The following is a 56,658-nucleotide window of genomic DNA, read 5'->3' as shown; positions in this document are numbered from 1 at the left end:
GCTCGGCCTGAAGTAGCACTTCCGCCGGACAAGACACGTTCCAGCCCGGTTTTCAGACCGGAAAGCCCGCCATTCCCCCAAATGGCGGGCTTTCCCCGTTGAAAAACGGGCTGCCTTGGCAGCGAGCGGCGAAGCCTACGGCCGGCCGGTCTCCAGCACCGATGACAGGTCGAAGCTGACCGGTTCCTCCAGCTGCGCGTATGTGCACGATTCCGGGTCCCGGTCCGGCCGCCAGCGGTTGAACTGGGCCGTGTGCCGGAACCGTTCCCCCTCCATATGGTCGTACCGCACTTCCACCACCAGCTCGGGGCGGAGCGGCACGAAGGACAGGTCCTTGCCGGCGCTCCAGCGGCTGCCCTCGGCGTTGCGCGGCGTCCGTTCCCCCTCCTCCTGCTTAGCCCACGCCCACGGGTGGTCATCGAAGGTGGTCACCAGCGGCTGGAGCTGCTCGTACAGTTCCTTGCGCCGCTTCATGGGGAAGGCGCCGATCACGCCCACGCTGGCCAGGCTGCCGTCGTCCTTGTACAAACCCAGCAGCAGCGAGCCGATCACATCCGGCCCGCTCTTGTGCAGGCGGTATCCGGCCACCACGCAGTCGGCGGTGCGCTCGTGCTTGGTCTTGAACATCACCCGCTTGTCCGGCTCGTACGTACCGTCCAGGCGCTTGGCCACGATCCCGTCCAGGCCTGCGCCCTCGAACTGCTCAAACCACTGCTCCGCCGTGTCCCTGTCCGTGGTGGCGGCGGTGAGGTGGACCGGGGTTTTGCTACCCGCGAGCGCTTTTTCCAGCGCCGCCCGCCGCTCGGTGAAGGGCCGGCCGGTGTAGTCGTCGTCGCCCAGGGCCAGAAGGTCGAACGCTACGAAGGAGGCCGGCGTCTGGGAAGCGAGCAGCTTGACCCGGCTGGCCGCGGGGTGGATCCGCTGCTGCAGCGCGTCGAAATCGAGGCGGTCACCGGCGGAGCCCACCAGGATAATTTCGCCGTCCACCACGCAGCGCGGGGGCAGGTTTTCCTTCAGCGCCTCAACCAGTTCGGGGAAGTACCTTGTCATGGGCTTTTCGTTCCGGCTGCCGATCTCCAGCTCGTCGCCGTCGCGGAAGATGATGGACCGGAAGCCGTCCCACTTGGGTTCATAGCTGAGCTCTCCGCCTCCTGCAACACCAGGAATGCCGCTGACGGCCTTGGCGAGCATGGGCGGGACAGGCGGCATCACGGGAAGTTCCATGCTGCCCATTCTTGCCCGGGAAGGTGCTCCGGCGTAAGACCACAGTCAGCAGGTGGCAGGCTCAGCCCGCGAGCAGCCACACGATGAGGATCAGCAACGGCGCCACTGCCGCCGTGGACAGCGGTTTCCCGGCCACGGCAACCCCGCGCCCGTACTTGCCTTCCAGCTCCGCCTGCGCGGGAGCTCCGGGAAGCGCAGTATTACAAGCCTAAGACTTATCGGACAAGTGGTGCCGGGCAGGCCAGCCCTCGACACGGCACCCCTCCGGACGGTAGAGGTTAACGATGGTTACCGTCGGCTTCCACGCCTCACACGAACAGATCAGTCCCGCCCAACTGCTCAAAGACGTCCAGCACGCGGAACGGGCAGGATTCGATGCCGCCATGTGCTCCGACCATATTGAGCCCTGGTCCGCCCGGCAGGGACACTCCGGCTTCGCCTGGTCCTGGCTCGGCGCGGCGCTGGCCACCACCAGCCTCCGCTTCGGCGTGGTGACCGCGCCGGGCCAGCGCTACCACCCCGCCATCATCGCCCACGCTTCCGCCACCCTGGCAAGCATGTTTCCGGACCGCTTCTGGATGGCACCCGGCAGCGGCGAGAACATGAACGAACACGTCACCGGCGACGCCTGGCCGCCCAAAGAGGTGCGGCAGCGCCGGCTTGAAGAGTGTGTGGAAGTGATCCGCCGGCTGCACCGGGGCGAAGAGGTGACCCACCACGGCCTTGTCACCGTGGAACAGGCCCGGATCTGGGATGTTCCGGACTCCCCGCCGCCGCTGATCGCCCCGGCCATCAGTGTGGAGACCGCCCGCCGCTCGGCCGCCTGGGCGGACGGCCTGGTCACCATCAACCAGCCCGCTGACAAGCTCAAGGACATGCTGGCGGCATACCGGGACAACGGCGGCCGCGGCAAGGCCGTGCTGCAGGTGCACCTGTCCTGGGCCCCCCGTGAACAGGACGCGGCAGCCATTGCCCTGGACCAGTGGCGGACCAACACCTTCGCCCCGCCGGTCCCGTGGGACCTCCCCACCGCCGGGCATTTCGACGGCGTCAGCGGGCAGATCGGCGAGGCCCAGGTCAGGAAGGCGGTCAACGTCTCGGCAAGCCTGGAGCAGCACGCCGAGTGGCTGGCCGGTTACGCGGACCTTGGCTTTGATGAAATCTACCTGCACTTCGTCGGGCAGGAGCAGGCCCCGTTCATCGATGCGTTTGCCGCGGACGTCCTTCCGCAGCTGCGCGGCTCGCGGGCCCAGGCACGGGCGCAGGCACCGGCATGAGGCTCGCGGAAACCTCGGACCTCTGGTGGAAGAACGCGGTCATCTACTGCCTGGACGTTGAGACTTTCTTTGACGACGACGGCGACGGCACCGGTGACTTCGCGGGCCTCACCCAGCGTGTGGACTACCTGGCCGCGCTGGGCGTGACGTGCATCTGGCTCATGCCGTTCTACCCCTCCCCGGACCGGGACGACGGCTACGACGTGACGGATTTCTTCACCGTGGACCCCCGGCTCGGAACCATGGGGGACCTGGTGGAGTTCATGCGGGCGGCCAGGGACCGGGGCATGCGGGTCATCGCCGACTTCGTGGTGAACCACACCTCGGACCAGCACCCGTGGTTCGTTGAGGCCCGGAAATCAACGGACAACAAGTACCGGGACTACTACGTGTGGCGGAGCGACACTCCCCCGGACACGTCCTCCGAGGTGGTGTTCCCGGGCGAAGAGGACTCGCTGTGGGAAAAGGATGACGCCACCGGCGAGTGGTACCTGCACATGTTCGCCAAGCACCAGCCGGACCTGAACGTCACCAATCCCGACGTGCGCAACGAGATTGCCAAGGCCATGGGCCTGTGGCTGGAATTGGGGCTGGACGGGTTCCGGCTGGACGCTGTGCCCTTCTTCCTGGAAACCCGGGGGCAGCCCAGGGACGAGGCCGCCAACCTGGATCCGCACGGCTTCCTCGCCGCCCTGCGCAGTTTCGTGAGCCGCCGCAACGGCAGCGCCGTTCTGCTGGGCGAGGTCAACCTGCCCTATAAGGAACAGGTGGAGTTCTTCGGCGGACCGGACGGCAACGAACTGAACATGCAGTTCGATTTCATGTCCATGCAGTACATCTACCTGTCCCTGGCCCGCGGGGATGCCCGGCCCCTGGCTGAGACCCTGAAGAGCCGGCCGCCGCTGCACCCGGACAACCAGTGGGCCATGTTCGTGCGCAACCATGACGAGCTGACCTTGGACAAGCTCAGCGACGGCGAGCGTGAAGAGGTGTTCGCAGCTTTCGGGCCCCAAAAGAACATGCAGATCTACGGACGGGGGCTGCGCAGGAGGCTTCCGCCGATGCTTGGCGGCGACCCTGAGCGCCTCCGCATGGTCTATTCGCTGATGTTCGCCCTGCCCGGCACACCGGTGCTGTTCTACGGTGAGGAGATCGGCATGGGCGAGGACCTCCGGCAAAAGAGCCGCGCGGCGGTGCGCACTCCCATGCAGTGGACCGACGACAAGAACGGCGGCTTTTCCACCGCCAAGGTTGCGGACCTGGTGGCACCACTGGCCCGGGGAGAGTACGGCCCGGAGCACGTCAACGCCGCTGCCGCCAAACGCGATCCGGACTCGCTGTTCAACTTCATGGTGACCCTGATCCGCCGCTACCGGGAGTCCGCAGAGCTTGGCTGGGGAGAATTCTCCATCATTGACCAGCCCGAGCCGGCCGTCTTCGCGCACACTTGCAGCACGGACACCGGCGCACTGGTGCTCCTGCACAACTTCGGGGAGGAGCCCGTGAAGGTCAGTGGCACCCTGGGCACCGAGGACGGGCCGCGGAACGCCTTCAAGGACGCCATCCTGCTGGACCTGTTCGACGGCGACAACGTACCACTGGATCCCGACGGCGGCTTCAAGGTTGAGCTGGGACGTTACGGCTACCGCTGGTACCGCCTGCACCGCAAAGGCGACAGGCTGGCACCATAGCCGGCGCGCCGTCGTCGTCCGGTCCGGGTCACGCCACGCTCTCCAGGGTGCCCGGCAGGGAGCCGAGGCCTACGTAGGCCCCCTTGAAAAAGACAAGGGGCTCTGCTCCGGCCCGGGCACCCAGGGCACGGACTGCGCCCACAACGATGGTGTGGTCGCCGCCGTCGTACTCCTGCTCAAGCTCGCAATCCACCCACGCCAGGGCCTGGTCAAGAATCGGGCTTCCAAGCGGCGACGGTGAGTGGCTGACTCCAGCGAACTTGTCCGTGGCGGAGCGCGCAAACTGGGCCGCCAGATGCTGGTGTTCAGCAGGGAGGATGTTGACGGCGAACCGGCCCGCTGCCCGCAGCAGCGGCCAGGTGGTGGAGGTGCGCGCCGGGCTGAAGGACACCAGCGCCGGTTCCAGCGAAAGGGACGAAAACGACTGGCAGGTCATGCCGGCCGGCCCGGCCTCAGTCGAGGCGGTGATCACCGTCAGGCCCGTGGCGAAGTGCCCCATAATATGGCGCAGGCGCCGTGGACTGAGGTCATGTTGGTCCGTCATGGGTGTCCTTTCAAAGGGAGGGTGACCTCAATCAACCACCCCGGCATCCAGACCTCAACTTCGACTGAAACCTGCCGACCCCTTGCGCAACGCGGGGCCGCCGGGCTTCATCCGGCGACCAGGAATGCCCCATGTCGGGACCAAGTGTTACCCCTGGTTTCGTGCCGTGACGCAGGAGGACGGAAATCCCCCGTGCCATGCCCGGGCTGGCCTAGATTGCTAAAAAGCCCAGCACATTACAGGAGGTGTACCACGTGTCGTTGACCACGCGGCGGACTACTCACCGGCTTACCATCAAGGCCCCGGCGGACCTGGTCTTCACCATACTGCGGGATTCCTCCCACTGGCCGTTCCTGGACGGGCTGACCGTCTACTCCGAACGGGTCAGCGGCGATGACGCCGACCATGAACTCCGCACGTCCATCGTGGCCAACGGCGCCCTGAACTCCAGCCGCTGCCACCGCCTCTTCGATGCTGCCGGACACCGCGCCGAATTCCGGCAGGTCGGCTTGGAGCACCCCCTGCTGAGACTCGGCGGCAGCTGGGCGATCCTCCACGCGGACGGCAACTCCGAGGTGACCCTCACCCACGAGTTCGAGGTGGATGGGGCAGCAGCCGGGGACCTCCCGGAGCTGATGCACCGCACGATTGATGAATACAGCCGTCGCGAGCTGGAAGCCCTGCGCCTGAGTTCGGAGCGCCTGAGCCTTCTGGTGCAGCAGCACTCGGCAGGTGCCCACGCCAGCGAGGCCTAGGACGCGGCAGGCGGCGGCCGCGCACTGCAGGCGTCCGCCCGCTTCAGGGGCCCTCAGCGCCATGCTGTGCACAAAGGAAAGTGCCCCGCCATTGCTGGATCAGCATGGCGGGGCACCTTGTGGCCACGATTAGGCAGGCTGCAGCACCCGGTTGTGCGAGTTGGCCGGTATGGCCAGCCCGTAGTGGTCGCGCAGTGTGCGTCCCGTATATTCGCTCCGGAACAGGCCACGGTCCCTCAGGATCGGGACCACCTGGTCCACGAAAATCTCCAACCCGGAGGGCAACACCGGCGGCATGATGTTGAATCCGTCGGCCGCGCCCGACTGGAACCAGTCCTGGATGGCGTCAGCCACCTGCTCCGGGGTGCCGGCGAATGTCCGGTGCCCACGGCCGCCGCCCAGCCGGCCGATGAGCTGGCGCACCGTGAGGTGTTCACGGCGCGCGAGGTTCACGATCAGCGTGTACCGGCTTTTGGCGCCCTCGATCTCGTCCTCCGAGGGGAGGTCCGCCGGAAGCGGGGCGTCCAGCTTCAGGGATTCGGGTGCCACCCGCAGCACGTTGGCGAGCTGCCGGCGGGCGTGTTCGGGCAGGATCAGTTCGTCCAGCTCCCGCTCCAGCTTCAGGGCATCGGCCTCGGACGCGGCGATGACGGGAACTATGCCCGGCAGGATCTTCAGGGATCCCGGGTCCCGGCCAGCCGCCGTCGTCCGTCCCTTCAGGTCAGCGTAAAAGTCCTGCGCATCGGAGAGGGTCTGGTGGGCAGTGAAGACCGCCTCCGCGTACCGGGATGCGAACTCCTTGCCGTCCTCGGAGGAGCCGGCCTGGACAATGACCGGGCGGCCCTGGACGGACCTGGGGACATCCAGGGCACCTTCCACCCGGAAATGCTTCCCCTCGTGGTTGGCCGCATGCACCCGGGAACTGTCTGCCCACACTCCGGCGTCCTTGTCCGCCACCACGGCGCCGTCTTCCCAGCTGTCCCAGAGTTTTTGCGCCACGTCCAGGAATTCCGCGGCCCGCTCATACCGCTGCGAGTGGACCGGCTGGCCGGCCAGTGAGAAGTTCCGGGCTGCAGCGTCGCCAGCTGTGGTCACGACGTTCCACCCGGCCCTGCCCCCGCTGATGTGGTCCACCGAGGCGAAGCGCCGCGCCAGGTTGTACGGCTCGTTGTACGTGGTGGAGGCGGTGGCAATCAGCCCGATCCGCTCGGTGACGGCCGCTATGGCCGCAAGCAGGACGGTCGGTTCCAGGCTGGTGTAAGGCCGCTGGGCCACGTTCCCGTGCAGCACCGGTGAATCGGCGAAGAAGATCGAATCCAGCTTTCCGCGCTCCGCAATCTGGGCCAGCCGTTGGAAATGCTTCACGTCCGTGCTGGCGAAACTGTTGCTCTCCGGCAGCCGCCACGATGCCTCGTGGTGGCCGGTGCTCATCAGGAAAGCGTTCAGGTGCAGCTGCCGGGGTCCGCTTTCCGGTGCGCTCACTGGTTTGCCCCGGCTGCTGCGAAGGCCGGGGCCTGGGAGGTTCCGGGCACGACGACGGTCTCGGAGTAGGCGGACGAGTCGCCCTTGATGGAGGTGCTGCTGCGGCCGTCCACTCCGCGGGGGACGTCGCCGGCGATGGTGACGCGGTTCAGCTGGCGGGGCTGGCCGTCGTAGTTGTCCGGTGCGTAGTGCTGGGTGATGCGGTTGTCGAACAGGACCAGCTGGTCCGGTTCCCAGTTCACCCGGACCACGTTCTCCGGCCTGGTCACGTACGCCTGCAGGAGGCGCAGGATGTCCTTGGATTCGGTGTTGGACAGGCCAACGATCCGGAGCCGCTGGGCGAACCCGCCAATAAAGAGCCCGCGCTCACCGGTCAGCGGATGGATACGGACAACGGGATGGGCCGACTCGAAGTGGATGCGCGTGAATTCCCTCCGCCGCTCGTCGGCGTTGGCATGCTCCAGGTTCTTCGGGACGGAGTAGTCGTAGTCGTTGGTGTGGATTGCCCAGAGGGTGTCGGCGAAATTCCGCAGTTCCTCGGGCAGATCCCGGTAGGCGCCGGCTGAGGATGCGATCAGGGTTTCGCCGCCGTAAGCCGGCAGGGTGATGCTGCGCAAGGTGGAGGCCTGGGGCGGGTTGACGACGAACGTGACATCCGTGTGCCAGTTGTTGGCACTCCCGTTTTCGCTGTCCACCGGCAGGACGGCCGGTTTGCCGTCCACCGAGGCCACCGTGGGGTGGGCCCTGGTGAGCGGGCCGAAGTGGCTGGCGAATCGCACCTGGTCCTCGTCGGTGCCGATGTTGGCTTCCCGGAAGACGAGGGCTTTGTGGGTATTCAGGGCGGCACGGATCTGCGCCACCGTGTCCGGCGACAGGTCCTTGCTGAGGTCCAGGCCCCGAATTTCCGCGCCGATGCGGGCGCTCAGCTTGGTGAACTGGAGTTTGGTTTCGGTGATGACAGTCATTGGATCTTCCTTTGCAGTTCAGTCGGACAGTTCAGTTGAGCAGTTCAGGATGTGGAGCCGACGGCGGTGCGCCAGCGGGAGAAGTGCCGTTCCAGGGCCACGAGCAGAGCGTTGACGGCGAGGCCCAGCACGGAGACGGTCAGGATGCCGGCGTACATGTCCGGGATCAGGAAGCTCATTTGCGAATTGACGATCAGGTAGCCGAGCCCGGCCTTGGCGCCCACCATTTCGGCGGCGATCAGGACCAGGATGGACGATGTCCCGGCCATCCTGATCCCTGTGAAGATCGTGGGGACCGCAGACGGCAGGATCACCTTCTGGAAAAGCCGGAAACTGTTCATCCCCAAGGATTTGGCGGCACGAATGAGCAGCGGGTCCACGGTCCGGACGCCGGCGATGGTGTTCAGCAGGACCGGGAAGAAGGCGGCGTAGGCCACGATGGTGATCTTGGATTCCTCGCCGATGCCCAGCAGCAGGGTGAACACCGGCAGCAGTGCCAGGGTGGCCGTGTTCCGGAAAAGCTCCAGGAGCGGGTTCAGGAACGAATTCAGCCAGCCGTACCAGGCGATCAGGAGCCCCAGCGCCACGGCCGTGACCACTGCAATCCCGAATCCGGACACCGAGCGGGTGAGGCTCGCCTGCAGATGGCTCTGCAGCTGCCCGGCTTCCACGAGCCTGGCACCGGCGGCGAGGACTTCGTGCAGCGGCGGCAGGAACACGCGGGTGGAGGGGCTGGCCAGGTAGAGCGGCCCCACTTCCCAGAGTGCCAGGAAGAGCACCACGGCAAGGGATTTCCAGCCGGCGCGGGCCGCCTGGCGTGCCACGTAGGAGAACCTGCCCGCCTTCTTGCGCTCCGCCGCAGGCAGGGCTGGAGAGGGTTCGACGGCGTCAGGCGCCTCCGGGGGGCGGGTCAACACTGTACTCATCAGGCTGCGCTCCTTTCGAGCGGCTGTTCATCGGGGGCGGTGCCGTCCGGCAGGATCTTCCGGTGGCCGGAGTCCCGGGCGAGGCGGACTTCGTCGTGCAGCAGCGACCACACCTGGTGGCGGTGTTCCACAAAGGCGGGGTGCGAGCGGATGTCCGCGTCGCCGTCGCGGTCGGGGATGTCGACGGCCACGATTTCCTTGAGTTTTCCCGGCCGGGCGCTCAGCACCGCCACCCGCTGGCCGAGATATACCGCTTCGTCGATCCCGTGGGTGATAAAGACGATGGTCTTCCCGGTCGCCTTCCAGATCCGCAGGAGCTCGTCCTGGAGCTGTTCACGGGTCTGGGCGTCAAGGGCGGCGAAGGGCTCGTCCATCAGCAGAACGTCCGGCTCATAGGCGAGGCTCCTTGCGATGGCCACGCGCTGCTTCATACCGCCGGACAGTTCGTGGGGATAGCGGTCCCCGAACCCGGCAAGGCCCACCAGGTCCAGGAAGTCGCTGGCCTTCGCCGCCCTTTCCTTCTTGGACAGGCCAGAGTTCTCGAGGCCTATTGAGACGTTGGCCGACGCCGTCCGCCAGGGAAACAGCGCGTATTGCTGGAAGACGACTGCCCGGTCCTGGCCCGGTCCGGTCACTTCCTTGCCGTCCACCAGGACCTCTCCCGCTGTGGGACGGGAGAGCCCGGCCAGCAGGTCCAGGAGCGTGGTCTTGCCTGAGCCGCTGGGGCCCACGAGGGTGAGGAACTCACCGGCGGCGACGTCCAGGCTGAGGCTTTCAATGGCGGTGAGGACTGAGGGCTCCCCCTGGCGGCGGCTGCCGGTGCCCTTGCCTGCCCGGACACTGAATTCCTTGGTGACGTTTCGGAGGCTGATTTTGGGGGTCATGGTCTAGCCTTTCGGGGTTGCGGCCGGCGCCGGGGTTTCCAGCAGGTTGAACTCGTTGGTGTAGAGCGTGGAGGTATCAAGGTCGCCGGTGATGATCCCGGCCGATTTCAGGTAGTCGGCCCAGCGGGTGAAATCGGTGTCCTGGATCCGGCCGCCCGGCGAGGCAACGCCCACGCTCTTCCAGTACTTCAGCGCCTCGGTGCTCTCATTGCGGCCCCGTTTGGCGATGATTTCCTCGAATTTGGCGATCACCTGCTCCCGTGGGGTGCTCCGCTGCCACTCGATGGCCTTGGCCACCCCGGTGACCAGCGTCCGGCTGGTCTCCGGGTTCTTCGCCAGGAAGTCATTGCGAAGGACGTACTGCCCGGCGTCGAACGGTCCTCCGATGACGCCGACGTCGGTGAAGAGGGCACGGACGCCTCCCTCCGCGAGCGCACGGTCCTGCAGCACTCCGCCCAGTGTTCCGGCGTCGACCTGCTTCTTGCGCAGGGCAACTTCGGTTTCGTTCGGCGGAACCACCACCAGCTGCACCTGCTTGATCTCCTCGGGAGTCAGGCCGCTGTTCTTGAGGTGCGTGGTGATCACGGCCTCGTGGTGGGCGCCAAGGGTATTCACGGCGATCTTCTTGCCGATCAGGTCCCTGGCAGTGCGGATGGGACTGCCTTCCTCCACGTAGTACCCCGTGAAGGTCTCGTTGTCCTCCCCGTAGTAGTTGATGACGGCTTTGACGGGCGCACCGGCCTCGATCAGCTTGATCACGGCGCCGGTGAACGCTCCCCCGATGTCCGTCTGGTCGGTGGCCACCGATTGGATGCTCTGCGGCCCGCTGGTGGTGTTACTGACCCATTCGAGCTTGACATCGCCCAAATAGCCAAGGTCTTCCGCCACTTCCACCAGCGCTACTGTGTTGGGCGAACCCTGGTACCGCACGGTTTTCACCTCAGCGCCGCCGCCGCTCCCGGCCTGTTGTGCCGTAGCGGGACCGCCGCAACCGGACAGCGCCAGTGTGACTGCCGCGACTGCAGCCATGGCGAATGCCGTGCCTGTGGTGCGGATAGTTCGGGCGGGCAGGAGTCGGTTTTTCATGGTGGTGGGTCTTTCTGCAGTTCGGGTGTCGATCCGGACCAACTGGCTCGTGGCAACCACTAGAACAGAGAAGAATCACCGGCAGAAGCGGCTGCTTAATAGCGCGAAACGGCAGGCAACTGCGGGAAAACGGGAGTAACAGAGGTCCTCGCGGCGTAGTGTGCGGACACTCCGCTGCACGTTGTGCCGCCGGGCGACACATGGCGCATCGGGACGTAAGGCAATCAGGTACCGAAGGTTCACGGCGGTTCATACGGCGACGCGCAGGTCCACGGCGGCGCAGCGTGCGCCGTACTTTGAACGGTGGATGCCGGCACCCTGCCCGCATGGGCATCACGTCAGAGGGCGCACCGTCCAAAAAATGCCTGGTGGGTGTCGCCAATATTTCTGCGGGGGAGCTTCGTTTGTTACCCGGGCCCCCATCGCCTGCGGCGGAACTGCAACCGGCGCGCCGTCGTCGTCCGGGTGTGAAAAAATCAACCATGCGCCCCATGCAGCACTCCAGCAAGCTCCAGAACGTCCGGTACGAACTCCGCGGACCCATCCTCCAGGCCGCCAAGGCCATGGAGGCGGAAGGGCACCGGATCCTCAAGATGAATCTCGGGGACACTGCCCCGTTCGGCCTGGAAACGCCGGAGTCCGTGGTGGTGGACATGATCCACCACCTGCGGGGCGCCCAGGGGTACAGCGATTCGAAAGGGATCTTCTCCGCGCGTACCGCCATCTCGCAGTACTACCAGACGCGCGGCCTGATGCAGATCGGGGTGGAGGACATCTTCATCGGCAACGGCGTCAGCGAGCTCATCTCGATGTGCCTGCAGGCGTTCATGGAAAACGGCGACGAGATCCTGGTGCCCGCTCCGGATTACCCGCTGTGGACTGCCGCGGTCACGCTGACAGGGGGCAAGCCTGTGCACTACCTCTGCGACGAGGGGGAGAACTGGTGGCCGGACATGGCCGACGTCGAGGCAAAGATCACCAGCCGCACCAAGGGGATTGTGATCATCAACCCCAACAACCCCACGGGCGCCGTCTATCCGCGGCACATCCTCGAGCAGTTCGCGGCTTTGGCCCGGAAACACCACCTGGTCCTGTTCTCCGACGAGATCTACGAAAAGGTGCTTTACGAGGAGGCCCAGCATATCCACACTGCGGCCGTAGCCGAGGACGTCTGCTGCCTGACCTTCAGCGGACTGTCCAAGGCGTACCGCATGCCCGGCTACCGGGCCGGCTGGGTTGCCGTCACCGGACCACTTGCCGCCACCGCCGCCTACCGGGAAGGACTGGAGCTGCTGGCCTCCCTGCGGCTATGCCCCAACGTTCCGGCCCAGCACGCCATCCAGACCTGCCTTGGCGGCTACCAGAGCATCGACGCCCTGGTGCGGCCAGGGGGCAGGCTCCGTGAACAGCGCGATCTTGCTTACCAGCTCCTAACCGAGATACCCGGCGTGACGTGTGTTCCCGCAGCGGGGGCCATGTACCTGTTCCCCCGCCTCGATCCGGAGCTCTACCCCATCAGCAGTGACGAGCAGTTCGTTCTGGACCTGCTGAAGGACCAAAAGATCCTCGTCTCGCACGGTTCCGCGTTCAACTGGCCCACGCCGGACCACTTCCGGTTTGTGATCCTTCCGTCCGTCCTGGACATCCGGGAGGCTGTGCACCGCATTTCCACCTTCCTGGCGGCATACCGCGCCAGCGTGGAACTGCCGTAGCCCCTCAAGGCCGCGGCCGCCGTCGGGCCTAGTCCCGCCTGTTCTGCTGCGGTGGACGAAAAACAGTGCCCGGGAAACAGCTCCGGCGCGAAGAACTAACCCGCGCCTAACCGCGGGGAAACGCGGGCGCAACATTGCCTCGGCACACTGGATTATGCAGGCAAGAGCCGGCACCAGCCCCAGCCAGGAGGCCCCGCCATGAAGCAGAAAGCGACACCACATGTGACCCGAGTCCGTGCCCTGGACCAGCTCCACCGCGGCGACGAGATTGAAGCCCGCCTCTCCGTGGGCCCTTCCTACGACGACGTTGTGATCCGCCGCGGAAGTGTTCAGGAAACCGCGCCAGGCATCGGCGTGGTCTGGATCCTGGACCGGCTCACCGGCCTGCGCAAAGCCATCAATACGGACGAATGCAGCGTCTGGCGGCTCGCCTGAAATTGTCGGGATCCGCGGCCCGGGTGTAGCCAGCAAGGGCTGCCCGCCGCACCGGAATCTTCGACACCAAGGCCTTTCAGCCTCCGGCCACCGACTGGATGACCAGCACCTCCTGGCCTGGGGCCACCTCGGTTTCCAGGCCCTGCAACCGCCGCACCTCGTCCCCGCCGACGTACACATTCACGAAGCGCCGCAGCGCACCGGTCTCGTCACGGAGGCGCCGGGCCAGCACTGCGAAGTCCGAGGTCACCGCATCGAGGAGTTTTCCCACCGTAACCGGCCCGTCGGCGGGCGCAGTCAGGACGGACTGCCCGCCGGCCAGTGGCTGCAGGACGCTGGGAAGCACCACCCTGATTTCCCGCATGCTGCTCTCAGGCACCGGCTATCACGGCTGCCCGGACACAGAGCACATCCGGAAGATGGGACACGACCTCCTGGAACGTCCCGCCTTCGTCCGCACTCGCGTAGACCGAGCCGCCGCGCGTCCCGAAATAGACCCCGGCCGGTTCCGCTGTGTCCACGCAGGCAGCATCGCGCAGGACGCTGTTGTACTCCCCGGTGGGCAGGCCGTTGCTGAGCCGTTGCCAGGTGGACCCGGCGTCGTCCGTGCGGTGGACGGCCAGTTCGCCGTCCGGCGGAATGCGTTCGCCGTCCGCTTTCAGGGGGATGACCCACGCCGTTCCCTCCCGGCGGGGATGGGTGAGCATCACAAAGCCGAAATCCGCCGGCAGTCCCTCCGCGATGGAGTCCCAGCTGTCCGCGTTGTCATCCGTGCGGTAGACGCCGTGGTGGTTCTGGGCGTAGAGGCGGCCGTCGACGGCGGCATCCGCTGCGATCTTGTGCACGCACTGACCGAACTCCGGGTTGGGATCGGGCATGAAGTAGGCCGAAATGCCGCGGTTGCGCGGCTCCCACGACGTGCCGCCGTCGAGTGACCGGTAGACGCCTCCCGTGCTCATGGCCACGTGGACCGTGTCCCCGGCCGGATGGACCACGATGGAGTGCGCGGCGGCACCGCCGTAGCCTGCGCCCCACTCGCTGCGGTGGGGGTGGTCCCACAGCCCGCGGTTCAGTTCAAAGTGTTCACCGCCGTCGGTGGATTTCCAGACGGAGATGGGCTCCGCTCCTGCCCAGACGACGCCCGGCCGCGCCTCCGCATCCGGATAGATCTGCCAGATGCGTTCCAGCGCGGCACCCGTGTCCTCCGGAAATCTCACGGCGCCCTGCTCGGGCTCGGACCAGGTGGCGCCCAGGTCATCGGAGTGCGCAACGGTGGGACCCCAATGCTCGCTGCGGACGCCCACCATGATCCTGGTCCGGCCTTCCCGGGTGTCTATGCCAATGCTGGGGATCTCGCTCATCAGGAAATGGGGGCCGGTGAAAGACCACTGTTGCCTGTCCTTGCTGGTGGCCAGCCAGAGGCCTTTTTTGGTCCCGATCGCTAAGACAAAACTCTCTGCGGTTGCCATGCCCACCATGCAACCACCGCGCACAGCAGCCCGCAATGGTTATTTTGTCTCCATGCCGGGCGTGCGGAGGGCTAGTCCACGAACTCTGACTGGGTTTCGATAAAGTCCCAGTCCGCCGGGGTCAGGACGGCCGCCGGATTGTCCGGATGCGGGCCGCCCGCTTCCGCAATCCCCTGGAGTACCGGAAGGGGCAGCTCATCGGCCCGGAGGTTTTCCCGCAGCCATTCCTTGCTTGCCAGGTCCAGGTCCAGCCACCACATGTAGATTTCCATGACTTCATGCACCTTTCGTATGTTCCAACGTTAGGCCCGGGCGGATGCGCGGACAAGACGCACCTGTGGCAGGCAGGTACCCGGTGCGGGGAGTCCGCTGATGATGCGGGTACCCGCAAGTAACCGCATGGACGGGCCGCCGGAAAAGACGAGTACCCCCTACTCAGGACTGCCTCCGGCTGCCACCCCTAGCCTGAAAACTCAAGCAAGCTGACCGTGTTGCTGGGGCATTCGGCGCAAGTGCTGGCCTCCTCATCATGGTCCGTTCATCAGAGTCTGGGGAGAAAACAATGAAACGTACCTTTGTGACTGTGGGGGTTGTCGGGCTGGGGCTGCTCAGCGTGACGGCACCGGCCATGGCAGCGCCTGAAAGAGTCATCGTCTGCCACAACGACGGAGGCAGTTGGGCGCCTCTGGAATTCAACATCAACGGCCTGAACGGCCACGACCAGCATCCGTTGGACATCATTCCGCCCACCTCCGAGTCGCCCGGAAAGAACTGGACCGACGCCGGAAAGCTTCTCTACGTCGAGAAATGCGCTGCGTTGCCGCCGGGCGAAACACTGCCGGAGGTGCCGGACGAGGAGCCGGCTGAGGAGGAACCGGTGGTGGAGACGCCGGTTGTGGAAACGCCTGTCGTGGAAACGCCTGTCGTGGAAACGCCGGTTGTGGAAACGCCTGTCGTTCAGGCGCCCGCCGGGGAGACACCCGCGCTGACACCTCCTGCCGAACAGTCCGCGGTGGTTCCTCCGGCAGCAGCGCCCGGTGTGGCCCCGCAGGCAGCCGCGCCGGCTGCCCCTGCTCAGAGGGCAGCCGTTCAGCAGCCAACCGCTGTTACGGGGGCCACCAGCCTCGGTACCAACCAGGGGTACAACGCCCAGACCGCCGTCGGTGGTTCTGCCAGCACCCCGTCATGGCTGGCCGGGCTGGGAGCGTTGGCGGCAGCAGGAGCGGCAGTGGCTCTCCGCCGCCGGTCCCGCCCGTTCACCCCGGCCGGCTGATACAGCAGCGGGCAGCATCACCGCAGGCCCTGGCTCGTGGCTTGGTGAGCACGGACTGGGCTGCGGCCCTTGACAGGGAAGGCGTCCCGCCAGTGCCCGGCGGGGCGCCTTCCCCCCTTTCGTCTAATCCCTTCGTCAAATATCGAGGAGCACCATGGCCAAGGTCCACAGCCGGCACGCAGCGGGCGCGAAGCGCGCACCGCGGCGCTGGAACCGTGGGGACCTGGCCATTCTCATGTGCGGCGTCCTGGCGTTCCTGTCCATCACCTTCGGCGCACCGCTCCTGACGCACACGGCCCCCAATGTCAGCGCGCAGGGTTCGCTGGTGGTTGTCCAGCCAACCGCCGCTGGCATCCCGACCATAGACCCGGCGCCTATCGCGGTAACGGGTACAACGGAAGGAACCGCCGCGCCTTTCGACTCCTCCGCCAGTCCCGCCCCGGCCCCCCTGCTGCCCGACGCCGCAGAGCCCCGCCGCATCCGCTACCCAGCCGCCGGCTTCGACGTCCCCGTCCACCGCCTGGACCTGGACAGCGACGCCCAGGCAAACCAGACCGTTGTGCCGCCCGAAACCAAGGACGGCTACTGGCTGGCGCCCTTCGGCACCCCCGGCCACGGCTCAGCCAACACCACCTACGTCATCGGCCACAGCTGGGACGGCGCGGAGGCACCTTTTAACCACCTGAGTTCAGCGGCAACGGTGGGTGACCGGTTCGAGGTGGACACCGCAACCGGCACTATCCCCTACCAGGTGGACACCGTCACCACGTACCTCAAGGCCACCCTTAAGGACAGCCCCATTTGGGAGATCGTGCCCAACCGCCTGGTCCTGATCAGCTGCTACACGGAGGACCCATGGGGGAAAAACGTGGTTGTCACGGCCTCGCCCGCCGTTCCCTGACGGCCCGAAAGGCACACGCTCTCCACCCGCCCTATCCAAGAGCATTCAAGGAGGCTGAAAATAAGCTATGAGCCCGGAACAGATGAGCAGTAACCCTCCCCTGGTGGTGGGCATCGCACCCGGACAGCACGCGGAAGTCCTGCAGACCGCCGTCTCACTCGCCGCGCGCCTGGGGACGCGGTTGCTCTGCGCCTATGTGGATGAGGCCAGCTTCCTGGTGGACTGGGACCCTGCGCGGCCCGCCCACCGGCTTTCCCTGCACCCCGACACGGACGACGCCAACATCGGAGCCGTGGCACTGGAGCTTAAGTCGGCCATAGAAGAGGCAGTGGCCGGCGTCCCGCCCGGTACCGCAGCGGCGGAATGGACCCTGCAGACCCTCGCCGGGGATCCTGCCCGCGCACTCGCCCGGCTCGCAGCCGAAAACGACGCGCCGATGATCATCGTGGGAACCTCTGAGCGCGGCTTCTCCCATCGCCTGGCGGAAGCCCTCAGCGGGTCCGTGGGTGCCTGGCTCACGCACCATCAGAGCAGGCCTGTCCTCATAGTTCCCTACCGGATGCCTGCCCATGACGACCGGCCGTGAAACTAAAGCGAAAGTAGTTATTCGGGGTGCTGGCGGACCGGACTACCAGCCAGTATGCTGAATCAAGCAAGACGGGTTCCAGCATGATGGAAGAAGGTTGGAATCCGGATATTGCCCAAAAGCTGCTCCGGAGTGCGTATCCCCCAATAACGCACTCCGGAGCTTTTTTGTGCCCCGGCTTCGGAGCCGCCCAGGGCAGCGCATACCCCCTGGGGGTACTTGTAGATATACCCCAAGGGGGTATATGGTGTGATCATGAGCGGAATTGAAGAAGCAGTCAGCGGGCACGCTACGGACCTGCAGCCGCCGCACGGCTATACGGGCAACAAAGAGGCTTACCTCCGCCGGCTGAAGCGCATCGAGGGCCAGGTCCGCGGGATCGCGCGCATGGTGGATGAGGACAAGTACTGCATCGACATCCTCACGCAGGTCGCGGCCGTCACCAAGGCCCTTCACGCCGTCAGCCTTGGCCTGGTGGAAGAGCACATCGGCCACTGCGTGGTGGGGGCCGCCTCCGAACCGGACCCGGCAGCCCGTGCCGACGCTATCGACGCCAAGGTCAAGGAAGCCGCCGACGCCATCGGCCGGCTGCTCCGCTGACGAAAAACCTACCCAACCAGCGCCGGTTACCGCCGGCAAACCTGAAGGAGCAGCCATGAGCACCACCTCCCCCACCACCACACGGGTCAGCGTCTCGGGAATGACCTGCGGCCACTGCGTTTCGGCGGTCAGCGAAGAACTCGAAGCGCTGGCCGGCGTCGAAGAGGTAACTGTGGAACTGAACGCCGGAGGCATCTCCACAGTGACCATCACCTCCAGCTCGGAGCTGGCCCCTTCAGAGATCGGGGAAGCGGTCGCCGAGGCCGGCTACCTCGTCGTCGCCAACGAAGCCTAAGAACGCCACTGAAGCAGGGAACCCCATGAGCAACCAGGAACTCCTCCACCAGCCCGCCACCCGGGTGGTGGAACTCGACATCGAGGGCATGACCTGCGCCTCCTGCGTCAACCGGGTGGAAAAGAAACTTGGCAAGCTCGACGGCGTGCAGGCCTCGGTCAACCTGCCCCTGGAATCAGCCCACGTCACGGTGCCGGCAGGCATCACTGACGAGCAGATCACGGCAACAGTGGAGGCCGCGGGGTACAAGGCAACCATCCGCCAGCCACTCAAACAGGGCCAAAGCCCGGCCAGCGAAACCGGGGACCTCCCCGCAGCGAAGCTCCGCCCCCGCCTGATCCTTGCAGCGGTTCTGACCGTCCCTGTCTTCGTCATCTCGATGGTGCCGGGAGCCCAGTTCCCCCACTGGGGCTGGGTGGCAGCCCTCCTGGCCCTGCCGGTGGTGACCTGGGCAGCCTGGCCATTCCACCGGGCCGCGGCCATTAACGCCCGCCACCTTGCATCCACCATGGACACGTTGGTGTCCATCGGCGTGACGGCGGCGTACCTGTTCTCCGCCTGGCAGCTGCTCGCAGATCCCCGCATGACTGAACACCCGGGAATGGAAGGCATGGAGACCGGCGGCCTCTACTTTGAGGTGGCAGCCGTCGTCACCACGTTCCTGCTCCTGGGGCGTTTCCTCGAGGCCAATGCCAAGCAAAAGGCCGGCGACGCGCTCCAGGCACTCCTGAACCTGGGGGCCAAGGATGCCACCGTCCTCCGTGACGGCAAGGAACAGCGCATCAGGGCCGACCTCCTGCAGGTGGACGACGTCCTGGTGGTCCGCCCCGGTGAAAAAATTGCCACCGACGGCCTGGTGACGGACGGAGACTCGGCCGTGGACGCCTCACTGGTGACCGGCGAATCGGTGCCCGTGGAGGTAGGCCCGGGAAGCCGGGTCACGGGCGCCACCATCAACACCTCGGGCCGCCTGCTGGTGCGTGCAACCCGCGTTGGCTCCGAGACAACCCTTGCCCAAATGGCACGGCTCGTTTCGCAGGCGCAGACCGGCAAGGCACCCATTGCCCGCCTCGCAGACCGCATCAGCTCCGTCTTCGTCCCCGTGGTGCTGGCCATTGCCACGCTCACGTTCGTCCTGTGGCTTCTCTTTACGGGACCGGATGTGACCAGCGACGACCTGCGCTCGGCGTTCACCGCCGCCGTCGCCGTCCTGGTAATTGCCTGCCCGTGCGCTCTGGGCCTCGCCACCCCGGTTGGCCTGCTGACGGGAACGGGGCGCGGCGCCCAACTGGGCATCCTCATCAAAGGGCCGCAGGTTCTGGAGGACACCCGCACCGTAGACACTATTTTGCTGGACAAGACCGGGACCGTGACCACCGGCGTCCTTGCCGTGGATGCGACGCTTGCCTTTGAGGGCTTCAGCGAGGCGGAGGTGCTGCGCCTGGCGGGCGCCGTGGAGGCAGCGTCGGAGCACCCGGTGGCCAGGGCCATCGCTGCCGCGGCCCGTGCGGATACCGGGGGGCTGCGCCCAGCGGACGACGACGGCGCCCTCCCTGCCGTGGAAGGCTTCCGTTCCGCGCCCGGCGGCGGCGTTACCGGAACCGTCGAGGGCAGGGTGGTCCTGGCAGGCCGGACAGGCTGGCTGGAGCAGAACAACATCACCATCCCGCAGGAGCAGCAGGTTTCACTGGCAGCTGCGGAAGCCTCCGGCGCCACCGCCATCTGGGTTGCCGTGGATGGTCTTGTTGCCGGCATCATCAGCCTTCGGGACACCCTCAAGGAAGGCTCCCCCGCCGCCATCGCACACCTGAAGCGGCTGGGCCTGCGCCCCATCCTGCTCACCGGCGACAACGCGGCCGTTGCCGCCCAGGTGGCGGCCGCCGTCGGCATAGACAAGGAAGACGTCTACGCTGGGGTCCTGCCCGAAGGGAAAGTGGAGGCGGTGCGCAGGCTCCAGGCCGGCGGCGCCACCGTGGCCATGGCCGGAGACGGCGTGAATGACGCTGCCGCACTGGCCCAGGCTGACCTGGGTATTGCGATGGGTTCCGGCACGGACGTGGCCATCGAAGCCGCGGACCTGACGGTGATGGGCAACAACCTTGCCCAGGTGGCGCAGGCCATCGAACTCTCCCGCAGGACCCTGGCCACCATCAAAACCAACCTCTTCTGGGCATTCTTCTACAACGCCGTGGGCATCCCGGTGGCTGCCCTGGGCCTGCTCAACCCGATGATCGCCGGGGCCGCCATGGCCGCCAGCTCCGTCCTGGTGGTGGCCAACTCCCTGCGCCTGCGGAGCTTCGGCAAGCAGCCGCCGGCCAGCTAGGGCACGCCACGTAGCTTCTGGGCTCAGGCGGCGCCGTACCGTACGGCTGCCCGCGCCCTGGCCTTGGCTGCCTCGGCCTCCCGGTCCTTTGGCGGCGCTTGCGAGACCAGGGCGTCCAGGAGGTGCTGGGTGATGTGGGCGATCTCGTGGACGGCCGCATCAAAGGCTTCCTGGTTGGCCTTGGACGGCTTGGTGCTGCCGCTGATCTTGCGCACGTACTGCAGTGCGGCGGCGTGCACTTCCTCCGACGTGGCGTGCGGTTCGAAGTTGTGGAGGGTTCGGATATTCCGGCACATACAGCCATGCTAGGCTCTGGAACGCCTGGGATCGACCCCCCTCGGAACGGTTTGCGCAAGCACCGGCCATGGGGAGCCCGGCATGGGCAGGGCTGCCCATCGACGCTGCCTCAGGGGGCGGGGTAGGTTTTAGGCAATGGATCTTCCGGATGAGCCGGGGGGCCGAGGGGGATGCCGACCTGGTTCGGATCCACGATTCTATGAGGAGAAACTGATGGCTATTTGGGGTGCAGACGTTCAGCAGCTTCGTCAGCTGGGCAGCAAGCTTCAGGCAGGTGCAACCGAGATCGACAACCAGAAGTCCAATCTCAACAGCCTTCTGCAGAGCACCAACTGGAAGGGACCGGACGCGGACAAGTTCCGCGACGAATGGTCCGGTACCCACACCACCATGCTGACCAAGGTGGCCGACGCGCTCCGGGAAGCCGGCACCAAGGCCAAGCGCAACGCCGAACAGCAGGAGCAGGCCTCCAACTAGTCCCTGCGCACTGCGCAAGGCCCGTCAAGCGGGCCCGGACACCCCACGGGTGTCCGGGCCCCGCTGCGCTTAAGAGCCGGTCCGCCCTGGTGCCGCACAGGCTAAGGGACGGGTTCGACGTCGTTCGCGTGTTCCAGCGGCGACGCCGCCCTGGGCGGTTCCTGGCCGCGCGGCTCCTCCCCGCCCGCTGTGCGGCCGGCGGCCGGCCGCCGCAGCTCATCGAGCCGGACCAATACCACGCCGCCCACGATCAGGACGCCGCCGAGGAGCTGGATGGCCCCCGGCAGTTCACCGAGCAGCAGCCAAGCCCACACGACGGCGAAGAGGACCTCGGTCAGCGACACGAAGGACGCCACCTTGGAGCCCAGCGCCCGTGCGGCCATGATGCCGGAGACGTAGGCCAGCACGGTTGCCAGGACCACCAGCCCCGCCAGCGGCACCCACCAGGGTGTGATCCAGGGTCCCAGCCTGGTGTCGGCCGTGCTGAATGCCATGGGCAGCAGGCCGGTGGCAGCCGCAAGCCACATCACGGCGGCACCGACAAACAGCCCGCCCGAGGCCAGCACGATGGGCGGCAGTGTGTCATTCTCCTTCGCGGTGATGAAGAAGTAGATGGCAAGGCATACTGCGGCGGCCATTCCCCAGAGGACGCCAACAACATCGATCCTGACGGCGCCGGTCAGGTCAAGGACCAGGACCAGGCCGGCGAAGGACAGCAGCGTCCCGCCGAAGGTCAGCAGGCGCGGCCGCTTCCGGCTGGCGGCCCACAGCCAGAGCACAATGATCACCGGGGCGAGGTATTCGAGCAGAAGAGCCACGCCTACCGACAGCCTTGCGACTGCGTTGAAGTAGAAGAGCTGGCAGGCTGCGACGCCGATCAGCCCGAACAGCCCAATGGTCACCCAGTTGTCCCGCAGTTGATGCCAGCGGCCCCGGAGCGCAGGGATGGCGGGCACGGCGAGGATCAGGGCTGCCCCGGTGAGCCGGGCCGTGACGGCCGCCCCCGGCGTCCACCCCGCTTCCAGGAGCGCCTTGGCGAAGGACCCGGAAAGGCCGAAGACCGCGGAGGAGAACAGTGCAATGCCCAGGCCGGAGGCGAGAAAGCCACGCCTGGCTGCGGGCAGACGGCCGGGCGCGCGGCGTGCAGCGGACATTGGTCGGCTCCTGTCAGGAGTAAAATGGGGTTATGGTCATGACAGTACGGGACGGCGCTGTAAGGAGTCAAGATGGTTTTTGCCCCTGACACTGAGGTGGCACTGCGGACCGTGGTGAACCTGGTCAATTCAGCTGCGAACGGGAGCGAGGGCCTTGGCACCCAAGCGGACCTGGACCGCTTCCTGGCGGCCGAGGGCTTCAGCGGGTCCCGCACCCGGGACGGGGATGAGCTGGAAAGCGTCCGCCGCCTGCGCCACGAGCTTTCCCAGTTGTGGAGGGCGGATGAGGACGCCGCGGTGGAGACGGTAAACCGGCTCCTGCGGGAAGCTCGCGCCCTGCCCCAACTGGTCAAGCACGACGACTGGGACTGGCACTTGCACGCCACAACGCCGGAGGCTCCGCTGGTGTACAGGATGAGCACGGAGGCCGCGATGGCCCTGGCAGATGTCATCCGCGGCAAGGAAATGGACCGGATGCGGACGTGCGAGGCGGAGGATTGTGATGCCGCCGTCCTGGACCTCAGCCGGAACAGGTCAAAGCGCTACTGCGATACGGGCAACTGCGCCAACCGCGCGCACGTCGCCGCCTACCGGGCGCGGCAGGCGGCCACCGGTTAGTGGCTGCCCCGGGTGTCCGTGCCGTCAGCCGGCGGGTCCTGCGGGCCTGGGGCTGCGCCGTAGCCGTGGGACGGCTTCCGGGCTGAACTGAGGTTCACGCCGGAGCCCTTGCCCAGGTGCTCTGCGTTCTCCTTGTGGCTCATGGAGAGCATTGCCGCCACCACCAGCGTGACGATGAACGCGATGCCGGCCGCGGTGAAGGCCAGGTCAAAGCGGGGGGCACGGGCGCTGCCGCCGGAAGCGAAGATGACAACGGCAAGGAAAGCGATCACGGCCCAGAACGCGGAGAACATCAGCGGGCCCCTCACCGAGGTCCGCAGCTTGCGCGGTTTTCCTGGATGCTGGTCTGCCACGGTGGTTCCTCCCTGCAGGCGGCACGCCGGCCGGCCTGGTTTAAGTGTTGCGGTGGTTGCCCGGCAATTTTTCTACAAGAAGTAGAACCGCGCCTTCCTAGTTTACGGCTTACCGGCGGCGCTGCGGGCATCGTGCCGGAGAGTCAGGCCCGACAGGACCCACAGGACACCCGAAATAATCGCTCCTCCGCCGGCCACACCCAGCAGCGCGTGGGCGCCCAGCCCGATAAAGAACGGCAGGAGGGCTGCGGTGACAAGGCCAACGATCCCGGAGGTGATCCAGTCGCGGGCCAGGACATGCCGGCCACGGAGCTTCAGCCCGCAGGCCAGTTCAAGCGCTCCCGCCAGGCCCAGGCCCACGGCAGCAACCACGCCGAACAGCAGGTCCCCGTGCATCAGCACCAGTGAGAATCCCGCGCCGGCCATCACCGCACCCGCGGCCGCGAGCATCTTGCCCGGCGCGGCTCCCTGGGGCAGCCCGGTGGCCGGAACAGTCCGGAGCAGCAGCACGCCGGTGGCCAGAAGGTACAGTCCTCCGGCCCACCCCATGACCTCGACGGAGGGCGCCGCCCAGAAGATGGTGAGGGCACCGAACACCAGGGCTGCCGACGAGCGGAGCAGGACCGGCTGCCAAAGGCCGGGCCCGGCGTCGGTTCCGGAAGTGGTGCCTGCGGGTGTCCTTGATTGCGTCACCGGTCCAGTTTAGTGGCGGCGCGCCGCCGGCCGAACTTCGCGCGTCCCGGCCGGCGCTCATGCGGACCCGAGCACCATCCAGCGGTCCGACCTGGCGCGCAGGCCGAGCGTCACGGCACGGGCCGCCATGTACCCGAGGGCAAAGGCGGCCCAGAGCCAGGCCAGGCCCGCGCCGCCCGAGGCTCCCAGCAGTGCAACGGCCACAAGCATCGGCACGTAGGCGGCGAGATTCATCACACCGGCCAGGGCTAGGTACCTGGCGTCCCCGGCGCCGATCAGCACCCCGTCCAGGACGAAGACGTATCCGGCGAGGGGCTGGCCCACGGCGAGGACCCACAGGGCAAGGGCCAGCGCCGACCTCACCTCGGGATCGGAAGTGAAGAGGGCACCGGCCCACGGAGCCGCCACCGCCAGGAGCAGTCCCGTCACTGCGCCAAAGCCAAGCCCCCAGCGGACCATGGTTCCGGTGAGGAGCCGTGCCTTGCCGGCATTCGAGGCTCCCAGCTCCTTGCCGATCAGCGCCTGGGCGGCAATGGCCAGCGCATCCAGGGCGAAGGCGAGGAAGGAAAATATGGTCATTGCCAGCTGGTGGGCGGCAAGGTTGACAGCGCCCTGCGAGGTCACCACAACCACCGTTGCCAGGATGGCGATCCTGAGGCTCAGGGTGCGCAGCATCAGCCAGGATCCCACGCGCGCCATGCTGCGGATGCCCCGCCAGCTGGGCAGCAGGCCCACACCGTTCCGCACGGCGTTCCGCCTGACGATGGCCAGGTAGACGCCGGCCATGGCCCATTGCGCCACGCTGGTGCCCACCGCCGAGCCGGCTACGGACCATCCCAGCCCGTATACAAGCCACAGGTTCAGCACAATGTTCAGGGCGAATCCGGCAGTGGCCACCACCAGCGGTGTCCGGGTGTCCTGCAGTCCGCGGAGGAGGCCCGTGCCGGCAAAGATGAGCAGCATGGCCACCAGCCCCGGCATGGACCAGCGCAGGTAATCGACGGCGAAGACGCGCACCTCGCCGTCCGCCCCCAGGAGTCCGACCAGCGGATCCGCCGCCAGGAAGCCGGCCACGGCGAGGACGACGCCGAGCAGCAGTGCCAGCCACACGCCGTCGCGCCCGGCCGCCAGGGCTTTCCCCAGCTGGCCGTCGCCGATGGCACGCGCCACGGCGGGAGTGGTGGAGTAGGCCAGGAAAACCATCAGGCCCACAGCGGTATGCAGCACCGCCGATGCCAGTCCAACCCCGGCCAGCTGCGCCACTCCGAGGTGGCCGATGATGGCGGAATCGGCAAGCAGGAACAGCGGTTCGGCCACAAGCGCACCGAATGCCGGGACGGCCAAGCGAAGGATTTCGCGGGCCTGCCCCTTGCGCGGCGCAGCGGTGGCAGGGGCAGGCAGGTAAGGCACGCTGCCAGCCTAATCGGCCGGCCGCAGGCAGGCAGACTTGCATGACAAGGGGACACATTATGACGCCAATAGTTGACTCTTCAACCATTTACCGTGGACACTGGATTCATGAATCAGTCACGACTCACCACTACCGCCATCACTGCCCTCCGGATTGTCCTGGGCTTCCTTTTTGCAGCCCACGGGTGGCAGAAGTTCAATGAATGGACCATCGCGGGAACGCAGGCCTCGTTCGCCAAGATGGGCGTTCCGGCTGCGGAAATTGCCGCACCGGCCGTTGCCGTGCTGGAACTTGTAGGCGGCATTGCCCTGATCCTGGGCATTCTCACCCGCGTAGTGGCAGCCCTGCTGGCCCTGAACATGCTGGGCGCCCTCTTCCTGGTGCACGCCCCGGCCGGCGTTTTTGCCGCCAACGGCGGGTACGAGCTGGTGCTGCTCCTCGCGGCTGGAGCTTTTGCCCTGGCCCTGACCGGCGCCGGCCGCGCCTCGGTGGACCGCGCCCTCTTCGGCCGGAGCGACTCAAAGCTTGCCGTCCTGGCCTGACCCACCACCTCCGGCTCGAGTCCGGAAACGCGCGACGGCGGATGGGCACCTTGGTGCGCATCCGCCGTCGGCCGTTAACCCGGCAGGACCGCCGCCGGGCCGCCACCTCCCGATCCCCCCGGCCGGAATCGCCGGAACGGTGCGAACTCGCCGTTCGGAAGCGGCGAGCCGGGCGGCTTTCGGCGATTCCGCCGCCGCTGGGCCTCTGAACAGCCCGCCTACACCTAACAATCCCGAACATCAAACACCACAAAGTCACGGGAAAGATGGGAAAACGCTTGCCATGACGGCGTCCGGACTGATAAACCAAGATTGCCGCAGTGAGAGCTGCAGCACCCTTCCCAGGTCTCAGCCATTCCCCGAGTCATCACCCCGGAACCTTTCGCGCTCTACGTCCGACTGACGCGCCGGTGTGTCTTTGAATCGTTCCAAACCTCCTGGGTCCGCCTTGCCACCGCTCATCGAAGGAGATGTTCGTGAATCGACCCCCTCAACTGACCACGCTTCCACAGGAAGGGCCTCCGCCCCGCCGCAGGCTGCCGGCCGGCGCAAAAGCCGTGACGGCGGCCGTTGCCTCTGCCGCCATCGCCTTCACAGGGCTCCCGGCCGTTCAGGCCGACACCGCCCTCCCCGCAGTGGGAAGTGGCTTCAAGTTCGACTTCGGTCCCGGAGCGGCAGCCGACGGCTACACGCCGGTAGGCGCCGCCAGCCAGTACTCCACCGCCGCGCGGTTCGGCTTCACGGACACGGCCGCCACCTCCGGAGTGGACCGGGGCACCGGAGACCCGCTGCGGTCCGACTTTGTCCAGGCCCAGGGCAGCACGTTCCAGGTGGACCTGCCCAATGGCGACTACACCGTCAAACTCATTGCCGGCGACGCCGCCGAAGCCACGAACATTGCCATCACCGCCGAAAAGATGGCCAAGGTCCAGCTCACCGACAAGCCGGCGGGCCAGTACCTGGAGATGGAGTTCCCCATCTCCCTCGTGGACGGCCAGCTCAACCTCGACTTCACGGGCACAGCGGCCAAAATCAACTCCCTGGTGGTTGCGGCGCGGGCGCCGCGCACGGCCACCACGGACCCGGGCGTCTACCTCGCCGGCGACTCCACGGTGCAGACCTACGACCCCGGCTTCGCCCCGCAGGCAGGCTGGGGCCAGATGATCGACCGGTACTTCGAGGACGGCGTCTCCTTCAAGAACCACGCGATCGGCGGGCGCAGTTCCAAGAACTTCATCACCCAGGGACGCCTGGATGAGATCCTGCGGGTCATCAACCCGGGCGATTACCTGATGGTGCAGTTCGGCCACAATGACGCCACCATCGGCGTGGACGACCGCTACGCCTCCCCCGCCGATTACAAAGAATACCTCCGCACGTACGTCAACGGCGCCCGCCAGCGCGGCGCAACCCCTGTCCTGGTGACCCCCGTGGGACGCCGGGACTACGACGAAGCCACCGGCAAGTTCCGCGTCAGCTTCCCCGAGTACGTGGCCAAGATGCAGGAACTCGCGGCCGAGGAGAACGTGGCCCTGGTGGACCTGTCCGCCTCGAGCCGCGCCTACTACGACGAAATCGGCCCGGAGGACACTAAGTCCGTCTTCCTTCACGTCGATGCCGGCGTGTACCCCAACCGCCCCACCGGGACAGTGGACAACACCCACTTCCAGGAGTACGGCGCCATCCAGATTGCCCGGCTGGTGGCGGGAGGCGTAAAGCAGCTCGACGTTCCGCTGGCCTCCCGCGTCAAGGAAATCGCACCGCCGTCGTCCGTTCCCGCCAAGCCGCAGGGACTGGTGGCCGGAAGCGTGTCCAACGCCGGCGCGCTCCTCAAATGGCAGCCCGTTGAAGGCGCGGACATCTACAAGGTGTACCGCAAGCTGGCCTCCGAGCCAGACAGCGCCTACAAGCTGACCACCACAGCAACGGTTCCCACTGCCAACCTGGGCGGACTGGCTGAGGGCACCGCGTATGACGTCCGCGTCGCCGCCATGAACGGCAAGGGGCTTTCGGAACCCAGCGATACGCTCACCGTGACCACCAAGCAGGCAAAGTACAAGTTCGACTTTGGGCCCGTGGGAGCTCCGGTCGAGGCGGGCTACAGCGAAGTCAACCGGACCATGGGCTACGCCGCCGGGCGTGGCTTTGGGTTCAAGGACATCTCGGTGCTCAGCGACCGGGACCGGGGAGCGGTGACCAGCAACCTGCTGCGGGACTTCGTCCTCAGCGGCTCCAGCTTCGAATTCCAGCTGGACGTCCCCAACGGCACCTACGCACTGAAGACCTACCACAGCGACTGGATCGGCTCCACAAGGACCGACGTTGCGGCCGAGGGCACCCCCTACGGCCAGGTCTCGTCCGGCCGTGCATCGTCGGCAACCAAGATCATCAACCAGGTCCTGGTCTCCGACGGGCAGCTCAACCTCACCATCAGCGGCTCCGGCCAGCGGCTCAACGGCCTGGAGGTCACCCCGCTGCTCGTGGGACCCACCAACCTGCACACCACTGCTGTGAATGCCGCTTCGGAGCCGCCCACCGTGGACCTCGCCTGGGACGCCGTGGCTGACGCCGCCAGCTACAAGGTGTTCCGCCAGGCGTCCTTCGAAGCCGAACCGCAGCTGATCGCCGAGAACGTGGCCACTGCGTCATTCCAGGACACCACCGCCTTCGCGGGACTGACGTACAAGTACTTCGTCAGTGCCCTGGACAACACCGGCCTCGAGTCCGTTCCGTCCAACACGGTGGAGACCGCCCTGGTTGACCCCGCCACTCCGGTGCCCGCTGCCACGGGCAAGGTGGACGTGAAGGCAGTGGAGAAGACGAGCGTCATGCTCAAGTGGCAGAAGGTGTCCGGCGCTGCCGCATACCTCGTCTACCGGTCCACCTCACCCGACGGCCCCTTCGGCTACGTGGGCCGCGCCACCGAAGTGAACTACACCGACTACTCGGTCCTGACCACCATCAAGTACTACTACCGGGTCACCACGGTGAACAAGGGCGGCGAATCCGCGCCCTCACCCGTGGTGGGAACCGAAAAGGTCACCGTAGTGAACCGGCAGATGGAAAACCTGGACCGGGCACCGGTGGCCCTGCTGACCGGCGAAGGCGTGCGGGTGGGCTGGCGCATGCTCGGCCTGGACCCTGAACAGATCGGCTTCCATGTCATCCGCGACGGCGTCCAGCTCACCGAGGAGCCGATCCGCAGCAGCACCACGTTCCTGGACCCCTCCGGGACCTCATCGTCCCGGTACGCCGTCAAGACCGTGGGCAACGGCGGGGAACAGCTCACCGCCGAGTTCACGCCGCTGGCGCAGAACTACCTGGCCGTAAAGCTGGACAAGCCTGCGGATGACTACACGAAGGACGGACAGCCTTACAGCTACTCCGCCGGCGACTCCAGCGTGGCTGACCTGGACGGCGACGGAACGTACGAGATCCTCCAGATGTGGTCGCCCTCCAACTCCAAGGACAACTCACAGGCGGGCTACACCGGACTGGTGTACGTGGACGCCTACCGCATGGACGGCACCAGGCTCTGGCGGATCAACATGGGTCCGAACATCCGCGCCGGCGCCCACTACACGCAGTTGCTCGCCTACGACTTCGACGGCGACGGCAGGGCCGAAGTTGCCATGAAGACGGCGGACGGCACGCGCGACGCTGCCGGAACGGTGATTGGAAACGCTGGGGCAGACCACCGCAACAGCAGCGGCTACGTGCTGACGGGCCCGGAGTTCCTCACTGTCTTCCACGGGGCAACCGGCACCATCATGGACACGGTGGCCTACGACCCTCCCCGTGGTGACGTGGCAGCATGGGGCGACGGCTACGGCAACCGCGTTGACCGCTTCCTCGGCGCGGTGGCCTACCTGGACGGGGAACGCCCGTCCATGATGTTCAGCCGCGGCTATTACACCCGCACCGTGCTTGCCACCTACGACCTCGTGGGCGGCAAGATCAGCAAGCGCTGGATCTTCGACTCGGACGCCGCAGGCGCCCAGTACCGCAGCCAGGGCAACCACAACCTGTCCGTAGCGGATGTGGACGCCGACGGAAAGGACGAGTTCGTCTTCGGCTCCCTGACCATCGACGACAACGGCAAGCCGCTGTACAACACTGGCCTGGGCCACGGTGATGCCATCCACACCAGCGACCTCGACCCGTCCCGTCCGGGCCTGGAAACGTTCGCGGCCCACGAGGACATGGGGGCCAGCGGCAACAGGGGAGCCACATTCCGTGATGCGCGCACCGGGGAGATCCTCTGGAGCATCCCGGCCGCCAAGGACACCGGACGCGCTGCCGCCGGTGACATCGACCCGCGCCACGCGGGGGCGGAGGGCTGGGCCATCGGCGGCGACGCTGCCTGGAACTCCCCGGTGGGCGAGCTGCGCTCCGCAAGGGGCGAGCTGATCGCCAACAGCATCCCGGCAGCCAACTTCCTGGCCTGGTGGGACGGCGACCTGCTGCGGGAGATCGTTGACCATGACTGGAACGCGGCAACCACCACCGGCACGCCCAGCATCGCCAAGTGGAACTGGGAAACGGAATCCAGCGACCGGCTGCTCACGGCCACCGGTGCGAAGTCCAACAACGGCACCAAGGGAACCCCGGCCATCCAGGCCGACCTCCTCGGTGACTGGCGCGAGGAAATTGCGTGGCCGTCGTCGGACAGCACGGAGCTGCGCATCTACACCACCACCGCCGGTACCGACGTCCGGCTCCGGACGCTGATGCACGATCCCGTATACCGGCTCTCGGTTGCACGCGAGAACGTCTCGTACAACCAGCCGCCACACCCCAGCTTCTACGTGGGTGTTGGGATGGAACTGCCGGCCCAGCCGGACATCGTGTACACCCGCGCAGGCTGACCCGTCGGATCTGCCCGCTGCCCCGTCCGCCAGCCCGGCGGGCGGGGCAGCGCCATGTCCGGCCCCGTTTTGGAGGCAACCCGCCGGTAACACCGGGCGTCAGTATGATCACAGCATGACCGAGACGCCTGCCTCCAACTCAGTGACACTCCGCTTTTTGGCCGCTCCCATGGATGTGGGCCACAGCGGCTCCGTAGACGCCGGAACCGTCCTGGAGTGGGTGGACAAGGCCGCGTATGCCGCTGCGGTGGGGTGGGCGAAGTCTTACTGCGTCACCGCCTACGTGGGAAACATTCACTTCGCCGATCCCGTCAACAGCGGCGACATGGTGGAGGTCGAGGCCACCATCGTCTACACCGGACGGTCCTCGATGCACATCCGGACCGTGGTTTCCTCCGGGGATCCCAAGGGTGGTCCGGCCACGATGCGAAGCCAGTGCATGGTGATTTTCGTAGCTGTGGGCGAGGATGGAAAACCGATCCCGGTCCAGCAGTTCGAACCCGTCCCCGCCGAAGAGATTGAACAGCGGGACCACGCGCTGGCACGGATCAAAGTACGCGAACAGATTGTCGAAGCCATGAACCGGCAGGAATATACGGACGCGGGTACGGCCGAACGGGTTACCCTGCGGTTCATGGCCGCACCCACCGACGTGAACTGGGGCGGCAAGGTCCATGGCGGAATCGTCATGAAGTGGATCGACGAGGCCGCCTACGTGTGCGCCTCCCGGTACTGCGGCATGGACACCGTGGCTGTCTTCTCCGGCGGGGTCCGGTTCTACCGTCCCCTGTTGATTGGCCACGTGGTGGAGGTGGAGGCGCGGCTGGTGTACACCGGCACCAAAGGCATGCACATTGCCGTACATGTCCGCTCAGGCGACCCCAAGAGCCGCGAGATGAACCTCACCACCTATTGCCTGACAGTGATGGTGGCGCGCGACGCGGACGGCAACTCCGTCCCCGTACCCTCGTGGGTGCCGGTCAGCGAAGAGGACAAGAGACTGCACGCCCATGCCCGCGAACTGCTGGAAATCAGGGGCACAGCCCCGGGAAACCGGCTGCCCAACCACCTGCTGGCCCAGGGCTAAGCCCGGGGCACCCACGGCGGCGCTCCTAGAAGCCGCCGCCGCCGGCGTCGGCTGCCATGTTGGCGAACCGTGAGTAATGGCCCTGGAAGGCGACCACGATGTCCTTGGTGGGGCCGTTACGGTGCTTGGCCACCAGGATGTCAGCCTCCCCTGCGCGGGGGGACTCCTTGTCGTAGACGTCCTCACGGTGAAGCAGGATCACCATGTCGGCGTCCTGCTCGATGGAGCCCGATTCGCGGAGGTCGGAGACCATGGGCCGCTTATCCTGGCGCTGCTCAGAGCCACGGTTGAGCTGGGACAGTGCGATCACGGGGACCTGGAGCTCCTTGGCCAGGAGCTTCAGCGCACGTGAAAACTCGGAGACCTCCTGCTGGCGGGACTCAACCTTTTTACCGGAGCTCATGAGCTGCAGGTAGTCGAGGATCACGAGTTTGAGATCGTGCTGCTGCTTCAGGCGCCGGCACTTTGCCCGGATCTCCATCAGCGACATGTTGGGGCTGTCATCGATAAAGAGCGGGGCATCATTCATCCGGCCCATGGTGGTGGCGATCTTGGACCATTGCTCGTCCTTGATGGTGCCCTTGCGGAGGTCCTGCAGCCCGATGGTGGCCTCGGCGGACAGGAGGCGCATGGCGATTTCGTTCCGGCCCATTTCGAGCGAGAACATCACTGTGGCCAGGTTGTTCTTAATGGCTGCCGAGCGGGCGAAGTCCAGCGCGAAGGTGGACTTACCCACAGCCGGGCGGGCTGCGATCACAATCATCTGGCCGGGGTGCAGGCCGTGGGTGAGCTCATCCAGTTCGTAGAACCCCGTGGGCACACCGGTCATGCCCTCACCGCGGTGGCCGGAGGCTTCGATCTCATCCACCGTGGACTCCATGACGTCCTTCAGGACGACGTAGTCCTCTGCAGTGCGGCGCTCTGCCACCGCGTACACCTCGGCCTGGGCCTGGTTCACCAGGTCCTCCACCTCGCCGTCGGAGCCGTAGCCCAACTGGACGATCTTGGTGCCCGCGTTCACGAGGCGCCGGAGCACGGCCCGTTCAGCAACGATCTCTGCGTAGTAGCCGGCGTTGGCGGCGGTGGGAACGGTCTGGATAAGCTCGTGCAGGTAGGCAGGGCCGCCGATCCTGTTGATCTCTGCACGCTTGGTGAGTTCATCGGAGACAGTCACGGCGTCGGCGGGCTCACCGCGGCCATAGAGGTCGATAATGGCTTCGTAAATGGTTTCGTGCGCCGGGCGGTAGAAGTCCTGGCCGCGGAGGATTTCCACAACATCGGCGATGGCATCCTTGGACAGCATCATGCCGCCCAGCACGGACTGCTCGGCAGGGATGTCCTGCGGCGGCTTGCGGCTGGCTTCAGATCCACGGGTTGTCTCTACCGGATCCAGATGCGCGATTGACAAAGCTGCCGTCCTCCATGTGAGCCGGGGCCTTGGTGGCACCGGTGGTTAACCGTCCTGCTAGGGCGTTGCCCGAAAGCCGGGCTCCGCTACCTGTCCAGGTGTACCAGCGGGGTGTGACAATCGCTGGGGATCCAGCCCTGCAGCCGGGAATTTTGAGAGTTATCCCCATATCCACAGGTTTTCCACAATGGGCCTCTTCTTAAGGCTCCGGATGCCCTTCGGCTGCCCTTCCCGGCATCCGTCCGGAACCACAGGAGCCCTGAAAAACAGGTACCCCGCTACGCTAGTCCCCTGCGCCCCAGCGGCAAAGTCAACGGGAACCAGGCCCTGTGGAAAACCTGTGTACTAAGGGGCATAGCTTGTGCACAGCCTGTGGGAAAGGCTGTGGAAAGCAAAAAACTTTACGCGCCTTAAACGTGCTGACCAGCGGAAACGCCGGCGCCGGCATGTGGAGTAAAAATTTCTTCCGGATAATTTCATCCACAGCCCATGGCAGCACCAGTGGAGGAAAACCGTCCCGCCCGTGGCAGTGATGCAGTTCATGCTGCCGCCGCGTCGGACCGTTGGTACCCGGGTCCCGGGGTCAACGCCCCAGCGGACCGTTGAGTATGCGCATAGATGAATGTTGCTGTGGATAAACCGGATCTGGCATAAGCTCTATACATGGGCGAACTAGTGCTGGTACTGCTGCCGGCGATTGTGTTGGTGGCGCTCATCTGGGGTCTGGCCACGGCCCTCAGTCCGCGGGATACGGGCTTGTCCGATGCCGAGAAATACCAGCGTGACCTGGCGGAACGTTCAGCGCAGCACTACGCGGCCCAGGTCCAGGCTGCCACGGCGGCCCGCGCACGCCTGGAGTCCACCACGAGGCCAAGCCAAAACACCCAGGCGATGCATTCAGACCTGGCCCCAGCCAGGAAGTACACAGAACGGCGCTAGAAAATGGAATCGCTTGTGGTCCCTGTCCTCATCCTCCTGGCCGTGGCTGCCGGAGTCACGTTGGCGGCCCGCGCCATCAGCAGGCGGAAGGCCTCCGCGGGCGCCGAGCCGCAGGCGCCCGCAGCCACCTCCGCCGACCTCGCCCGCACGGCGGCTGCCAAACTTTCCGAGGACGAACACCGGCGGCTCTATGCCCTGATCGCACAGGGCCAGGCAATGGCAGCCATCAAGCTGTACTACGAAGCCACAGGCGACGGACTGCGCGCATCACGCGATGCCGTAGGAGCGCTGGCGGCACACCCGCAGCCTTACCGGGGCCCGGAGGTGGCCACCCCGGAACCGGACGATGAGGATGATGAGCCCCAAAGGTTCCCCTACCGCTACCGGGCGATCGCCAGCAAGGGCGACGTGACCCGCGAGGTCAGCAGCAACATGCTCAACGACGAGATCTATGGCCGGATACGCACCCTGGCCCGCAACGGCGACACGGAGGCTGCTGCCTCGGCGCTCACGCGGCACTCGGATATCTCCATGAAACAGGCCCGGGAGTTCATCGAACTGCTGGACGACTAGCCTGGCCAGGCGCCTCGCCGCCCTTGGGGCGGCCGGATCATCCCTGTCATGTTGGACTACCTGAGCGGTCCTGTACTACCTCAGCGCCAGGACGAGCTTGGGTGCGGCCGCGCTGCCTGCCTCCTTGGAGTTCAAGTCCAGGCCGTCGCTGCTGCCGGTGTCCAGGCCCAGCGAAAGCTCTTGGCCGAGCTCACCGGCCAGGCCGGCTACCGTGAGCGGAACGCTGTAGTTCGTGTTGGCCGTCGTCGGGCCGAAGGTCGCAATGCTGCTTCCAAGCGCGGGGCGGTTGGTGTACGTGATTCCGCCCTCTGTCCAGGTGTCGACCCCCACCAGTTTGACGTTCTGCGTACCCTTGGACCCGCTCCCGGCGCTGCGCAGCTGGAGTGTCGCACTCTCCAGGGTGCGGCCAGCGTACGCCGACAGGTCGAACTTCAGGTACGTGACCTCCACTGGGCTCTTGTCCACTCCCAGCAGGGTACTTGACCCGTAGTTCGTGCCGGCCGACGTGCCCGCCACGTAACTGTCCGCCGTGGCGGTGAGGGTGACGGTTTCCGGTGTGCCGCCGCCCGCAGAGGCCGTGGTGAACGTCCACGTCTTATCCGACGCCAATGCGTTCCCGGCAGCATCCTTCACCCCGGCGGAACCGCCCTCGATCGTGGCCGTGAACCTGGTGCCGGCCGCCAGGTCCGCGTCAGGGCTCAACGTCGCAACGTTGCCAGCGCCGTTGAGGGTCACCGAGGCCGTGACCGCCCCCGTCCCGGACTCCAAAGTAAACGTGCCCGACCCAACGGTGGACGCATCCATCGCCTCAGAGAACGTGGCAGTCACGTCCGCCGTCACCGCCACGCCGGTAGCGCCCTCAGCCGGGGACGTGCCCGACACCACCGGAGCCGTCGTATCACCACCGCTACCGCCACCGCCGCTGGGATCGTAAAAGTGCCAGTACCGGCTGGTGGCGTTCACATCCGCAAGCAGCAGCAAACCGCTGCCGGCCGTGCCCCGCGCCGCACTGTTGAGGTTCTGCTTCGTCGACGTCACGTTGTGGACATACTGGTCGGCGTCGACGATCCGGGCAGTCTTAGCACTGCTGAAGCTGATGTTGTCCAGCGGCGTGGACTTCTCATAGATCGCACCGCCCGAGCTGGTGCAGGTACCGGCGTTCGTTGTGCCGCTCGGCTTCGGATAGGTGGCGAAGGTCCGCAGCCTTTGGGTGCTCTCGTCGATCAGGACGATCACCCGGTTCGGGCACTCCGACACAGTCGCGATCGTGTTCGCCGACCATGTGGTTCCGTTCAACGCCAACAGCTGGATCAGCGGCTGGGCCGCCGAGGTGAACGACGTCTTGATCGCGGCGAAAACCCGGCCACCCGAGGAGTCAAGCCACTTCAGGTTCATATGGTCATCACCGCTGCGCTGCCCCGAGACAGCGGCCACAGGCGTAGTCCAGTCGGTATTCGAGGCACCGTCGACGTGGTAGCTCCAGTACATGCCGTCGGAAGAATCGTCGACCTGCCGGCTCCACATCACACCTATCTTGCCTGGCCCGAACGCGATAACCGCTGACGAGTCGTCAACAGACACGTTGCTCAAAGACGCAGGATGCGGGAACGGTGTCCCCCACGTCCTGCCATCCGTGCCCGTGACATTCAGGTAGATGCGGTTTCCCTGCTGCCAGGTGGCCCACACGCGGCCGGTCGAATCCTTGTCAATGGACAGGGTTTCAACGCGGTAGTTGTTGATGTTTGTAGCGCTCTGCAGCGAGTACGTCTTCGTACCAGGATCGTAGCTGAAACGCCGCATCGTCGACGGGAAGTTCGGCTCAGCCGGCAAACCGTCGTTGACGAACCGGTAACTCGCCACATGCAGCGTCGCGCCGTCCCAGAGGACGTCGTGATGCGTGTTCGAGCGGGTATCCGTCGCCACGCCAGTATCTACCCACGCGCTCGTGGCGGCATTGAACCGGAAGATATGGAAATCCGAACTGGCGGTGTCCCACAGGTTCCCCCACCAGAGACCGTCGTTGAACCACAACGCACTCGTCGCCCGCTTGGTACCCGTCGGCGTTCCCGTCCCCGAGTGCGACGGGCCCTCGACCCCGACGTCACCCTCAGCAGCCGACGCCCCAACCGGCACCACCACAACGCCCAGGGCAAGCACTAGAGCTGCCAGCAGTGCAGTGAGCCATGGGGTCCGCAGCCGGCGCGGACGGACACCGTCCAGGCAACCACCTCCCCGGCTTACAGCATGAATACGCCGACCTGTAGCATGTCCGCCCATGTGCGCTCCCCGGAGTTGAACGTCGGTCCCCACGCTCGTTCAGTGTCAACCGCAACGCCCTTAATTGCAACCCCTAATTCGAACGGGACACTACCTCATGTGTGGGGCGGCCGGTCGTCACCCGTTACTGGAAATGCCGGCCAGAAGCTGCTCGAAGGGGAGGGACTCCATTGGAGCCGGCTTCCGGTCCGGCTGGACCCCTTCAAGGAGCCGCGTGAATTCCCCTGCGGCCCGGTCGATGCGGTCCGAAAGTGAAGAGCCGCCGTCGTCCGTGGTGCCCCAGTCCTGGGGACCCGCAAAGACGCCCGTGGCTGCAATCCTGGTCCGCAGGTAGCTGAACAGCGGGCGCAGGGCGTAGTCCAGGACCATCTGGTGGCGATCGGTGCCACCGGTAGCGCCCAGCAGGACGGCCTTGCCGTCGAGTGACTTGGGGTCAAGGACGTCGATGAAGGATTTGAACAGGCCGCTGTAGGACGCACTGAACACCGGCGTCACCGCGATGATCCCGTCCGAGGCTTCCACGCCGGCTATCACCTCGGCCAGCCGGGGCGCGGCGTAGCCTGTGACGAAGTTGTTGGCGATGTCCACCGCCAGGTCGCGGAGTTCGACGACGTCCACCTGCACGCTGAGGCCGGCGCCGTTCAGGTGCCGCTCGGCTGCGGCTGACAACTGGTCGGCCAGCAGCCTGCTCGACGACGGTACGCCGAGTCCGGCGGAAAGGACTGTGATGCGGCGGGTCTCCATGGCATTCTCCTGTTGCTCTATCATTCCAGCATATATGCATATGCATCTACACGGTGAACGGTGGGAGCTTACGGAGTATTCCCGCTAGAGAAGCACTGATCCCCGGATGCAGGTGGTGGAGTGTCCGCCCACCCAAATGTCGCTGCCGTCGGCTTTGACGTGGACGCGGCCTGCGCGGCCCAGTGCCGTCCCCTGGGCAGCCACGTACTCCCGCGGAGCCCTGTTGCTGCCGATCAGCCATTGCGCTGCACCCGCATTAAAGCTGCCCGTGACGGGATCCTCCACCATGGCGTCGCCCGGGATGAACGTGCGAACCTCGAAGTCTGCGCAGCCATCCCCCGGCCCCGGCCCGATAATCCCGATCTTCAGGCTGCCCAGGGCCGCGACGTCAGGCTTCACAGCCCTGACCTGCTCCGCGGAACCCAGCAGCACACCGATCCATTCGGGACCATTCACCAGCCAGGACGCATCCACCACATCGGTTTCAGCCAGGCGGAGCCCCGCAGCTATCCGGCGCCGGATAGCCGCGTCCACTGGACCACAACGGGTCAAAGGGGGAGCTGCGAAGGCGAGCATCCCGCCGTCGCGCTTAACCTTAACCAGGCCCGCGCCGCATTCCTGGACAACGAAGCCGTCCGAATACGATGTTCCGCCGCGCTCAAGCCACGTGTGGGCAGACCCCAGCGTGGGGTGCCCGGCGAAGGGGAATTCCTCACTGCCGGTAAAGATGCGGACCCGGTAATCTGCACGCGGATCGGTTGGGGGCAGCAGGAACGTGGTCTCCGACAGGTTGGTCCAGCTGGCGAACTGCTGCATCCGCTCCGTCGTCAGACCCTCGGCATCAACGACGACGGCGAGCGGGTTTCCGCGGTAGGGCTCGCGGGAGAAGACATCGACCTGGTGGAACGGGCGGCTGCGGGCTGGAAGTTCGGTGCTGTTCACCGTACGAAGCTATCAAGCAAAAGACCCCCGCTGCCGGAATCCGGCAGCGGGGGTCTTTCCAGCAGTCAGGGACTACTTGCCAGCCACAACATCGAGTTCGATGACAGCGGCAACGTCTTCGTGCAGACGGACGTTGGCCTGGTAGGAACCTACCGACTTGATGTGCACGGGCAGTTCAACCTTGCGCTTGTCGATGCTGCCAAGGCCGGCGGCCTCGACGGCGTCAGCGACGTCGCCCTGCTTGACGGTGCCGAACAGGCGTCCGGTTTCGCCAGCCTTGACGACGAGCTTGACCGGCTTGGAGGACAGTGCAGCGGCCTGCTTCTGAGCATCTTCCAGGGAAGCGTGCTCGCGGGCAGCGCGGGCAGCCTTGATGGACTCAACCTGCTTCTCGCCACCCTTCGACCAGGTCAGGGCAAAGTTGCGGGGCAGCAGGTAGTTACGTGCGTAACCGTCCTTGACCTCGACAACGTCGCCAGCAGCACCGAGACCGGTTACTTCGTGGGTCAGAATGAGCTTTGCCATGTTAGTTAATCCCTTCCTTAGCCGCGGCCAGCGCCGGAGTAAGGCAGCAGAGCAACTTCGCGGGCGTTCTTGATTGCCTGGGCGATCTTGCGCTGTTCCTGCACCGTGACGCCAGTGACGCGACGGGCGCGGATCTTTCCGCGGTCGGAGATGAACTTGCGCAGCAATGCTACGTCCTTGTAGTCGATGACAGTGATGTCAGCGGCCTTCAAGGGGTTGGACTTTGGTTTGGGCTTACGGAGTTCAGCCTTAGCCATCGTGGAGCTCCTATTCTAGGGAGCCCGTGGATGTTGATCCACGGGATGGTGGTGGTCCGACGGCGGCAGTCACCTGGGTGCCCGGAGGCACTTTCGGCTGTCCCGGCGTCGGGCCTGAATGGGTGTTTAGAAGGGAGGTTCGGAATCGGGGCCGTTGCCCCAGCCGCCTGCGTTGGAGACGCCGGGCGTTGCCCAGGGGTCGTCCTGCGCAGCCTGCTGGTTGCCGCCGCCCCAGCCTCCACCGGAGTTGCCGCCCTGGTTTCCACCAGAGTTGCCGCCTCCGAAGCCGCCGCCGCTGTTGCCGCCGCCGAAGCCACCCTGGGCGCCGCCTCCGGCACCCCCAGCGCCGGAGCGTTGGGTGCGGTTGACCTTGGCATTGGCGTAGCGCAGGCTGGGGCCGATTTCATCGACCTCAAGCTCAATAACGGTGCGCTTTTCGCCTTCTTTGGTTTCGTAGGAACGGCTCTTCAGGCGGCCGGTCACGATCACGCGCATTCCCTTGGTAAGGGACTCGGCGACGTTCTCGGCTGCTTCACGCCAGACAGCGGCGCGGAGGAACAGGGTTTCCCCGTCCTTCCACTCGTTGGACTGGCGATCAAAGGTACGCGGGGTGGAAGCGATGGTGAAGTTCGCTACTGCTGAACCGGACGGTGTGAACCGCAATTCCGGATCATTGGTGAGATTACCGATGACCGTAATGGTGGTCTCGCCTGCCATCTACTGCCTCCTTGTTGATCCTGGGTGAAGGGTGCGTTCCTGCGTTAAAGATTGAAGAATCGGTGCTGAAATTACTCAGCAACAACTTTCTGCTCTTCGGGGCGGGTGATCTTGGTGCGCATGATGGTCTCGTTAAGAGACAGCTGGCGGTCAAGTTCCTTGGCGGTGTCCGGCTTGGCGGTGAAGTTCACCACGGCGTAGATACCTTCAGACTTCTTTTTGATTTCGTAAGCCAGACGGCGACGGCCCCAGATGTCAACCTTTTCGATGGTTCCACCATCGTTGGTGATGACGTTCAGGAACTTCTGAAGCGACGGCTCAACGGTACGCTCTTCGACCTCGGGGTCGATGATTACCATCAATTCGTAAGGACGCATATGTGAACCCACCTCCTTTGGGCTAAGCGGTTACGGCATTTCCGTAACAGGAGGTTCATTTGCGATGCCATGCAAGGCCCCGCCGCCGGAACGGAGGCAGGACGCAGCACAGACTTCAATATCTTAGTGCATCTAGACCGGATAGGCGATTCGCGCCTGACTCTAGGCTATGGCCGTGTTGGCAGGGGCTGCAGCACCAACGGCTCCTATGTGGAAAACGTGCAAGCGAACAAACAGGGAAATTACGACGCCGAAACGGCCTCCACAGCCGACTCCCGGGTTGTGCGATCCTGCGGCTCCCCGCCCTTCGGACTCTTACCCGACTTGCGGTAGCGCCACACGCCCAGGGCCACCACAACAGCCGCCAGGGCCACAGACAGCAGCAGGGACTCCCTGGTGGACTCCAGGATGACCATGCCGATCAGCAGCGCCACGATGCTGACGATGGAAAGCCACGTCAGGTACGGGAAGAGCCACATCTTCAGCGCAAGATCCTTGCCTGCGGCACCCATGCGCTTGCGGAGGATCAGCTGGGAGGACGCGATGACAAGCCACACGAACAGGGCGATGGCACCGGAGGTATTGACCAGGAAGAGGAAAACCGTGTCGGGTGCAATGTAGTTGAGGCCCACTGTTACGAAACCCACCACGGTGGAGGCGAGCACGGCAGCAGCGGGGACGCCCCGCCGGGAGATTCTGGTCCAGGCGGCCGGGGCGTCTCCCCGCTTGGACAGCGAGAAGAGCATGCGGCTGGCGGTGTACAGGCCGGAGTTGAGGCAGGACAGCACGGACGTGAGGACCACGATGTCCATGATGGTGCCGGCGCCCGGGATTCCGAACAGTTCAATGACTGCAACGTAGGGGCTCTTGGCAACGCTGGCGTCATTCCAGGGCAGCAGGGTGACAACGATGGCGATCGACCCGATGTAGAAGACCAGGATGCGCCACACGGTGGACTTGACGGCCTTCTTGACGGCGTCCACGGGGTTCTCCGATTCGCCGGCGGCGATGGTGGCGATCTCCGCACCGAAGAAGGAGAAGACCACCACCAGGATCCCGGCCAGCACAGCACCCGGCCCGTTCGGAAAGAATCCGCCGTTGTCGATGAGGTTGCTGAGCCCCGGAGCGGGGACGCCGGGGACGAACCCGAGGATGGCGGCGGCGCCGAAGAGCAGGAAAAGTACGATTGCAGCGACCTTGATGGAAGCGAACCAGAACTCGAACTCACCGTAGGACTTCACGGACCCAAGGTTGGTCAGCGTCAGCAGGACCATCAGGACGAGCGCCCAGACCCACTGGTCGATTCCGGGAACCCAGCGGTGCATGATGGCCGCTCCGGCCGTCGCCTCAATGCCGAGCACGATGATCCAGAACCAGGCGTACAGCCAGCCGATGCTGAAACCGGCCCAACGGCCCAGCGCCTTGTCGGCGTAGGTGGAAAAGGAGCCCGTCTCCGGGTTGGCCGCCGCCATCTCACCGAGCATCCGCATCACCAGGATGACCACGACGCCGGCAGCCATGTAGGCGAGCAGGATCCCCGGTCCCGCCTGCTGGATGGCGGCGCCGGAGCCGACAAACAGGCCGGCGCCGATAACGCCGGCAATCGCGATCATGGAAAGGTGCCGCGGCTTAAGCGACTTGGCTAATTGCTGGTCAGCGGGCATGGGAGTGCCGTCCTTTGGTGGTTATGCAGATGGGATCGGCAGGCAGGACTTGCCGGAAAGAATGAGGACCGCTCCCTCCAGTGGGGCCGGTCACACATTTCTCTCACTGTAAATTGCGCCGGGAAGCGGATGCGCTGTGCATCGGCACAGCCTTGGGCTGCCCAATTTTGGCCCTGGCCCAACTGCAGGTACCCACACGAAACACGAGAAGCCTGACAGGCAACAAGGAAACACGGAGGAAATAGTCCGCAGCCCCGTATCCCCTAGTGGTTTCGCTCCCGGTTTCCCCCATTGCCCCCGGCATTTTCGGAGGTCTACATTGGCTTCCACCCGCACTCAAGCGAGGGACGCCAGAGCAGCGGTACGCCGTTAAGGACTCCCTGCGCCACCAAGGACCTGAATATGCACACAGCAAAAGTTCGCCATCCCGTTCCTCAAGCCCTGGCCTTGGCCGTTGCGCTTGTCCTAGGCCTTCTTACGTCTGGCGGCCCAGCCCATGCGGCTGAGAACTACGGCTACCAAAGCGTCAGCTACACGGGAGTGGCCAACACCCCCACCTCGGACAAACCGCAGAGCAAGCTGTGGTGGAACGACGGGTCCTGGTGGGCTGATATGTGGACCACGGGAACCGGCTGGCAAATCTACCGGCTGGACAGGGCTGCAAAGTCCTGGGTGAACACGGGGGTCTCGATCGACACCCGCAGCAACACATTGGCAGACACTTTGTGGGACGGAAACAAGCTGTACATCGCCTCGCATGTGGTGACGGTGTCGGGGGACGCCAGCACAAAAGCATCTGTCTCGGGTCAGCCCGCCAAAATGTACAGGTACAGCTACGCTGCCGGTAAGTACACGCTCGACGCCGGTTTTCCCACCAACATCAACAACAACAGCAGCGAGTCCATGACGATCGACAAGGACACTACCGGTGCCATCTGGGCCACGTGGACGCAGGTTTCCGGAAGCTCAACCTCCGGCTACTCCAGCAGTGTCTATGTGAACTCGTCCGCAGCGGGCGGGACAAGCTGGGGCACGCCGTTTGTCCTGCCGGTCGCCGACCCCAAACCAGCACCTGATGACATCTCCGCGATCGTCGCTTACGGAAACAAAAAAATCGGTGTGATGTGGAGCGACACTCCCGCCGGAACCGTCTACTGGGCGACCCGTACGGATGGAACCTCCCCTTCGGCAGCCTCATCATGGAACGTCCAGTCCGCGGTGCAGGGCAAAGGCCAAGCGGACGACCATCTGAACATCAAGTCACTCGTGGCCGATCCTTCAGGACGTGTCTACGCGGCTGTGAAGACGAGCCTCGATTCTTCTACCGACAAGACGCTTCCGCAGTTGCAGCTGCTGGTCTTCCGGCCCGGAACGGGTTCGTTTACAAAATCCACCATTGCCACTCTTGCCGATTGCGTGACCCGTCCCCAAATCCTGCTGGATACATCCAACAATCTGGTGAGGGCGTTCCATACTGCACCATCCACATCGACCTCGGGATGTGCCTATTCAGGAGTCCCCGGCAGTATCTATGAGAAGACTGCCTCCATGGACAATCCGGTCTTTGGCAGCGGCCGCGGCACCCCGGTGATCCAGGACGGGGCATCTGCCAATATCAACGACGTCACCACCACCAAACAGAGCGTCAACGCCACCACCGGCGCTGTTGTCATGGCCAGCAACAAGGCTACTGAGCGCTACTGGTTCTCGGACCGGTCACTTGGAACCGCGCCGCCTCCGGGCGATACCGTGGCTCCGACGGTGACGGGTACAGCCCCGGTTGATGGTGCTACCGGCGTGGCAGCGACGGCAAACGTGACTGCCACGTTCTCCGAGGCGATGAACACCTCCACCATTAATGCGGCCACGTTCACCCTCAAGACAGGGACGACGGCGGTTTCAGCCGCAGTGACGTACAGCGGCACCGGCAACACCGCGACGCTCAACCCAGGCACCGACCTGGCAGCCGGCACCACCTACACCGCAACCGTCGAGAGCGGCTCCACCGGGGTGAAGGACGCTGCCGGCAACGCGCTGGCCTCGGACAAGACCTGGACCTTCACCACAGCCCCAGCGAGCGGCGGCGGCGGCGGGACGTCCGAGACCGTCACCCTCACCGCCACCGCGGACAGCTGGGTGGCAGGCGGAGCAGCAAACACAAACTACGGCACCTCCACCACAATGAGCGTCGACAACAGTCCCGTGGAAACCACCTACCTGAAATTCGACCTCTCAGCCTACGCCGGCCGGACCGTGGAAAGCGCAACACTGCAACTGCGCAGCGCCGGCAGCGGATCAATAGGCAAGCAGAACGTCAAACTCGTCACCGATGACAGCTGGACCGAAAGCGGAATCACCTACAACAACCGCCCCGCGCTCGGCACCAGCATCGGCACCCTCGGACCCACAGCAGCCAACAGCAACTACAGCGTCCAGCTCACGGCCAGCGCCCTGGCCGGCGAGCCCGGCCAACAACTCTCCCTCGGCCTGGACTCCACCAGCACCGACGGACTGGACCTCGCCTCCAAGGAAGCCAGCAGCACCACCGCACCCAAACTCGTCCTCACGATGTCCGGGAGCGGCAGCGGTGGTAGTGGCGGCGGTGATACGACGGCTCCGACGGTGACGGGTACAGCCCCGGTTGATGGTGCTACCGGCGTGGCAGCGACGGCAAACGTGACTGCCACGTTCTCCGAGGCGATGAACACCTCCACCATTAATGCGGCCACGTTCACCCTCAAGACAGGGACGACGGCGGTTTCAGCCGCAGTGACGTACAGCGGCACCGGCAACACCGCGACGCTCAACCCAGGCACCGACCTGGCAGCCGGCACCACCTACACCGCAACCGTCGAGAGCGGCTCCACCGGGGTGAAGGACGCTGCCGGCAACGCGCTGGCCTCGGACAAGACCTGGACCTTCACCACAGCCCCAGCGAGCGGCGGCGGCGGCGGGACGTCCGAGACCGTCACCCTCACCGCCACCGCGGACAGCTGGGTGGCAGGCGGAGCAGCAAACACAAACTACGGCACCTCCACCACAATGAGCGTCGACAACAGTCCCGTGGAAACCACCTACCTGAAATTCGACCTCTCAGCCTACGCCGGCCGGACCGTGGAAAGCGCAACACTGCAACTGCGCAGCGCCGGCAGCGGATCAATAGGCAAGCAGAACGTCAAACTCGTCACCGATGACAGCTGGACCGAAAGCGGAATCACCTACAACAACCGCCCCGCGCTCGGCACCAGCATCGGCACCCTCGGACCCACAGCAGCCAACAGCAACTACAGCGTCCAGCTCACGGCCAGCGCCCTGGCCGGCGAGCCCGGCCAACAACTCTCCCTCGGCCTGGACTCCACCAGCACCGACGGACTGGACCTCGCCTCCAAGGAAGCCAGCAGCACCACCGCACCCAAACTCGTCCTCACCCTGCGCTAGGCCAGGGTGGGGACCTCGTGCTGCAGGTAACCGCAATTTCCACATTCTTACCCCCGGGCAGCCACAAGCCCCCTGGTTTATCGGACCGCGGCATCCGGCCCCGTACTAGCTTTGCAACACGCCAAAGCGGCACAGAGACACAGGAAACCCGCCGGAAAAGGGGCAATCATGGCAGAAGAAAAGGTCTTTCGAATCGACCCGGCCGCACCAGGCCCTTCCGTCGCACCTGCCCATTCAGCACGTCAACCTGCAGGAGGGATCGGATCCTTGAGTAATCAGGATATTAGCGGCAGCGAGGTAGCAGCCGCCGGGATGGGACTGAGGGACTACGCCCGGGTCGCGAGGACGTACTGGAAGCACATTGCGGTTGTGACCCTGATCGTCACCCTGCTGGCCACGGCGTGGAGCACGTTCCGCCCCCGCATATATGCCGCCGAAGCCAGCGCAGTTGTTATTGCGGTGGGGACCGACAACGTCAGCAGCTTGCTGGCCGGCGACACCCTGGCCAAAGCAAGGGCAAAGAACTACAAGTCATTGGCTGAATCCCGGCTCGTGGCGGACAACGTGCGCCTGTCCACCGGGCTCAACATGTCCAGTGATGCCCTGCTGGGTGCCATCTCTGTGTCCGTACCCCGCGACACTGCTGAGATCCGGATCACGGCAGAGTCGCCTGATCCCACCATTGCCCAGCGGGTTGCGGACGCCTGGATCGTCGAGCTGAGCAAGCAGGTCCAGGAAAGGGAGAGGGCCGCCACTGCCGCTTCAGGCGAGGCCCTCGAAGCCGTTACGCCGCCGCTCTCCCTGGTACCGCTGGATCCAGCTGCTTTGCCAACAAAACCCGTCTCTCCCGGCGTGGCACTGACAGCTCTCTACGGGGCAGCACTGGGCCTCCTCCTGGCCTATGCTTCCGCACTCCTTCGAGACCGGCTGGACCGCCGCCTGCACAACGCAGCTGAAGTGGAACATCTCTTCTCCGTACCGGTCATCGGCGCCCTCCCGGTCGACCTCCGGCTGACGGGCGAGAACAAGGTCCTGGGAGGCGTCCCCGCAGCCCCAACACCTGGTTCACGGGCACAGAGCCCTGCCTTCGCCGAGGCGCTCCGGGAACTCCGCACCAACCTGACGTTCCTTGACGTGGACAACCCGCCCCGGATCATCGTCGTCACGAGCTCGGTGAGCGGGGAAGGCAAGTCAACTATCGCAGCCAACCTGGCCTCCGCGATGTCGGCCGGAGGGGAACAGGTCATCGTTGTTGACGGCGACCTGCGGCACCCCAGCATGGCCAAGATCTTCGACGTAATTCCCGGAATAGGCATCACCGACGTCCTCACCGGAAAGGCAGAGGTAGATGACGTTCTCCAGCAGCGGAGCGATCTGCCCAACCTGTCGATTTTGGGCTCCGGCCGGATCCCGCCGAATCCCACCGAGCTCCTCGGCTCGCATGCCATGAAGCAGCTGATCGAATCCCTGTCAGAAAAGGGCATCGTGATCATTGACGCTCCACCGCTGCTCCCGGTGACTGATGCTGTGCTCCTTGCCAGGATCGCGGACGGCGCCATTGTGGTTGTCAGGGCTGGCCGGACAACCAAGGACCAGCTGACAAAGTCGCTTGGAAACATCCGGAAGGTGCATGGAGCCGTTCTTGGAACCCTGCTGAATTGCGTGCCGGCCAAGGAGTTTGACGGCTACTCGTACTACTCCTCGGATCCGGACTCTGCGGACAGCGATCCATCCGGGGATGCGGACGACTCACCTGTGGTGATTGAGCCCGAAAGCCCCCCTGCATTCCGTGGTTCCAGCAGGGAACAGACTTCGCGGAGCGTCACTTCCTTCTAGGCACCATCCAACGCCTGCAGCTGCCACGTGCGCCGTATCCGAGCCAACCCGGTTACGCGCGCACCGGCCGACACACTCATCTAGGAGAACCCATGTCCAAGTCTGTCGTCGTCATCGGGACACGCGGCTACCCAAGTTACTACGGCGGCTTTGAGACTGCAGTCCGGCGCCTGGCACCATTCCTCGCCGATGCCGGCTGGGACGTTAACGTCTACTGCCGGGCAGGCCAAACCAAGGACGACGACGAGGCACGCGACCCACGCATCCGAACCACCAGGACAGTGGGGCTTGAGAGCAAGTCACTGAGCACCCTCTCCTTCGGGCTGTCTTCCGTCCTTCACGCCCTGTGGCACAAGCCCCAGGTGGCGCTCGTCATGAACGTTGCCAACGGCTTCTTCCTGCCGCTGCTGAAGCTTCGCGGAATACCGACCGTGGTGAACGTGGACGGAATCGAATGGGAACGCGCCAAGTGGAACCGTTTCGCTAAGTTCGTCTTCCGGCTGGGCGCGCGGCTCACGGCGCGCTACGGCACCATCCTGATCAGCGACTCCCTTGAGATCCAGCGGCGCTGGAAGCGGGACTTTGGGCGCAAAAGCGTCTTCATTCCGTACGGCGCCAACCTTGCCAGTCCCAGCGAGGTTGTTCCCGGCCTCGAACCGGAGTCCTATGTGCTCATGGTGGCCCGGTTTGTTCCCGAGAACACGGTGTCTGAGTTTTTCCAGGCAGCTGAACGCCTGGCGGAGCAACATCCTGTGGTGATCGTCGGATCCAGCGGATATGGCGGGCCGCTGGATGAGGCCGCCCAGCGGCTGGGTGAACATCCCAACGTCCAGTGGCTCGGCCACGTCAGTGATGACAAGAAGCTCCTCTCGCTCTGGCATCATGCCGGCGCGTATTTCCACGGCCACAGCGTAGGCGGAACCAATCCAGCCCTGGTCCAGGCGATGGCCTGCGGAGCACCCGTCGTTGCCCGGCAGACGCCATACAATGCCGAGGTCCTGCGGGCGGATGAACACCTGGTGGCACCGGATCCGCTTGCCATCGAGAGTGCATTGCGGCGCATGCTGACTGACCACGACCTGCGGGCGAAGGCCCGGGCAGCGAACCAGGCCCGCGCAGCCACCCATTACGACTGGGAAGATGTGTGCCGGAGATACGAACTGACGCTTCAGGAAGCGGTCCTGGGGGAAAAGGCGGCCAAGATAGGCAGCGAGGTGCGTCAATGACCTTTGGATTGCGCACGAGCGCACTCAAATCACCCGGACAAATATGCAGCGGAAACCCCCGCATATTGGTTTTGAATCCCCTTGGAGTGGCGCTAAGCCATTACACCGAGGCGCTTCTGCATCAATTAGCCGACGCAGGAATAGAAACAGAATTATTTTCCATCACCGAGCCTTCCCAATCCGGTAAAAGCCGATTTCATTGGCTCGGCGCGTATACCGCCATGCTTTATTCAGCGGGCCAACGGACCCGAAAGAGGAATTCACCTGAAACGGTCCTCGTCACGTGGCCGGTATTGGGTTTCCTGGACCTCCTGATGGTGAAATTCCTTTGCGGCGACTCAGGGGTCATCATTTACCACGATCCGCAACCCCTCGTCCGGTCCGTAGGCAGCAGCCCCCTGGTGGCGGGCCTCGTAAGACGCCTGAGGACTCGGCCCGGAACACTGGTACACAGCGATGAAGCTGCCCAGGCCATGGACGCCGTCGGACTCACCGGGGGCCTGGCGCAGGTGCCGCATCCGATGCTTCCCCCCGCCGGTGCCGCCAAGGACGCCGCCTTTGGCGGGCAGTCCGGGAAGAGGCCGCGGGTTCGCGTGCTGGGACAGTACAAAGCCGACAGGGACATCGACCTCCTGGAATCATTGGCCGGCAGGCTTGGCCCGAAATGCGACCTCGACATAGTGGGCCGTGGCTGGCCTCCCGTCGAGGGTTGGCATGTCGATGCCCGCTTTGTTCCGGAGGACGAACTGGAGGAACTGATCGTCTCCAGCGACACCATAGTCATCCCCTATAAGCGCTTCTACCAAAGCGGCATCGCCATGCGCGCGCTTGAGCACGGCGTTCCGATCGTCGGGCGCGTCGGGACGAGCCTGGAGAAACTGTACGGACCGCAATCACGGCTCCTGGTCGCCGCGGACCACGTGCTGCCCGGCCAGGAGGTCGAGGCGTGGGCAGCTGCCATCGAGTATGCAATGGGCCAGGGAAGAACCGAGACGGTCCTCGCTGCCAAACTCTTTCATGAGGAGGCGTCCGAGAGCTGGCGCGCCTTCGGCCACCGTATGCTGGCCGAAGGTTCCGCCCGACTTCCCGGCTAGCTCCAGGAGAACACTCCGTGACCAAGTTCCTGATCTCGTTCCCCAGTGACGCCATGGTGGTCCGCGCCGAGGACTTCGAGGCGGTGGTCGAATCCGCGCACGCCGTCATCGGCGAGGCCAAGGCAGCGGGGGTGTATGTCTTCGGCGGCGGGATCGATGAGGACGTGGCACCCGTGCGCGTGGCCGGTGACGGCACCGTCACCGAGGGCACGTACCCGGGCCATACAGTGCCCGACGGCGGCTACACGGTTCTCGAGCTGCCCTCCAGGGAAGCTGCACTTGAATGGGCTGCCAAGCTCGCCGCCGCCTGCCGCTGCCCCCAAGAGGTCCGGCAGTTCCAGTACGATCCCGAGAGCTGACGGAGGCAACCTCCTCAGCCCGGCCTGCCCTGCGCCCACACCCTGGTGGCGGGCAATCATCCTGACGGCGTGCAGCACCGTGCCGCAACCCAGCCTCGGCGGCCTACCGACGCGACGTCGACCGCGGCAACGATGGCCGGGATGCGAAGCGCGGACCCATGACCGCGGATACGGGCCTCACTGTCGGCCTCAGGGGTACCGTCATGGCCACCACCGATCCCACGGTCAACCATAGGACGGGGGTGGATGCCATAGAGGAGGCCGACTCGGAAGAAGCGACGGTCAGCAGGAAGCCCACGGCCAGCCACACAGGCAGGCTTTGGGTCCTCGGAACACGGCGGAGGAGCCTCCCGAGGTGGATCAGGAGCAGGAGGGCGGCAGCAATCATGGGCCACCCGATCCACGCGAAATACAGCCCCAACAGGCTCTCACTGCCCACACCGGTGGACGCGCCTTCAAGAGCGGCCTGGTATCCCGTTGTGCCGAAGCCCAGGCCTGCGGGCGACTGCAGGCCAAGCATGAATCCGGACAACAGGCCATCCGAATGGCTGGCGGTGTTGCCCTGCTCAATGAAGGTGGTGAACAGGTACCCCCCAAGGCCGAGGCCTACAAGAATGCCGGCATGCTTCCCCACCTTGGTCCAGATGAAGTAGATCACGGTGACTACGAGGAAGATCAATATGCCTGCCCGGGCATATGCAAAAAACAGGGTTGCGCCGATGGCAGCAAGCATTCCCAGCCGCGCTAAACTCCTGAGCCTTGCGACGGCAGCAAAGGCGCCGAGGCCGAGCAGGAAGCCCATGACGGGAGGGTTCATGAATGGGCCGCCGGGGCGGAAGGTGAGGTCACCGTTGGACACTCCGTCCGCGAAGTAGGCGGGCGGCAATCCCATGCGCATGCTGCGGGGGTTCCCGCCCACAACGTTGACGTGGTACCAGGCCGGGTCAAGGAGGGGCGCCTGCATGACTTCCTCGGCCAGGGCCCATGCCACGGTCAGCCCGGCCAACAGCAGAAGGTAGGCGCTGATCTTCCGCCACTTGATGTCGTCCCGGTAGACGAAGCCGGCGAACACCAGGCCAAGCGGCATGAGAACCTGCCGTGCCTGGGCAATGCCGATGTCCGCATCCGGTGATCGGACAAATCCGATACCTACCAGGATGACCAGCAGCAGCATCAGCCCAAGCGCCTTGTGCAGGCGCTTGTCCTGGGAGCTGAAGGACCTGATAACGGCGGCGGCAACAAGAACCGCCGCAGGCACATCATCCAGGTATTGGAAGGCATCAGACCTGGTGAGGGTGATGAGCGGCGCCTGCGACCAGCCGGCCGCAATGACCAGCAGGATTAGTACGTGGTAGGAGCGCCCCAGGATCAGCACCAGACTGATCACGGCGGAAGCGGTAACAACGAAAGGCAGTAGCACGAGTTGGTCGTCCCTCTCGAGATTTGCTGCAACGCCTCCAGAATCGCTGCAATGCAGGGTCAAGCCCCGGAATCATCCGGACAGGTTTCAATACCCGCAGTATCGCAAGCATCGCGTATGACGGAATCCGTCCTTCCTCACGCTATGCCGACCAGCATCTCCCAACAAGTGCCACGTCGGGAGTATGTGGATACCCACAACCAGCTGTGCGTCATGAACCTCCCCCGTTGGCCGCACCCGTCCAGTAGGCCAGGTACGGCGCGGCAGCCAGGGCGACCGTCCGCTCGCTCTGCAGCCCTGTTATCTGGCGGTCGAGGCGTTCCAGCTCGGCCGAATCGGTGATGGTCCTGTGGGCAGCCTCTGCCAGTTCCCGGACAGAAGCGGGGACCACGATCAGCCCGCCGGCCTTGGAGGCTTCCCCCAGCGTCCCGGAGTCAAATCCGATCACGGGGGTGCGGTATGCGAAGGCCCTTGAGGCCACCCCGGAGGCAGGCAGGATTTTGCCATAAAAGCGGCTCGTCTTGTCGTAGGGCAGAAGGATGGCCCTCACGGACTCAAAGAAAGCGTCCTCCTGCGGCCCCTCGACCGCTCCCAGGATGGTGACTCCGGGGATCGGCGGCAGCTGTTCGGTTCCCCTGCCGGCGACGCGGATTTCGACGTCCGGCGGGAGTTCGCGGCGAAGCTCGACCAGCCTGTCGAACCCTTTGCCTTTAGAGGCGTGACCGTAGAGTCCTACCGCCAGCGGACGCTGGGAAGCAGGCTTCAGGGCAGGCCTGGGCGGCACAAAGTGCCAGGTGCTGAGAACCCTGCAAGCGGGAAAGGTTTTTCGAAGCGCTGCCGCGCCGACGTCACTGAGCGCAAACAAGGTGGCGTCCCGCAACAGCCACCGTTCCAGCCGGGCACTGGCAGGGCGCAGCGGGAGATGGATGCCGTGGTGAAGCAGCTTGCTCCTGGCCACCCCTTTGAAGCGGAAAGGCCACCACGCGGCCAGCGGGGGGTCATGCACGGTAGCTGTTGTGGTGATGTCCCGCGAGCGGCCCGCCAGCAACCAAAAGGGACCCAGCGACGCCGCTGACAACTCGAAGTGAACCACCACCCGGCCGGCAGCGAGGGATTCCTTCACCGCTTTGGAGAGCCTTCGCCGGTCACGAAGCACATCACGGAGCCCGACGTTGCCCGGTCCCTCAGTCCTGATTTCACGGAATGCGGAAAAGTTGGGCACAGCAGCGGCGATGAACTCTTCCGCATAGTCGCCGACTCCACCCGAACCCACACGGGGTGCCACCAGAATGAGTGTGGCGGGAATTTGAGAACTATTAGGTACAGGCACTGCGTCTGAATTAGCCACGTTACTCCGCTTTTGCACCAAAGGGACAAATAATTAGGCGGCACGGCCCCTGGGAATTTCCACGAAGGATTCGTCCGGCCTCGACAACAGTATGCACCAGCAGCCAGAGACGCACCGGAAAATTGAGCAAACAATTCGTTTTCCCCCTTCCGTCGGCCTGGAACGCCGGCAGCCCGGGCTTCAGATGCCCGGGAACAGTATTTAGCTCAATAACTGCTCAATTCCTGTGAATACTTCCCACCCGGCCGTACCCAGACAGTAAACTTTTGCAAAGAGGCCACAGGAAGGCTCCAACCCATGACGAACGTTGCTGGTGGACTTGCCCGTGTCGGCTTCCGGGGCGCGGTGTGGCAGGGGCTTGCCCTGGTGGGCGGGAAGGCGATCGTCCTCATAACGACGATCGTGCTGGCACGACTCCTGTCGCCTGAACAGTATGGCCTCGTGGCCGCGGCACTGGTCCTCATGGCCTACGTCGAGACAGTTGCCGATGCCGGCGTCGCGCAGGCGCTGGTCTATTTGCCTCCCTCCGGCGTCGCGGCCCGCTCGGCGCTGCTGGTTTCAGTGGTTCTTGGTACATCCCTGGCACTCTTGACGTTCTTTTCGGCGCCATGGATCGCCGGGCTTTTCCAGCTGCCGGACGTGGGCCCCCTGGTGCAGGTGCTGTCCATCGCGGTCCTGGCAACGTCGCTGGGTGCGGTTCCGGAAGCCCTGCTGCGACGCGACCTTCTGTTCAGGAGGCTGGCGGTGGCCCCGATTATCCGGGCGCTCGTCACAGGAGTACTGAGCCTGGTCCTCGCTTTCGCAGGTTACGGTGCCTTCTCGCTCGCGGCAGGCACCGCGGCAGGGACGGTTGCGTATGCAGCTACGTGCTGGTGGCTGGTCCGCAAGGGCGCTCCCTGGCAGATCTGGCGCGTGGCAAAAGACGCTCTCCGGGCAAACCTTAAATTCGGCGTTCCGGTGGCAGGCAGCAATCTCCTGGCGCGGCTCATCTTCGACATCGACTATGTGATCATCGGCGTGATCCTTGGCGCCCAGGCCCTGGGTTACTACACGCTGGCTTTCAGGCTTCCCGAAGCCCTGATCATCAACGTCTTCTTTGTGCTCTCCACAGTCCTGTTCCCGCTTTACACCCAGGTGCAGCACCAGCCGGAACGGTTGCGGGACGGCTACCTGAAGGGTGTCCGCGTACAGTCCCTGTACGGCATGACGGCGGGTGTGGGCCTGGCAGTTCTGGCACCGATCCTCGTCCCCCTGGTCTTCGGCGGCCAATGGTCTGAGTCTGTCATTCCGCTCGTTTTCCTGGCCCTGTATGCGGCAGCACGCTCGCTGGGAGCGGGCGCGAACGACGTCTACAAGGCCATAGGCCGCCCCGGCATCTCGATCACGTTCTCACTCATCCGGCTGGCAGTGCTGGTGCCGGTCCTGCTGGTGGCTGCCCAGTGGGGGATCATCGCGGTTGCGTGCGCCCAAATGGCAACAGCACTTCTCTTTGCCATCGGAATGCAGACGGTAGCTGCAAAGGTGATCCACATCGGACCAAAAGCAATGCTGCGCGCTGTTTTGCCGGCCTTTGCCTGCAGCATCGCCGTGGCGGCGGCTGGAACAATCATGTTCCTGCAACCCTACTTGGGGGCTCCCCTGACAGCGGCGCTGGTATTTGTGACCGCCATAGCCGCCGTGTATGGCGTCCTCCGGTTTGGATTCCCAACCCTGCACAATGAGCTGCTGCACCTCGTTCGCCGCCGGCAGGACGCCCCCGCTGAATAGGAGGGCTCGGACAATCATCAACCGCTCAGACGGAGATGCGGCCTGCGTCAGCGTGTCCGGGCAAGCCGGTTTCGACGGTCACCTGCCGGCGGCATGACAACGGCGGAATAGACGGTAGTCGTGCAGGTACGTAGAGCCGGCGTACCACTGTCGCCACCGGTGCCATCTAACGGCAAAGCGCGACGGCGGGTCCCGGCCAGGAAGGCAGCCTGACCCGCCAGGACCTGCTTGAACCAGAGGTCCCCTTCCGGCCCCACGTCCGTTACAGACCATGTCCCTTACAAAGCAGGTCCCGTGCAAACCAGGTCCCTCTTACAAGGGGGATGCCTCCCTGCGCAGGACAGCAGGCACGGCGTCCGGCTCCTGTTGCGCCGCGAGGTCCGAGCCGATGACCAGGCCGAGGATGATGAAATAGGGTGCCGCCGAGTTGGGACTGAGCGCTACCTCATTGAAGGCGGCATTCAAGAGGAACCCGCCCAGGAGGCCTGCCGCCAACGTCTTGTCGCGGAGGTCTTTGATCCGTAGGACGTGTCTCGACAGCTGGAAAAAGAACACCAGGTACACGGCCAGACCAACTATTCCGAGTTGGCCGATAACCATGCCCAGTCCGCTCTCCGTCACGGCCGACGTGGACTCGGACCCTTCCGAAAATAGACCAGCGAGGACTCCGGAACTGCCCAGCCCACGCCCGAGGGGATGATGCGGGAACTCCACAAAGGCAGCGGTGAAACCGTCAATGTGTGCCGCTGTACTGCCTGTTGAACTGGAAACGGTAAACAGATAGAAGTTGTATGCCCCGGCAGCCAGCAGCAACAGCGCAATGATGTGGCTGGTTCTCGATGAGTAGAAGCGGGTCCAAAATGCCAGGAACACGATCAGGCCAACGAGCGCACCCTTACTGACGGCCAAAACCATCGCTGCCACCGTTGCGATCTGGCAGAGCAGCCCGCGGAGATACCAAGCCGCCATGAACACGGCGAAGAGGAAGGTTCCGAAATTCACCGGGTCCGCGAAGGGACCCGCCATGCGCCTGAGGAACTCACCCGGAACCACCTGCTCCGAAGCAAAGAAGTTCTTGGGCAGGCCGGAGTCCTGCTGAACAGAAATTCCCTTTTTCTCCCACAGGTCCCGGAGATTAAGTGTTTGCCAGAAATCAGGCGTATTCGCTTCAATGAAACCGAAGACAATCGCCACGAAGCCCAGCATTACCAGGTAGCGGAGGTATACGGCATGCCTGGCCCAGGCACTGGCATGCAGGCCAATAAGGAGGAACAGGAACGGAGCCATGATGTTCCTTGAGGAGGCGGCTGCTGCTGCCAAATCATGTTGGAACAACACGACGGTCGCAGCACCGTAGAGAACAAGGATGGCCAGGCAGGTTGTCACTGCTTTGATCAGTTTCCGAAGGGCGTTCCCTTCGGGGGCCGGCTTTCTTGCCGAGATCAAAACCAGATACAGGGCAACCGAGAAGAGGAAGTTCAGGATGATGGCAAATTGGAGCCGTCCGCTGTCGAGGTCACCCGCGACGGTAGTCAAATAGACGTTCTGCGTCGCTGACATGATCGTGGGAATGATCAGGAAAAACGAAATCTCCGCCTTCCGCTCAGCCAGGCGATGAATCAATTGCGCTATGACGGAGAAAAAGACCACTGCCGCCACTGCGGCAAGGATCGCCATCGAACCGAGGCTGGCGGCGATGGTGATAAGTACCAGGCCGCCGCAGAACAGCAGAAAAGGGACGATGTCCAGCCTGGGCGAGAACTCGGAGGCCGTTTCCTTGGTGTACATCTTCTCCCCAGACTGTCGATCTTGCAGGCAA

52 protein-coding genes (1 of these 52 cut by a window edge) are annotated in these 56,658 nt (G+C 65.0%); 25 read left to right on the top strand and 27 right to left on the bottom strand.

The features are described from left to right. On the top strand, positions 1–16 hold the end of the coding sequence (locus ACKAE7_RS01240; RefSeq protein ID WP_188810760.1) for an MFS transporter. It extends 1,304 nt beyond the left edge of the window; only the last 16 of its 1,320 coding nucleotides appear in the window; the start codon falls outside the window, past its left edge; the stop codon is at positions 14–16. Positions 17–135: 119 nt separating this feature from the next. On the opposite strand, the gene ACKAE7_RS01235 is transcribed toward ACKAE7_RS01240, so the two are convergent. Beyond that, a complete protein-coding gene (locus ACKAE7_RS01235) occupies positions 136–1,224 on the bottom strand; it encodes an ATP-dependent DNA ligase (protein ID WP_191035082.1) in 1,089 nt (362 codons plus the stop codon). Positions 1,225–1,508: 284 nt separating this feature from the next. On the opposite strand from ACKAE7_RS01235, the gene ACKAE7_RS01230 reads away from it, so the two are divergent. Both ACKAE7_RS01230 and ACKAE7_RS01225 read left to right on the top strand, forming a co-directional pair. Beyond that, complete coding sequence (locus tag ACKAE7_RS01230) at positions 1,509–2,501, top strand: TIGR03885 family FMN-dependent LLM class oxidoreductase (RefSeq protein WP_408978304.1); 993 nt, start codon at positions 1,509–1,511, stop codon at positions 2,499–2,501. Beyond that, positions 2,498–4,192, top strand: coding sequence for an alpha-amylase family protein (locus ACKAE7_RS01225; RefSeq protein WP_188810754.1), 1,695 nt, complete (start codon positions 2,498–2,500; stop codon positions 4,190–4,192). The genes ACKAE7_RS01230 and ACKAE7_RS01225 overlap by 4 nt, the downstream gene beginning before the upstream one ends. 28 nt (positions 4,193–4,220) lie before the next feature. Here the strand turns inward: ACKAE7_RS01225 and ACKAE7_RS01220 are convergent, their stop codons facing one another. Beyond that, on the bottom strand, positions 4,221–4,736 hold the full coding sequence (locus tag ACKAE7_RS01220; protein WP_190613022.1) for a flavin reductase family protein: 516 nt from the start codon (positions 4,734–4,736) through the stop codon (positions 4,221–4,223). Between the two features lie 254 nt (positions 4,737–4,990). Between ACKAE7_RS01220 and ACKAE7_RS01215 the strand changes: the two genes are divergently transcribed. Further along, complete coding sequence (locus tag ACKAE7_RS01215; protein WP_190613023.1) at positions 4,991–5,491, top strand: SRPBCC family protein; 501 nt, start codon at positions 4,991–4,993, stop codon at positions 5,489–5,491. Positions 5,492–5,620: 129 nt separating this feature from the next. Here the strand turns inward: ACKAE7_RS01215 and ACKAE7_RS01210 are convergent, their stop codons facing one another. The 5 genes from ACKAE7_RS01210 to ACKAE7_RS01190 are packed head-to-tail and all read right to left on the bottom strand — an operon-like array spanning position 5,621 to position 10,834. Further along, positions 5,621–6,973 (bottom strand): LLM class flavin-dependent oxidoreductase, encoded by a 1,353-nt coding sequence (locus ACKAE7_RS01210; protein WP_321202285.1) that lies wholly within the window; start codon positions 6,971–6,973, stop codon positions 5,621–5,623. Next, the gene (locus ACKAE7_RS01205; RefSeq protein WP_190613024.1) at positions 6,970–7,938 is read right to left on the bottom strand and encodes a TauD/TfdA family dioxygenase; all 969 of its coding nucleotides are present in this window, start codon (positions 7,936–7,938) and stop codon (positions 6,970–6,972) included. Before ACKAE7_RS01205 ends, ACKAE7_RS01210 begins: the two co-directional genes overlap by 4 nt. Positions 7,939–7,982: 44 nt before the next feature. Then, positions 7,983–8,864: an ABC transporter permease gene (locus ACKAE7_RS01200; protein ID WP_190613025.1), complete on the bottom strand. Its 882-nt coding sequence runs from the start codon at positions 8,862–8,864 to the stop codon at positions 7,983–7,985. Continuing rightward, positions 8,864–9,748 (bottom strand): ABC transporter ATP-binding protein, encoded by an 885-nt coding sequence (locus ACKAE7_RS01195; protein WP_191035085.1) that lies wholly within the window; start codon positions 9,746–9,748, stop codon positions 8,864–8,866. Before ACKAE7_RS01195 ends, ACKAE7_RS01200 begins: the two co-directional genes overlap by 1 nt. Before the next feature lie 3 nt (positions 9,749–9,751). Beyond that, positions 9,752–10,834 (bottom strand): ABC transporter substrate-binding protein, encoded by a 1,083-nt coding sequence (locus tag ACKAE7_RS01190; RefSeq protein WP_238340602.1) that lies wholly within the window; start codon positions 10,832–10,834, stop codon positions 9,752–9,754. A 482-nt stretch (positions 10,835–11,316) separates the two neighbouring features. Between ACKAE7_RS01190 and ACKAE7_RS01185 the strand changes: the two genes are divergently transcribed. Together ACKAE7_RS01185 and ACKAE7_RS01180 are read left to right on the top strand one after the other, a co-directional pair. Further along, positions 11,317–12,546, top strand: a complete 1,230-nt coding sequence (locus ACKAE7_RS01185; protein ID WP_066272546.1) for a pyridoxal phosphate-dependent aminotransferase — start codon at positions 11,317–11,319, stop codon at positions 12,544–12,546. A 198-nt stretch (positions 12,547–12,744) separates the two neighbouring features. Beyond that, on the top strand, positions 12,745–12,981 hold the full coding sequence (locus tag ACKAE7_RS01180; protein WP_066272548.1) for a hypothetical protein: 237 nt from the start codon (positions 12,745–12,747) through the stop codon (positions 12,979–12,981). A 76-nt stretch (positions 12,982–13,057) separates the two neighbouring features. Here ACKAE7_RS01180 and ACKAE7_RS01175 read toward each other — a convergent pair whose 3' ends face one another. The 3 genes from ACKAE7_RS01175 to ACKAE7_RS01165 all read right to left on the bottom strand — a co-directional run bounded on the left by ACKAE7_RS01175 (position 13,058) and on the right by ACKAE7_RS01165 (position 14,722). After that, positions 13,058–13,345 (bottom strand): MoaD/ThiS family protein, encoded by a 288-nt coding sequence (locus ACKAE7_RS01175; RefSeq protein ID WP_188810752.1) that lies wholly within the window; start codon positions 13,343–13,345, stop codon positions 13,058–13,060. A gap of 7 nt (positions 13,346–13,352) precedes the next feature. Further along, entirely contained in the window at positions 13,353–14,459 is a 1,107-nt protein-coding gene (locus ACKAE7_RS01170) for an exo-alpha-sialidase (RefSeq protein WP_188810750.1), read from the bottom strand. A gap of 62 nt (positions 14,460–14,521) precedes the next feature. After that, positions 14,522–14,722 (bottom strand): hypothetical protein, encoded by a 201-nt coding sequence (locus ACKAE7_RS01165; protein WP_104187071.1) that lies wholly within the window; start codon positions 14,720–14,722, stop codon positions 14,522–14,524. A gap of 290 nt (positions 14,723–15,012) precedes the next feature. Between ACKAE7_RS01165 and ACKAE7_RS01160 the strand changes: the two genes are divergently transcribed. The 6 genes from ACKAE7_RS01160 (at position 15,013) to ACKAE7_RS01135 (ending at position 20,428) form a co-directional block, all read left to right on the top strand. Further along, a complete protein-coding gene (locus tag ACKAE7_RS01160; RefSeq protein WP_190613028.1) occupies positions 15,013–15,723 on the top strand; it encodes a hypothetical protein in 711 nt (236 codons plus the stop codon). Positions 15,724–15,877: 154 nt separating this feature from the next. Continuing rightward, complete coding sequence (locus tag ACKAE7_RS01155) at positions 15,878–16,624, top strand: class F sortase (RefSeq protein WP_408978303.1); 747 nt, start codon at positions 15,878–15,880, stop codon at positions 16,622–16,624. Positions 16,625–16,691: 67 nt separating this feature from the next. Continuing rightward, a complete protein-coding gene (locus tag ACKAE7_RS01150) occupies positions 16,692–17,210 on the top strand; it encodes a universal stress protein (RefSeq protein WP_188810743.1) in 519 nt (172 codons plus the stop codon). Between the two features lie 255 nt (positions 17,211–17,465). Beyond that, entirely contained in the window at positions 17,466–17,810 is a 345-nt protein-coding gene (locus ACKAE7_RS01145) for a metal-sensitive transcriptional regulator (RefSeq protein WP_188728362.1), read from the top strand. Positions 17,811–17,865: 55 nt separating this feature from the next. Beyond that, positions 17,866–18,105, top strand: coding sequence for a heavy-metal-associated domain-containing protein (locus tag ACKAE7_RS01140; protein WP_188810741.1), 240 nt, complete (start codon positions 17,866–17,868; stop codon positions 18,103–18,105). Positions 18,106–18,130: 25 nt separating this feature from the next. Beyond that, positions 18,131–20,428, top strand: a complete 2,298-nt coding sequence (locus ACKAE7_RS01135; protein ID WP_188810739.1) for a cation-translocating P-type ATPase — start codon at positions 18,131–18,133, stop codon at positions 20,426–20,428. 23 nt (positions 20,429–20,451) lie between these two features. On the opposite strand, the gene ACKAE7_RS01130 is transcribed toward ACKAE7_RS01135, so the two are convergent. Next, positions 20,452–20,724: a DUF2277 domain-containing protein gene (locus tag ACKAE7_RS01130; RefSeq protein ID WP_188810737.1), complete on the bottom strand. Its 273-nt coding sequence runs from the start codon at positions 20,722–20,724 to the stop codon at positions 20,452–20,454. Between the two features lie 214 nt (positions 20,725–20,938). Here ACKAE7_RS01130 and ACKAE7_RS01125 point away from each other — a divergent pair, with 214 nt between their 5' ends. Then, positions 20,939–21,202 carry a WXG100 family type VII secretion target gene (locus ACKAE7_RS01125; RefSeq protein ID WP_104186801.1) on the top strand — a complete coding sequence of 88 codons (264 nt, stop codon included), beginning with the start codon at positions 20,939–20,941 and terminating at the stop codon, positions 21,200–21,202. Between the two features lie 101 nt (positions 21,203–21,303). Here ACKAE7_RS01125 and ACKAE7_RS01120 read toward each other — a convergent pair whose 3' ends face one another. Beyond that, positions 21,304–22,356 (bottom strand): EamA family transporter, encoded by a 1,053-nt coding sequence (locus ACKAE7_RS01120; RefSeq protein WP_408978302.1) that lies wholly within the window; start codon positions 22,354–22,356, stop codon positions 21,304–21,306. Positions 22,357–22,428: 72 nt separating this feature from the next. Between ACKAE7_RS01120 and ACKAE7_RS01115 the strand changes: the two genes are divergently transcribed. After that, on the top strand, positions 22,429–22,974 hold the full coding sequence (locus ACKAE7_RS01115) for an ABATE domain-containing protein (protein ID WP_188810733.1): 546 nt from the start codon (positions 22,429–22,431) through the stop codon (positions 22,972–22,974). Here the strand turns inward: ACKAE7_RS01115 and ACKAE7_RS01110 are convergent. The 3 genes from ACKAE7_RS01110 to ACKAE7_RS01100 form a co-directional block, all read right to left on the bottom strand. Beyond that, positions 22,971–23,327 (bottom strand): hypothetical protein, encoded by a 357-nt coding sequence (locus ACKAE7_RS01110; RefSeq protein WP_188810731.1) that lies wholly within the window; start codon positions 23,325–23,327, stop codon positions 22,971–22,973. The genes ACKAE7_RS01115 and ACKAE7_RS01110 overlap by 4 nt on opposite strands. 102 nt (positions 23,328–23,429) lie before the next feature. After that, on the bottom strand, positions 23,430–24,020 hold the full coding sequence (locus tag ACKAE7_RS01105; protein WP_408978301.1) for a hypothetical protein: 591 nt from the start codon (positions 24,018–24,020) through the stop codon (positions 23,430–23,432). A 57-nt stretch (positions 24,021–24,077) separates the two neighbouring features. Continuing rightward, complete coding sequence (locus tag ACKAE7_RS01100) at positions 24,078–25,430, bottom strand: MATE family efflux transporter (protein ID WP_188810727.1); 1,353 nt, start codon at positions 25,428–25,430, stop codon at positions 24,078–24,080. A 108-nt stretch (positions 25,431–25,538) separates the two neighbouring features. Here ACKAE7_RS01100 and ACKAE7_RS01095 point away from each other — a divergent pair, with 108 nt between their 5' ends. From ACKAE7_RS01095 to ACKAE7_RS01085, 3 genes are all read left to right on the top strand, one after another. After that, positions 25,539–25,973: a DoxX family protein gene (locus ACKAE7_RS01095; RefSeq protein WP_408978300.1), complete on the top strand. Its 435-nt coding sequence runs from the start codon at positions 25,539–25,541 to the stop codon at positions 25,971–25,973. A gap of 476 nt (positions 25,974–26,449) precedes the next feature. After that, positions 26,450–30,841, top strand: a complete 4,392-nt coding sequence (locus ACKAE7_RS01090) for an SGNH/GDSL hydrolase family protein (protein WP_408978299.1) — start codon at positions 26,450–26,452, stop codon at positions 30,839–30,841. Positions 30,842–30,956: 115 nt separating this feature from the next. Continuing rightward, positions 30,957–31,928, top strand: coding sequence for an acyl-CoA thioesterase (locus tag ACKAE7_RS01085; protein ID WP_408978298.1), 972 nt, complete (start codon positions 30,957–30,959; stop codon positions 31,926–31,928). Positions 31,929–31,953: 25 nt separating this feature from the next. Here ACKAE7_RS01085 and dnaB read toward each other — a convergent pair whose 3' ends face one another. Continuing rightward, complete coding sequence (gene dnaB, locus ACKAE7_RS01080) at positions 31,954–33,336, bottom strand: replicative DNA helicase (RefSeq protein ID WP_066272593.1); 1,383 nt, start codon at positions 33,334–33,336, stop codon at positions 31,954–31,956. Positions 33,337–33,999: 663 nt separating this feature from the next. On the opposite strand from dnaB, the gene ACKAE7_RS01075 reads away from it, so the two are divergent. Then, the gene (locus ACKAE7_RS01075; RefSeq protein ID WP_104186784.1) at positions 34,000–34,275 is read left to right on the top strand and encodes a hypothetical protein; all 276 of its coding nucleotides are present in this window, start codon (positions 34,000–34,002) and stop codon (positions 34,273–34,275) included. Between the two features lie 3 nt (positions 34,276–34,278). Then, the gene (locus ACKAE7_RS01070) at positions 34,279–34,848 is read left to right on the top strand and encodes a hypothetical protein (RefSeq protein ID WP_408978297.1); all 570 of its coding nucleotides are present in this window, start codon (positions 34,279–34,281) and stop codon (positions 34,846–34,848) included. 75 nt (positions 34,849–34,923) lie between these two features. On the opposite strand, the gene ACKAE7_RS01065 is transcribed toward ACKAE7_RS01070, so the two are convergent. From ACKAE7_RS01065 to ACKAE7_RS01030, 8 genes are all read right to left on the bottom strand, one after another. Beyond that, complete coding sequence (locus ACKAE7_RS01065) at positions 34,924–37,005, bottom strand: Ig-like domain-containing protein (RefSeq protein ID WP_408978296.1); 2,082 nt, start codon at positions 37,003–37,005, stop codon at positions 34,924–34,926. Positions 37,006–37,242: 237 nt separating this feature from the next. Next, positions 37,243–37,869 carry an FMN reductase gene (locus ACKAE7_RS01060; RefSeq protein ID WP_191035090.1) on the bottom strand — a complete coding sequence of 209 codons (627 nt, stop codon included), beginning with the start codon at positions 37,867–37,869 and terminating at the stop codon, positions 37,243–37,245. Positions 37,870–37,953: 84 nt separating this feature from the next. Beyond that, positions 37,954–38,811, bottom strand: coding sequence for a PhzF family phenazine biosynthesis protein (locus ACKAE7_RS01055; RefSeq protein WP_408978295.1), 858 nt, complete (start codon positions 38,809–38,811; stop codon positions 37,954–37,956). A 72-nt stretch (positions 38,812–38,883) separates the two neighbouring features. After that, positions 38,884–39,336 carry a 50S ribosomal protein L9 gene (gene rplI / locus ACKAE7_RS01050; protein ID WP_104186774.1) on the bottom strand — a complete coding sequence of 151 codons (453 nt, stop codon included), beginning with the start codon at positions 39,334–39,336 and terminating at the stop codon, positions 38,884–38,886. Positions 39,337–39,353: 17 nt separating this feature from the next. Continuing rightward, complete coding sequence (rpsR, locus tag ACKAE7_RS01045) at positions 39,354–39,593, bottom strand: 30S ribosomal protein S18 (RefSeq protein WP_003800144.1); 240 nt, start codon at positions 39,591–39,593, stop codon at positions 39,354–39,356. A gap of 126 nt (positions 39,594–39,719) precedes the next feature. Next, positions 39,720–40,310, bottom strand: coding sequence for a single-stranded DNA-binding protein (locus ACKAE7_RS01040; RefSeq protein WP_188728389.1), 591 nt, complete (start codon positions 40,308–40,310; stop codon positions 39,720–39,722). Between the two features lie 71 nt (positions 40,311–40,381). Beyond that, positions 40,382–40,687, bottom strand: a complete 306-nt coding sequence (gene rpsF, locus ACKAE7_RS01035; RefSeq protein ID WP_011693941.1) for a 30S ribosomal protein S6 — start codon at positions 40,685–40,687, stop codon at positions 40,382–40,384. A 242-nt stretch (positions 40,688–40,929) separates the two neighbouring features. Further along, positions 40,930–42,351 carry an amino acid permease gene (locus ACKAE7_RS01030; RefSeq protein WP_408978294.1) on the bottom strand — a complete coding sequence of 474 codons (1,422 nt, stop codon included), beginning with the start codon at positions 42,349–42,351 and terminating at the stop codon, positions 40,930–40,932. 402 nt (positions 42,352–42,753) lie between these two features. Between ACKAE7_RS01030 and ACKAE7_RS01025 the strand changes: the two genes are divergently transcribed. The 5 genes from ACKAE7_RS01025 (at position 42,754) to ACKAE7_RS01005 (ending at position 50,304) form a co-directional block, all read left to right on the top strand. Beyond that, positions 42,754–45,789, top strand: a complete 3,036-nt coding sequence (locus ACKAE7_RS01025; protein WP_408978293.1) for an Ig-like domain-containing protein — start codon at positions 42,754–42,756, stop codon at positions 45,787–45,789. Between the two features lie 267 nt (positions 45,790–46,056). Continuing rightward, positions 46,057–47,625: a polysaccharide biosynthesis tyrosine autokinase gene (locus ACKAE7_RS01020; RefSeq protein ID WP_408978292.1), complete on the top strand. Its 1,569-nt coding sequence runs from the start codon at positions 46,057–46,059 to the stop codon at positions 47,623–47,625. A 92-nt stretch (positions 47,626–47,717) separates the two neighbouring features. Continuing rightward, on the top strand, positions 47,718–48,851 hold the full coding sequence (locus ACKAE7_RS01015) for a glycosyltransferase (RefSeq protein WP_188810702.1): 1,134 nt from the start codon (positions 47,718–47,720) through the stop codon (positions 48,849–48,851). 314 nt (positions 48,852–49,165) lie between these two features. Then, on the top strand, positions 49,166–49,945 hold the full coding sequence (locus ACKAE7_RS01010) for a hypothetical protein (protein ID WP_408978291.1): 780 nt from the start codon (positions 49,166–49,168) through the stop codon (positions 49,943–49,945). A gap of 17 nt (positions 49,946–49,962) precedes the next feature. Continuing rightward, positions 49,963–50,304, top strand: coding sequence for a transcription initiation protein (locus ACKAE7_RS01005; protein ID WP_191035097.1), 342 nt, complete (start codon positions 49,963–49,965; stop codon positions 50,302–50,304). Positions 50,305–50,407: 103 nt separating this feature from the next. Here the strand turns inward: ACKAE7_RS01005 and ACKAE7_RS01000 are convergent, their stop codons facing one another. Then, positions 50,408–51,691, bottom strand: a complete 1,284-nt coding sequence (locus ACKAE7_RS01000; RefSeq protein WP_408978290.1) for a hypothetical protein — start codon at positions 51,689–51,691, stop codon at positions 50,408–50,410. A 244-nt stretch (positions 51,692–51,935) separates the two neighbouring features. Beyond that, entirely contained in the window at positions 51,936–53,009 is a 1,074-nt protein-coding gene (locus ACKAE7_RS00995) for a glycosyltransferase (RefSeq protein WP_408978289.1), read from the bottom strand. 360 nt (positions 53,010–53,369) lie between these two features. Here ACKAE7_RS00995 and ACKAE7_RS00990 point away from each other — a divergent pair, with 360 nt between their 5' ends. Continuing rightward, complete coding sequence (locus ACKAE7_RS00990; protein ID WP_191035100.1) at positions 53,370–54,839, top strand: lipopolysaccharide biosynthesis protein; 1,470 nt, start codon at positions 53,370–53,372, stop codon at positions 54,837–54,839. A gap of 312 nt (positions 54,840–55,151) precedes the next feature. Here the strand turns inward: ACKAE7_RS00990 and ACKAE7_RS00985 are convergent, their stop codons facing one another. Next, positions 55,152–56,627 carry an O-antigen ligase family protein gene (locus ACKAE7_RS00985; RefSeq protein ID WP_408978288.1) on the bottom strand — a complete coding sequence of 492 codons (1,476 nt, stop codon included), beginning with the start codon at positions 56,625–56,627 and terminating at the stop codon, positions 55,152–55,154. Between the last annotated feature and the right edge of the window lie 31 nt (positions 56,628–56,658).

This window comes from Pseudarthrobacter sp. NKDBFgelt (assembly GCF_046097905.1).
GTDB lineage: Bacteria > Actinomycetota > Actinomycetes > Actinomycetales > Micrococcaceae > Arthrobacter > Arthrobacter polychromogenes.
This window is presented reverse-complemented; position numbering and strand designations above follow the sequence as displayed.

What these genes read in the sequence shown, in the direction of transcription:
- ACKAE7_RS01235 (WP_191035082.1), bottom strand. Translation starts at nt 1,224, where the DNA reads ATGGAACTTCCCGTGATGCCGCCTGTCCCGCCCATGCTCGCCAAGGCC.
- ACKAE7_RS01230 (WP_408978304.1), top strand. Translation starts at nt 1,509, where the DNA reads ATGGTTACCGTCGGCTTCCACGCCTCACACGAACAGATCAGTCCCGCC.
- ACKAE7_RS01225 (WP_188810754.1), top strand. Translation starts at nt 2,498, where the DNA reads ATGAGGCTCGCGGAAACCTCGGACCTCTGGTGGAAGAACGCGGTCATC.
- ACKAE7_RS01220 (WP_190613022.1), bottom strand. Translation starts at nt 4,736, where the DNA reads ATGACGGACCAACATGACCTCAGTCCACGGCGCCTGCGCCATATTATG.
- ACKAE7_RS01205 (WP_190613024.1), bottom strand. Translation starts at nt 7,938, where the DNA reads ATGACTGTCATCACCGAAACCAAACTCCAGTTCACCAAGCTGAGCGCC.
- ACKAE7_RS01200 (WP_190613025.1), bottom strand. Translation starts at nt 8,864, where the DNA reads ATGAGTACAGTGTTGACCCGCCCCCCGGAGGCGCCTGACGCCGTCGAA.
- ACKAE7_RS01195 (WP_191035085.1), bottom strand. Translation starts at nt 9,748, where the DNA reads ATGACCCCCAAAATCAGCCTCCGAAACGTCACCAAGGAATTCAGTGTC.
- ACKAE7_RS01190 (WP_238340602.1), bottom strand. Translation starts at nt 10,834, where the DNA reads ATGAAAAACCGACTCCTGCCCGCCCGAACTATCCGCACCACAGGCACG.
- ACKAE7_RS01185 (WP_066272546.1), top strand. Translation starts at nt 11,317, where the DNA reads ATGCGCCCCATGCAGCACTCCAGCAAGCTCCAGAACGTCCGGTACGAA.
- ACKAE7_RS01180 (WP_066272548.1), top strand. Translation starts at nt 12,745, where the DNA reads ATGAAGCAGAAAGCGACACCACATGTGACCCGAGTCCGTGCCCTGGAC.
- ACKAE7_RS01175 (WP_188810752.1), bottom strand. Translation starts at nt 13,345, where the DNA reads ATGCGGGAAATCAGGGTGGTGCTTCCCAGCGTCCTGCAGCCACTGGCC.
- ACKAE7_RS01170 (WP_188810750.1), bottom strand. Translation starts at nt 14,459, where the DNA reads ATGGTGGGCATGGCAACCGCAGAGAGTTTTGTCTTAGCGATCGGGACC.
- ACKAE7_RS01165 (WP_104187071.1), bottom strand. Translation starts at nt 14,722, where the DNA reads ATGGAAATCTACATGTGGTGGCTGGACCTGGACCTGGCAAGCAAGGAA.
- ACKAE7_RS01160 (WP_190613028.1), top strand. Translation starts at nt 15,013, where the DNA reads ATGAAACGTACCTTTGTGACTGTGGGGGTTGTCGGGCTGGGGCTGCTC.
- ACKAE7_RS01155 (WP_408978303.1), top strand. Translation starts at nt 15,878, where the DNA reads ATGGCCAAGGTCCACAGCCGGCACGCAGCGGGCGCGAAGCGCGCACCG.
- ACKAE7_RS01150 (WP_188810743.1), top strand. Translation starts at nt 16,692, where the DNA reads ATGAGCCCGGAACAGATGAGCAGTAACCCTCCCCTGGTGGTGGGCATC.
- ACKAE7_RS01145 (WP_188728362.1), top strand. Translation starts at nt 17,466, where the DNA reads ATGAGCGGAATTGAAGAAGCAGTCAGCGGGCACGCTACGGACCTGCAG.
- ACKAE7_RS01140 (WP_188810741.1), top strand. Translation starts at nt 17,866, where the DNA reads ATGAGCACCACCTCCCCCACCACCACACGGGTCAGCGTCTCGGGAATG.
- ACKAE7_RS01135 (WP_188810739.1), top strand. Translation starts at nt 18,131, where the DNA reads ATGAGCAACCAGGAACTCCTCCACCAGCCCGCCACCCGGGTGGTGGAA.
- ACKAE7_RS01130 (WP_188810737.1), bottom strand. Translation starts at nt 20,724, where the DNA reads ATGTGCCGGAATATCCGAACCCTCCACAACTTCGAACCGCACGCCACG.
- ACKAE7_RS01125 (WP_104186801.1), top strand. Translation starts at nt 20,939, where the DNA reads ATGGCTATTTGGGGTGCAGACGTTCAGCAGCTTCGTCAGCTGGGCAGC.
- ACKAE7_RS01120 (WP_408978302.1), bottom strand. Translation starts at nt 22,356, where the DNA reads ATGTCCGCTGCACGCCGCGCGCCCGGCCGTCTGCCCGCAGCCAGGCGT.
- ACKAE7_RS01115 (WP_188810733.1), top strand. Translation starts at nt 22,429, where the DNA reads ATGGTTTTTGCCCCTGACACTGAGGTGGCACTGCGGACCGTGGTGAAC.
- ACKAE7_RS01095 (WP_408978300.1), top strand. Translation starts at nt 25,539, where the DNA reads ATGAATCAGTCACGACTCACCACTACCGCCATCACTGCCCTCCGGATT.
- ACKAE7_RS01085 (WP_408978298.1), top strand. Translation starts at nt 30,957, where the DNA reads ATGACCGAGACGCCTGCCTCCAACTCAGTGACACTCCGCTTTTTGGCC.
- ACKAE7_RS01075 (WP_104186784.1), top strand. Translation starts at nt 34,000, where the DNA reads ATGGGCGAACTAGTGCTGGTACTGCTGCCGGCGATTGTGTTGGTGGCG.
- ACKAE7_RS01070 (WP_408978297.1), top strand. Translation starts at nt 34,279, where the DNA reads ATGGAATCGCTTGTGGTCCCTGTCCTCATCCTCCTGGCCGTGGCTGCC.
- ACKAE7_RS01060 (WP_191035090.1), bottom strand. Translation starts at nt 37,869, where the DNA reads ATGGAGACCCGCCGCATCACAGTCCTTTCCGCCGGACTCGGCGTACCG.
- rplI (WP_104186774.1), bottom strand. Translation starts at nt 39,336, where the DNA reads ATGGCAAAGCTCATTCTGACCCACGAAGTAACCGGTCTCGGTGCTGCT.
- rpsR (WP_003800144.1), bottom strand. Translation starts at nt 39,593, where the DNA reads ATGGCTAAGGCTGAACTCCGTAAGCCCAAACCAAAGTCCAACCCCTTG.
- ACKAE7_RS01040 (WP_188728389.1), bottom strand. Translation starts at nt 40,310, where the DNA reads ATGGCAGGCGAGACCACCATTACGGTCATCGGTAATCTCACCAATGAT.
- rpsF (WP_011693941.1), bottom strand. Translation starts at nt 40,687, where the DNA reads ATGCGTCCTTACGAATTGATGGTAATCATCGACCCCGAGGTCGAAGAG.
- ACKAE7_RS01030 (WP_408978294.1), bottom strand. Translation starts at nt 42,351, where the DNA reads ATGCCCGCTGACCAGCAATTAGCCAAGTCGCTTAAGCCGCGGCACCTT.
- ACKAE7_RS01025 (WP_408978293.1), top strand. Translation starts at nt 42,754, where the DNA reads ATGCACACAGCAAAAGTTCGCCATCCCGTTCCTCAAGCCCTGGCCTTG.
- ACKAE7_RS01015 (WP_188810702.1), top strand. Translation starts at nt 47,718, where the DNA reads ATGTCCAAGTCTGTCGTCGTCATCGGGACACGCGGCTACCCAAGTTAC.
- ACKAE7_RS01010 (WP_408978291.1), top strand. Translation starts at nt 49,166, where the DNA reads ATGGTGAAATTCCTTTGCGGCGACTCAGGGGTCATCATTTACCACGAT.
- ACKAE7_RS00990 (WP_191035100.1), top strand. Translation starts at nt 53,370, where the DNA reads ATGACGAACGTTGCTGGTGGACTTGCCCGTGTCGGCTTCCGGGGCGCG.
- ACKAE7_RS00985 (WP_408978288.1), bottom strand. Translation starts at nt 56,627, where the DNA reads ATGTACACCAAGGAAACGGCCTCCGAGTTCTCGCCCAGGCTGGACATC.